Origin of the sequence: Nocardia aobensis NBRC 100429 (assembly GCF_000308375.1) — a bacterium.
Taxonomy (GTDB): Bacteria; Actinomycetota; Actinomycetes; order Mycobacteriales; family Mycobacteriaceae; genus Nocardia; species Nocardia aobensis.
On record NZ_BAFQ01000075.1, the window covers coordinates 1 to 56769 of the forward strand.

The following is a 56769-nucleotide window of genomic DNA, read 5'->3' on the forward strand; positions in this document are numbered from 1 at the left end:
CTTCGGTGGCGCCGCGGTCATGCCGCTGTCGCTGACGCTGCTGGCGAATGCGGTGCCGGTCGCCAAGCGCAGCGCGGCCATCGGGATCTGGGGTGGTATCTCCGGACTCGGAATCGCCGTCGGCCCGGTGGTCGGCGGCCTGGTGGTCGACGGGCTGAGCTGGCAGTGGATCTTCTGGCTCAATGTGCCGATCGGATTGCTGGCCCTGCCTTTCGTGGCGCGAGTGCTCGGCGAATCCTTCGGCGGCGGTCGGCGTCTGGACCCGGTGGGGCTGGTGCTCTCGGCCGGTGGCGTGCTCTCGATCGTCTGGGGCGTGGTGCACGGTGCCGACGACGGCTGGACCTCGGCGCCGGTGCTGGCCACGCTGTTCGCCGGCGCCCTGGCCCTGATCGCGTTCGTCGGATGGGAACTGCGCTCGCCGGCGCCGATGCTGCCGATGCGGCTGTTCCGCTCCCGGGCGTTCGCGGTGATGAACGTGTCGGCGTTCGCGTTCGCGGTCGGTGTCTTCGGTTCGATCTTCCTGCTCGCTCAGTTCTTCCAGGTGGTCCAGGGATACTCACCGCTGGCGGCCGGAGTGCGGACGCTGCCGTGGACGATGGCGCCGATGGTCGTCGCGCCGCTGGCGGGCCTGGTGGTCGACCGGATCGGCGCGCGAACCCTCATCGTGGCCGGGCAGGTGTTCCAGGCGGCCGCGCTGGCCTGGATCGGTGCGATCGTCACCGCCGACATGTCCTACGCCGCGCTCATCGGGCCGTTCCTGCTCGCCGGTATCGGCATGGGCCTGACCTTCGCGCCCGGGTCGACCGTCGTGATGGCCAGTGCCCCGCCTGCCGATCAGGGGGTCGCGTCCGGGACCAACAACACCATCCGCGAGGTCGGTGTGGCGATGGGTGTCGCGATACTGGCGTCGATCTTCGCGTCCTACGGTTCGTACCTCAGCCCGGCCGATTTCGTCGCCGGCATGGCGCCGGCGGTGCGGGTGGGCGCGGTGGTCGTGGCGCTCGGCGCGTGCGCGACGGCGCTGCTGCCGCGTCGGATCGTTCCGGTCGGGTAAGGCAGTCCCAGTGGGGACACGCGCACCGCTCGAATGTCCGGGCGGTGCGCTTGTCGTATCGGTCTGCGTGTGCCGGAAATATCCGTGTGAGGCGGCCTGCCGACATCGCCTACGATTCGACCAGCGACAATAGTTGGCAGCGCGGAGTCGTGTATCGCATGTGGCGATGCCGATGCGCGTGAGTAGGTAACCGCACGGACCCGACCAGCCCAGGGGAGAGACGAACCATCGTGGCCGACGAGAAGGATGCAGCCGAGCAGTCAGCGACGCCGGCGGAGGCGCTCAGCGAAGAGGCTCTCTCCGCTGCGGCCGCCGCCGCGGAGAAGGCGTTCGCGGCCGCGGCCGACCTGGATGCGCTCGCCACCGCCAAGACCGAGCATATGGGCGGCAAATCGCCGATCGCGCTGGCTCAGCGGGCGATGGGCGGGCTGCCCAAACAGGACAAGGCCGATGCCGGCAAGCGCGTGAACGTGGCCCGTGGCCGGGTGTCGGACGCCTTCGAGGCCCGCCGCGCCCAACTGCTCGCCGAACGCGACGCCGCCGTCCTGGTCGCCGAGGCGATCGATGTCACGCTGCCGGCCCGGCGCGGTCCGATCGGCGCGCGCCACCCCATCACGGTGATCTCCGAGCAGATCGAGGACGTCTTCGTCGGCATGGGCTGGGAGGTCGCCGAGGGGCCCGAGGTCGAGACCGAGCACTTCAACTTCGACGCGCTGAACTTCCTGCCCGACCACCCGGCCCGCACCATGCAGGACACCTTCCACGTGGCGCCGGAAGGTTCCCGCCAGGTTCTGCGCACTCATACCTCTCCGGTGCAGGTGCGCTCGATGCTGTCGCGCGAGCTGCCGATCTACGTGGTCTGCCCGGGACGGACCTTTCGCACCGACGAACTCGACGCCACCCACACCCCGGTCTTCTCCCAGGTCGAGGGTCTGGCCGTGGACAAGGGCCTGACCATGGCGCATCTGCGCGGCACGCTGGACGCGTTCGCGCGGGCGCTGTTCGGACCGGATACGCGAACCCGCATGCGCCCCAACTACTTCCCGTTCACCGAGCCCTCCGCCGAGGTCGACGTGTGGTTCCCGGACAAGAAGGGCGGCGCCGGCTGGGTCGAATGGGGCGGCTGCGGCATGGTCAACCCGAAGGTGCTGATCGCCAGCGGGATCGATCCCGAGATCTACAGCGGATTCGCCTTCGGTATGGGACTCGAGCGCACCCTGCAGTTCCGCAACGGCATTCCGGATATGCGTGACATCGTCGAGGGCGATGTGCGCTTCACGCTGCCGTTCGGCATCCGCGCCTGAGTCCGGCCCCATCCACCACCCGAGAACCTTCATACGAGGAAGCGAAACGTCACGTGCGAGTAGCGCAGTCCTGGCTGACGGAAACCCTGCAGCGGACCACCCCCGGCTGGTCGCTGACCCCCGAGGAACTCGACGCCGGTTTCGTCCGCGTGGGCCTCGAGGTCGAGGAACTCGACACCCTGCGGCCGGTCACCGGCGATATCGAACATCCGCTGGTGGTCGGCCGGGTCGCCGAGATCACCGAGCTGACCGAGTTCAAGAAGCCGATCCGGTTCTGCAAGGTCGATATCGGCAAGCCGGAACTGCAGGAGATCGTCTGCGGCGCACGCAATTTCGCGGTCGGTGACCTCGTGGTCGTGGTGCTGCCGGGTGGTGTGCTGCCGGGCGGATTCGCCATCAGCTCGCGCAAGACCTACGGCCACGTCTCCAACGGCATGATCTGCTCGGTCGCCGAACTCGGTATCGGCAAGGATCATTCCGGCATTCTCGTGCTGGAGCCGGGTACCGCCGAACCGGGCGCCGACGCCAACGAACTGCTGGGCCTCGACGATACGGTGATCGAACTCAACATCACCCCGGACCGCGGCTACTGCTTCTCGGTCCGCGGCCTGGCCCGCGAACTCGCCTGCGGTTTCGACCTCGACTACGCCGATCCCGCGGTGCGCACGCTGCCCGACGACGAGGCCGAGGCGTATGCGGTGACGGTCGAACCGGAATCCGGCTGCACCCGGTTCGCGGTGCGCAGGGTTACCGGCGTCGACCCGAACGCGGTGAGCCCGTGGTGGTTGCAGCGCCGGCTGCTGCTGGCCGGGGTGCGCCCGATCTCGCCCGCCGTCGATGTCACCAACTACGTGATGCTCGAACTGGGCCAGCCGCTGCACGCCTTCGACGCCGCGAAAGTGACCGGGCCGCTGGTCATCCGGCGCGCACACACCGGTGAGACGCTGCGCACCCTCGATGAGGCCGAGCGCACGCTCGACGCCGAAGACGTTGTGATCACCGATGATTCGGGTGTGATCTCGCTGGCCGGCATCATGGGCGGCGCGAGCACCGAGGTCGGCGACGACACCACCGACATCCTGCTGGAGGCCGCGACCTGGAATCCGCTGGCGGTCTACCGCACCGCGCGCCGGCACAAGCTGGTCTCGGAAGCGGGTAAACGCTACGAGCGCGTCGTCGATCCGGAGATCAACGTCGCCGCGCTCGACCGCGCCGCCACTCTGCTGGCCGAAATCGCCGGTGGCACAGTGGAATCCGCGCTGACCGACGTGCGGCTCCCGGTGCCCCCCACCGAGCCGATCCGGATGGATATCGATCTGGCCGACCGCACCGCGGGCGTCGTCTATCCCACCGGCACCTCGGCGCGCCGGCTCGCGCAGATCGGCTGCTCCGTCGAGGTGAGCGTCAGCGAGACCGGCCACGGCCAGCTGGTCGTGACCCCGCCGAGCTGGCGGCCCGATCTCACCCAGCCCGCCGATCTGGTGGAGGAGGTGCTGCGGCTCGAGGGTCTGGAGCAGATTCCGTCGGTGCTGCCGACGGCTCCGGCCGGGCGTGGCCTCACCGCCGAGCAGCGTCGTCGCCGGGCCGTCAGCCGTGCGCTCGCCTTCTCCGGATGTGTGGAGGTGCCGGCGCCGATCTTCATGACCGCGGGGGTCTTCGACACCTGGGGTCTGGAGGCCGACGATCCGCGCCGCAACACTATGCGCGTGCTGAACCCGCTCGACGTGGAGAAGGCGGAACTGGCGACCACGCTGTTGCCCGCCCTGCTCGAGGTGGCCGCCCGCAACATCTCCCGGGGTGAGCGCGATCTGTCGATCTACGGCATCGCCCAGGTCGTCCTGCCCGGCCCCGACACCCACGCGGTGGCCGAACTGCCGGTCGACCGCCGTCCCACCGACGAGCAGATCCGCGAGCTCATCGAGTCTCTGCCCGCCCAGCCGGTGCACGTCGCCGCGGTTATGACCGGCCGGCGGGAACCGCGTGGCCCGTGGGGCCCGGGCCGGGTCGCCGAGGCGGCCGATGCGTTCGCCCTCGCCGACGCCGTCGCCGATGCCGCCGGGGTCACCATCGAGCGCCGAGCCGCCGCATATTTGCCGTTCCACCCGGGCCGCTGCGCGGAATTGCTGGTCGACGGCACGGTGGTGGGCCATGCGGGCGAACTGCATCCGGCCGTCCTCGAGCGCAGCGGGCTGCCGCCGCGCACCTGTGCGCTGGAACTGGATCTGGACGCGCTGCCGCTGCGCGAATCCCGGCCCGCACCGGTCGTTTCCCCCTTCCCGGCGGTGCTGCAGGACGTGTCGGTGAGTGTCGAGAAGACCGTCGGCGCGGCTCAGGTCGAATCGGCGCTGCGCACCGGTGCGGGCGAGCTGCTCGAGGACATCGCGCTGTTCGACGTCTACGAGGGCGCCCAGGCGGGCGAGGGTCGCAAATCCCTCACCTACGCCCTGCGCTTCCGGGCGAGCGACCGCACCCTCACCGAGGACGAGGCCAGCGCGGCCCGCGATTCGGCGGTCGCGGCGGCCGCCGACGCGGTCGGAGCGGTACTGCGCGGATAGTGCGAGCGTGGGCTCGCGAACGGGCGTGTGTGCAGGTAGGAAGGGACTATGCGACATCCGGCCGAGGGCGTGCTCAACGCGCTGACGTTCCATCCCGAACGTCGGATCACCATGACGCCCGAGCAGTTCGGGTTCGACCACGACGATCTGTGGCTGACCGCGGACGACGGGGCCCGGATCAACGCGTGGTTCGTGCGCGCCGAGAAGCCGATCGCCCACGTGCTCTACGCCCACGGCAACGGCGGCAATATCGGCGACCGCTCGCCGATCCTGGCATTGCTGGCCGCCGCGGGCCTGAACGTGCTGACCTTCGACTATCGCGGTTACGGTCGTAGTCCGGGCCGGCCGAGCGAACGCGGGCTGTATCTGGATGCCCGGGCCGCCCGCCGGGCGCTGCTGGAGCAGTCCGGGGTGGATCCGAAATGCGTTGTCTACCTCGGCAAGTCGCTCGGCGGCGCGGTCGTCACGGAGTTGGCGACCGAGTATCCGCCCGCGGCGATGATTCTGATGTCCACCTTCACCGGTCTGCGCGAGGCGGCCCGCGCGGTCTACCCGTTCATTCCGAAACCGTTGGTGCCGAACGCCTTTCCGACGTTGCAGCGGCTCCGCGAGCTGCGGGTGCCCACGTTCGTCATGCACGGTGAGGCCGACGAACTGCTTCCGGTCGAGATGGGCCGCACCTTGTACGCGGCGCTGGCCGAGCCGAAGCGGCTGCTGATCTACCCGAGCGCTGGGCACAACACCCTGGTCTCGATTCCCGGCTGGTCGGGAACCGTATCGGCGTGGGTCCGCGACGTTCTCGCGGGTGTGGAATCGGTGACCGGCGAGTGAAATCGGCCGGACCATGGTCGCGATGCGTAGCCTGGGTGCATGTCCGACACCGGTGATATGGCGGCCCTGCTCGCCGCGCTGCAAGATGAGGATCTGCTCGAGGTCGTGGTCACCGCGACCACGGGCCGGCCGGGTCTGGAGAAGTTGCATCTGACCGCGGTCGAACTGGCGGCCCGTCCCACTCGCGCCGAGCCCGAGACCGATGTGACTTCGGACACTCCTGGGGCTGCCGCCGCCGTGCCGCCGCCGATCTCCGGCGGATTCGGGCAGGTCGCGGTGGGCTCGGGCGTGCCGCTGCCGCCGGAAGGCTTCGGTGTGCCCGGCGGCTACTCCGAATCCGGAGTCCCTACTTTCGAGTCAGTTCGCGATAAGGTCGAGCAGCGCTACGGCACCGCCCAGGGGTTGGGTGAACTCGACCGGCAGACACCGGCGGGCCGCAGCGCCGACGAACAATGGCAGGCGCGGGAGAAAGCCGCGCGGGAACGCCTGGACGAGATTCGGAAGTCGATGCGCGACGACGTGTGATTCCGGCTGGTCCGGCGGTCCGGACAGCTGAAGGGGAACCGATGACCGCAGCACAGGACGTCGCCGCGAAACTGCTCGACGCGCAGGTGGACTATCTGCTGGCGGAGGTGACGGGAGATCGGTTCGCCGAGGTCGTCGCCCGGGATGTCGACGATGTGCTGGCGGTCGCCGACACGATCGTCTTCCGCGACGTGGTCTCCGTCGAAGACGCTCGCCGGACCGTGCGCACCGTCGTGAACCGCATCGGCGGCAGCCCGGTGCTGCAGGATTCGGTGGCGGTGTTCGCCGACGCGATCTACGACAATATCGCCGAGAACAACGACCACACCCTCGGCGACGTCGTGGACCGCGAACCCGTGGAAGCGTTGCTGGAGAAGATCTTCGGCATGCACCAGGCCCAGGAACGCCTGCTGGAGCGGCTGACCGAAAGCCCCCTGGTGGCGACGGCGGCGTCCAAATTCGTCGACAAGCTGATCGACGATTTCATGGAGTCGAACCGGCAGATGGCCAGCAAGGTTCCGGGCGTCGGATCGCTGGTGTCGTTCGGCACCAACGCGGCCAAGTCCGCGCGCAAGGCCGCCGAGAAGGCCAGCAGCGGCACCTTCATCGGCGATATGGCCGGTAAGGGTGCCATGTTCGCCCTCAAGCGCACCAACAACGCGATCCGCGAAATGCTGCGCGACGCGCCGGTGCACGGCGCGGCGATGGAGTTCTGGGATCTGCACGCCGGTGAGCCGGTCAGCGGCCTGCGCGACTACCTGACCCAGGCCGACCTGCGCGAACTCGCCCTGCTGGTGCACCGCATCGTCGTCACCACCCGCGACAAGGAGTACGTGGGTGTGCTCCTCGACGAATGCGTCGACGTGTTCTTCACCAAGTACGGCGACCACACCCTCGGCGCGCTGCTGCCCGAACTCGGCCTGTCCGCCGACGACGTCCGCACCGAGATCCTGCGCTACGGCCCCGCGGTGGTCGAGGCGGCGAAGCGAAACGGCGTGCTGGCCAAGCTGATTCGCGAACGCCTCGAACCGTTCTACACCTCCGAGCCGGTGCTGGCGATCCTGGCCGAGGCGACGCAGTGATACCCCGGCGCCGTCCGGCCCGGGTCGACTACCCCCGGGCCGGATCGCGTTTCGCTCGCTGATCAGCCGGTGATCTCGGCGAACATGCCGGGGTCGTACGAGCCGCCCTGCTGGCGCACGATCACACCGAGCCGGTTGGCCGCGTTGATCTGCGCGACCAGGCCGACCAGTGCGGCGATCTGGTCGTCGTCGTAATGCTTGCGCACCTGCGCCCAGGTCTCGTCCGAGACTCCCTGATGGGCGTCGGCGATGCGGGTACCTTCCTCGGCCAGCGCGAGCGCGGCCCGCTCGGCGTCGGTGTAGACCGACGACTCGCGCCACGCGGCGACCAGGTTGATGCGCACCGCGGGCTCGCCGGCGGCCGCGAGGTCCTTGCTGTGCACGTCCGTGCACCAGCCGCAGCCGTTGATCTGGCTGACACGCAGCATCATCAGGTCCTGGGTCGCCTTGGGCAGGGTCGACTGGAGGATGACCAGGCTGGTGTTGCCGAACCGCTTGGCGAACTTGGCGCCGAGTGCGTTGTCGGTGAGGGTGAAACGGGGTTCCATGACTTCGTCCTTGCTGCCGTGATCGTTGAACGAACACAAGATGCCGCGCCCACCATCGGTGTGACAGTGTGGAAAAGTGATGTGCGGCATAGATATCCGATGTCACAAACAGCGGCTGCCCGGCGTCCCGTCGCGGCGATCTCGGTGGTCCGCGTCGAGCGCGGATTTCAGTGCGAGATCGTCATGGGCCGTAACAGGGACTCGGTCAGAGCCAATTGGCTGTCGAACTCGGCCGGGTCGAGGGCGGCGATACGCAGGAGGATGTGTTCGGCGCCCGCGTCGATGTACCGATCGAGTTGCGCCGCAACGTGTTCGGCGGTGCCGGTCAGCAGGACCTGGATCGTTTCGACCGTGTCCACCGGCATCCGGTAGGTCGCCTGCGTGTAGCGGTCCAGCGCGGCCCGGCCCGCGTGCGGGTCGTCGCTGAGGTAGACCGTGGCGAAAAGTGCCGGAGTGATCGATGTGTCGGTGCGTCCGGCGGCGGTCGCGGCGGACCGTACGGCGGTCAGGCCCTCGGCATAGGCTCGCACATCCGGCGGGTAGGGCAGCCAGCCGTCGTAGCGCCGTCCGGTGCGGGCCAGCGCGGCGGGAGTGATGCCGGTGGCCCAGATGGGTGGCCCGCCCGGCCGGTGCGGCTGCGGCACGTCCGGCAACCAGTCGTAGTGGAGGACCTTGCCGTGGAACGGGTCGGTGTTCTGGGACCACAGCCGCCGCCACAGGTCGACGGTGTCGTCGAGCTGGGAGAAGCGGGTTCGGTAGTCGATGCCGACCAGGTCGAATTCGGCTCGGCTGAGTTCCGGGAATCCGGCGCCGACGCCGAGGATCAGCCGCCCCGAGGCCAGCTGATCCAGCGATGCGAGGGTGGCGGCGGCCTGCACCGGGTGCCGGTACGCCGGCATCAGCGCAGCCGTGCCGAGAGTGATCCGCTCGGTCAGCGCCGCCGCGGCCGCCAAGACCGTCAGGGGTTCGATCCGGGCCCGGCTCAGCGAATCGCCCAGCCACACCGAATCGAACCCCATACGTTCGGCTGTCACCGCCAACTCGGCCAGATGACGGGCCGCGCCGTCGTGCTGCAGCTGCGCGACGCCGCCGGGAAGGAGTAGGCCGTATCGAATGTCGTTCACGAGCTCAGCCTCGGCGTCCGGGTGCCGCGCGACAACTCCCTCGAGGGTATCGCCGGGTGCCGGCGCCGGTCGGATCGGCGATCGCCGGACCGGCACGGCGGGACGGTTCCGCGACAACGAATTTCGCGCTGTCGAATTCGACTCCATTGGTTTGAATTCTCGGCACAGCGGGTAACGGCACTCACTCGATGAGAACCGACCGCACGGTATTTCGATATTCCCACTCCTGAACGTAACGCTGTGCGGCAGTACGTTGTTTGAAGATTCAATGTTGTCCACCGGAAGGTCCGGTCATGAGCACAGACCACCGACCCGTCGAATTGTCGGCTCTGGCCGCGGCGTTGCATACCGAGCAGGACGGCTATCGAAAGTCGTTGCGCAACCGTCAATTGCAGATGATCGCGATCGGCGGAGTGATCGGCACCGGACTGTTCCTCGGTGCGGGTGGACGTCTCGCCGATGCAGGTCCAGGGCTTTTTCTGGTCTACGCGGTCTGCGGTGTCTTCGTCTTCTTCGTGCTGCGGGCGCTGGGGGAGTTGGTGCTGTATCGGCCGTCATCCGGATCGTTCGTATCCTACGCGCGCGAATTTTATGGCGAGAAACTCGCTTTCGCCGTCGGCTGGATGTATTTCTTTCACTGGTGCATGACCGGCATCGTCGACATCACCGCGATCGCGACATATGTCCGATATTGGGGTGCGTTCACCGTGGTGCCGCAGTGGGTGATCGCACTGGTGGCGCTGATGGCGGTGGTCGGCACGAATTTGATCTCGGTGCGATGGTTCGGGGAACTCGAATTCTGGGTGGCGCTGGTGAAAGTCGTCGCCCTCATCGGATTTCTGATCGTGGGCACGGTCTTCCTCGCCGGCCGATTCGCCCTCCGGGGCGAGTCCACGGGGGTGAGCGTGATCACGCATCACGGCGGCCTGTTCCCGACCGGTGTGCTGCCGCTCGTCACGGTCACCACGGGCGTCGTCTTCGCCTATGCGGCAGTGGAATTGGTCGGCATCGCCGCGGGCGAGACCGAGAATCCGCACGAGGTGATGCCGCGGGCCATCAACTCGGTCATCGCCCGCATCGGGGTGTTCTACGTCGGCTCCCTCGTCCTGCTGGGACTGTTGCTGCCCTACACCGCCTTTCGTGACGGCGAGAGCCCGTTCGTGACGTTCTTCGCCCGCATCGGCGTTCCCGCCGCCGGGTCGATGATGAATCTGATCGTGCTCACCGCCGCGTTCTCCAGCCTCAACGCGGGCCTGTATTCCACCGGCCGCATCCTGCGGTCGATGTCGGCGAACGGCAGCGCCCCCGCCGTCGCCACCCGCATGTCGCGCACCGGCGTGCCCTATGTCGGCATTCTTGCGACCGGCGCGATCGCGCTGATCGGCGTCGGACTCGACGCGGTGGTGCCGGACAAGGCATTCGAGATCGTCCTGAACGTCTCCGCCCTCGGCACGATCGTCTCGTGGATGGTGGTTCTGCTCTGCCAGCTGCGCCTGTGGCGCCGCTGGTGGGACGGCATCTCCCACCGCCCCGCCTACCGCATGATCGGCGCTCCCTACACCGGTTACGCCACCCTCGCCTTCCTAGTGGTCGTGATCGTCCTGATGGCGTGCAGCAGCGACCCGATCCAACGCTGGGCGGTCATTGCCACGATCTGCGTCATGGGACCGGTGCTGGTCGGAGGATGGTTCCTGACGCGACGAAAAGTGTTGCGCATAGCGGCGATTCGCCACGACCACACCGGCCAGTTCCCAGTGGTCGCCGAGCGCCCGTGGCCCGGGCGGCCGGCGGAACCCGAAGTGATCGTGGAGGATCCGGGCCGGCGCGGGAGATGAGCGGCCGCAGGGCGAGTGGCTCCTCCTCGACGGCATGGTCAGCGGCCGATCTCGTTCAGTTCGGCGACGTCCTCATCCGTCAGCGAAAGCCCGGCTCCGGTGATGTTCTCGCGCAGGTGAGCCGCGGACGACGTACCGGGAATGAGCAGAATGTTCGGTGCGCGCCGCAACAGCCAGGCCAGCGCCACCGGCAGCGGCGCGGCGCCCACCCGGTTCGCGACTCGGGCGAGTGTCTCCGACTGCAGCGGTGTGAAGCCACCGAGCGGGAAGTACGGTACGTAGGCGATGTCGTCGTCGGCGAGCCGGTCGATGAGGTCGTCGTCGTGGCGGTGGGCGAGGTTGTACATGTTCTGCACGCATACGATCGCCACGATGCTCCGCGCCTCGGCGACTTGATCCGCGGTGACGTTGCTGACTCCGAGATGGCGTATCAGCCCGTCCTGCTGAAGGTCGGCGAGCGTCTCCAATGCCGCTGCGAGCGAGCCGGGCTGGGGGCCTGCGGCATCGCCCATGCGCAGGTTGACCAGGTCGAGCGTCTCGACCCCGAGCGACCGAAGGTTCTGGTGCACCTGTTCGCGTAAGTCTTCGGGACGCCGGGCCGTAGGCCAGCCGCCCTGCGCGTCGCGGCGCGCCCCGACCTTCGTGGCGATGTACACCGCGTCCGGGTAGGGGTGCAGCGCCTCGCGGATCAACTCGTTCGTCACATCAGGCCCGTATGCGGCACTGGTGTCGATGTGGGTGATACCGGCATCGACGGCCTCACGCAGCACGGCCAGCGCGCCGTCGCGGTCGGTGGGCGGCCCCATGACCCCGGGGCCGGCGAGCTGCATGGCGCCGTAGCCGAATCGGGTGACAGTCGCGTCGCCGAGCATTCGGGTACCGCCGGGAAGGAGGGGTGCGTTCACGTGGCGCCTTTCGTCTCCGATCGGGAGGAGCTGTCTGCGACCTCCTGGCACCATTGTTGGAGAGCTACTCTCTTTCGGGAAGTAGGCACTTGAAAGTGCGTAACTCTCCGATGAAAGGCGAGGCCGGTGACAGCGAAGGTATTCGAGGGGGCTCGAAGCAGCGCGGAGTACAACGCATTCCTGGCGGCATGCCCCAGTCGTCAACTCCTCGATCGAATCTCCGACAAATGGGTCGTGCTGATTCTGTGCGCGTTGAGCGGGGATGCGGGCGACGCGTCCGATCGGCCCGGTGTCTCGCGTGCCCCGAGAGCGATGCGTTACTCCGAACTGTCTCGCCTGCTGGTCGGAGTCAGCCAGAAGATGTTGACCCAAACCCTGCGGGCTCTCGAGCGTGACGGTCTGCTCACCCGCACAGTGACGCCGACCGTTCCCGTCACGGTCGCCTACGAGCTCACCGAACTCGGCCTCTCACTCCATCACTTGACGCGGGGCCTCAGATCCTGGGCACAGGACCACATGGACGAGGTGTTGGCCCACCGTCAGAGCCACGACGCTCGCACCTCATGAGCGGGCCGGACGACGTTGGTGCTCGAGCGGTGAGTGGCGAATCACCGTGCAGCACAGGACGACTCTGGACAGCAAAGTACAGTAAGCGCATCGTTACTATACTTTTTAGTGCTTAACGTATAGTAACGACCTCTTTGCTGTACTTTAGGCGCTCAACCTCTACCCGGGGCGGTCGACAGCAGCGTGTGGCGCGTCGGGTGGGCCGCGCGGTGGGGCTGTTCGCACCGGCCTGGTTCACATGCATCGAACGACGAGCGTCCGGCCGCTTCGTGAAGATGGTGACACGACAAGGGCGTCCGGGCTTATCGGCCCGAACGCCCTTGCGGCACAGAGGGTTAAGTAAGGTCGAAGCCGCCGCTCCCGAGGCGGGCGGTGAACGCATCCCAGTCGGCGGGGGCGAACACGAGGGCGGGGCCGGTGGGGTTCTTGGAATCTCGGACGCCGACGTGGCCCTCGGGAAGGTGGGCGACCTCGACGCATTCCTTGCCCGACGAACTGCGGCTGGACTTGAACCATTCGGCCTTGGATAGGTCAACGTTCACGCCTGGTGCTCCTTCGCTATTGCCGAAATCAGGTGCCGGGTGTCGTGTTCATTCAAAGCTACCCGCTGGACTGCGTTCAGCGCAGCGCGATAGCGCTGGACTTCCTCGGCGCGCTCCAAGTACAGATCGCCGGCATATGCCTCGATGTACACGATCGGTGGTTCGGTCAACTTCGATTGCGGCAGCTCGGGAAAGTCGAGAAGGATGAACGATCCGGCCAATGGCCCGGTGTGACGGCGAGCGTTGAAGGGGACGACCCGCACCGAAACGTTGGGCCGTTCCGATTCATCAATGAGGTGGTGTAGCTGTTCGGCCAGCACGTGCGGGCCGCCGACCTGGTCACGGACAGCGGCTTCGGACAGAACTACCTCCAGTGTGAAGCCGGGATCGTCGAGGCGCCTTTGCCGCTGTACGGTCACTTGCAGACGTCCTTCGATAGCTTCCGGCGTCAGCTCGGGAATTTCCGACCAAGCCAAGGCCCGACGGTAAGCAGGCGTCTGCAACAAACCTGGCACGATCCCTGTCTTCCACGCGGTCATATGGCTGGCAGCCTCTTCCAAGGAGAGGTAATGGTCGAATCCGCTGGGGATTTGGGCATCGGCATAAGCCCTCCACCACCCGCCTCCGCGCTCGCGTGAAGCCCGCACCTCGGATACCAACCCCAGCAACGTCCGCCGGTCCTCATCCGACGCCTCATAGAAATCGCACAGCGCATTCACCTGCAGCCCAGTGGTTCTCGTGGACAGCCCCTCTTCGATGCGGCCGATGGATTGGGGTGAGGTTTCGGCGGCGCGGGCGGCGGCGGCCTGCTTCAGCCCCTTGGCCTCGCGGAGGCGGCGCAGTTCGCGCCCCAAGGCGCGGCGGGCGAGGGTGCTGCCGGTGACGGACATATCGTTAGCCTCCCTAGTGATCGATCCTGTTTCTGGAAGCCACCCTGTGGTGGCGTTCGAAGTTCTGTCCCCGTAGTGAATGTCCGGGATCCGTGAAAAACATTCGGGCGCTTGCCTATTCCGGATGCGGGACGTTTCGAGTGTACTGGCATCCGCCTCGGTAGCCGGGAAGAACCAACCGCCGAATTCCTCTCGCCTTTCGCGGGACGGCGGTCTCCGGCCCCGGCTATCGGGCATGCCAGCACCGAAAACGGCAGGAGCGCACCGATGTACGGACATCCGATGGCCTATCACGTCGAGATCACGGCGGTGATCGCTCGACGTCGCCCGCGCGTTGTCGGTCGTATTCGCAGTCCGGTGCCGCAGTCGGTCTGTGTATCGAGACATGTTGTCCACCAGCACTTTTGCGTTTGCAAGATGGAGGCGGCAAACGGCTCGGTTTAGCGGCAGGATTGCGCTGTGAATATTCAAGGAGCAATTTCGCTGACGGTTGCCGAACCTGTCCGGGTATCGCCCTCGGCATCGAATATGGGGGCGAGTCCCGGCGCTCTTCCCGGCAATCATCTCGGCTGCGGCGAACGTCCGGGCATGATGTCGGACGCGATTTCCACTCCGCCCCGCCCGGTAGTATTCGTGGCGATCGCGAATCTGTTCATCCGGGAAGGAAGCTTCGGCTCCGGGCGAAGGCGAATACGCCGGCGCCGATCACAGCGGTGGAGGAGAGCGCATGGCGAAAACGAATGTGGCCGAGCAATTCGTGCACGTGCTCGTACAGGCCGGAGTGCGGCGGATCTACGGCGTGGTGGGGGACAGCCTCAATCCGATCGTCGACGCGGTGCGCCGCACGCCGGAAATCGAATGGGTGCATGTGCGCAACGAGGAGGCCGGCGCCTTCGCCGCGGCGGCGGAGGCGCAACTGACCGGCCGCCTGGCCGTCTGCGCGGGTAGCTGCGGTCCGGGTAACACGCACCTGATCCAGGGCCTCTACGACGCGCACCGCACCGGAGCGCCGGTGCTGGCACTGGCCTCCCACATCCCCTCCGACCAGATCGGCACCCAGTTCTTCCAGGAAACGCATCCGGAACGGCTCTTCGTCGAATGCAGCGGGTACTGCGAAATGATCAGCCGGCCCGAGCAGATGCCGCGCATGCTGCGGATCGCGATCCAGCATGCGCTGGCTCGTCACGAGGTGTCGGTGGTGGTGCTGCCGGGCGATGTCGCGCAGCTGGACGCCGCGCACCCGACCGGCGAGACGAGTCTCGTCTCCGAACTCGGCCACGTCATGCCCGCCGCCGAACAGGTGCAGGCGCTCGCCGACGCGCTGAACGCGGCGCGCACCGTCACGCTGTTCTGCGGTGCCGGCGTGCGCGACGCGCACGAGGAGGTGATGCGGCTCGCGGAACTGCTCCACGCACCCATCGGGCACAGCCTGCGCGGTAAGGAATGGATCCAGTTCGACAATCCCTACGACGTGGGAATGAGCGGTCTGCTCGGCTACGGCGCCTGCTACAAGGCGATGCACGAGGCCGACCTGGTCGTGCTCGTCGGCACCGATTTCCCCTACGACGAATTCCTGCCGGGAACCGATACCGTGCAGATCGACCACGACGCCGCCCGCCTCGGCCGGCGCACGCCGCTGCAACTGGCCGTGCACGGCGACGTCCGGGAAACCCTGCGCGCGGTTCTACCCCTCCTGAAGCAGAAGTCCGACCGCGAATTCCTGGACCGCATGCTCGGCGAGCACTGCCGGCTGCTCGAGCAGGTCGTCGACGCCTACACCCGAAATGTGGCCGACCACAAGCCGATTCACCCCGAATACGCCGCCGACATCCTCGACGACCTCGCCTCCGACGACGCGATCTTCACCGTCGACACCGGCATGTGCAATGTGTGGGCGGCGCGCTATCTGACACCGAACGGCCGTCGCCGGGTGATCGGGTCGTTCCTGCACGGCACGATGGCCAACGCCCTGCCGCATGCCATCGGCGCGCAATTCGCCTATCCGGACCGGCAGGTGATCTCGATGTCCGGCGACGGCGGATTGGGCATGCTGATGGGTGAGGTGCTCACCGTGGCGTTGCACCGGCTGCCGGTCAAGATCATCGTCTTCAACAATTCGTCGCTGGGTATGGTGCGGCTGGAGATGCTGGTGGACGGCCTGCCGAACTTCGAAACCGACCATGCCCCGGTCGATTTCGCCGCCGTGGCCCGCGCCGCGGGCATCCACGCGGTGCGAGTCACCGAACCCTCCGACATCCGCGCAGCCCTCGCCGAGGCGCTGGCACATCCGGGCCCCGCGCTGGTCGACCTGGTCACCGATCCGAACGCCCTGTCCCTCCCGCCGCACATCACCGCGGCGCAGGTGCGTGGCTTCGCGCTCGCGGCCAGCAAGATCGTGCTCACCGGCGGGGTGGGCCGCATGATCGACATGGCCCGGTCGAATCTGCGTAACGTGCCGCGATGAAAAGCGCTGCTTCCCAGTGAGATTCGTGGTCGCCGAGCGAGACGAACCCGCCCGGCCGACCCTCACACGTACTGCTCGCGCAACTTGCCCTTGACCAGTTTTCCCGTCGGTGTACGGGGCAGTTCGTCGGCGAAATCGACGCTGCGCGGCACCTTGTAGTGGGCGATGCGCTCGCGCAGGAAGTCGCGGAGTCGTTGCGCCAGTTCGGGTCCCGGCTCCGCGCCGGGTGCGGGCTGGACGACCGCCTTCACCGATTCACCCATCTCCTCGTCGGGCACGCCGATCACCGCCACATCGAGGACGTCGGGGTGCAGGGCCAGGGCGTCCTCGATTTCCTGCGGGTAGATGTTCACCCCGCCGGAGATGATCATGAACGCCTTGCGGTCGGTCAGGAACAGGAACCCGTCGGCGTCGATGTAGCCGATATCGCCGGTGGTGGTCCAGGTCGGGTGATCCGGGTGAATCGCCTTCGCGGTCTTCTCCGGATCGTTGTGGTAGTCGAACGGGACTTCCTCGCGTTCGAAATAGATGGTGCCGATCTCGCCGGAGGGCAATTCGCGCCCGTCGTCGTCGCAGATGCGAACCGCGCCCAGGCCCGCGGGCCCGACCGAGCCGGGTTTGCGCAACCACTGCTCGCTGTCGATGAAGGTGGCGCCGTTTCCTTCGGTCGAGGCGTAGTACTCGTGCAGCACCGGCCCCCACCAGTCGATCATCGCCTGCTTCACCTCCACCGGACACGGCGCGGCGGCGTGGACGGCGACCCGCATGCTCGAGACGTCGTAGCGGGCACGCACGCTCTCGTCGAGTTTCAGCATGCGCACGAACATCGTCGGCACCCACTGGCTGTGGGTGACGCGATAGCGTTCGATCGCGGCCAGGGCCTGTTCGGCGTCGAAGCGCTCCAGCACCACCACGGTTCCGCCGAGAGCGTGCACCACACCGCCGAACCGCAACGGCGCGGCGTGATACAGCGGAGCCGGCGACAGGTACACGGTGTCGGTGTCGAATCCGTAGAGCGGGCCGAACACCGCGGTGTAGGTGTCACCCGGCGCGTCGCCGACCTGACGATCCGGCAACGGATGTTTGATGCCCTTCGGGCGGCCGGTGGTGCCTGACGAGTACAGCATGTCGGCGCCACGCGGCTGATCCGGCAGCGGCTCCGCAGAGGATGCGGCCAGCGCCTTGTCGTACGAGTCGTATCCGGGAACAGGTCCGCCGAAGGCGAGCCGGATCCCGACCTCGGGCGTCTGCGCGACCACCCGCTGCGCGACATCCGCCAGCTCCGCCGACACGATGAGCGCCCGTGCGCCGCAATCGTTGACGATATAGCTGATCTCGTCCGCGGACAGGTGCCGGTTGACGGCCGTGATGTAAAGGCCGGATCGCAACGCCGCCCAGTAGACCTCGTACACCTCGAGCGTATTGCCCGACAGCAGCGCGACGTGATCGCCCTTGCGCAGGCCCGCATCGTAGAGGTGGCGCGCGAGGCGAACCGAGTTCTCCTCGAGTTCGCGGTAGGTCAGCGCCGCACCGCTCTCGGCCAGCACGACCGCCGGTTTATCAGGGAAACGATCGACATGCGCACCGGGGTACATCCTGCTCCTCCACAACACCGCCGACGGCCCGGACGCGACCGCCGGTCGAGAGGGACCTGCCTCGCCGCCGCGACACCGGCCCCGCCGAGACACCGTCCCGACGAGCGCGACGATAGCGGAAAGTGAACGACGATTCGTGAGTTATCGCCAAACTGGCGGGGGCCGCCTCCGAGTGGGCGAAACCACGCGGTTCGTAGTGCGCGCTCGGTCGGCACTGTCCTCGCGCCCAGGTATTTGGGGGCATAACAGGTCCGTCGACCATGGCCGGGTTGGGCGTTGCGGCACATGCCGATCCGGCCGGTGCCGATGTGGAGGTGTACACCTACTGCGGCGGGGCGCTGCCCGGCTTTCCGCCGCCGTTGCAGGTGATCGTCCGCAATATCGGCACCGCGACCGCGGAGAATGTGGCCGTGACCTATTGGACGCCGTTCGGCCCGTCCGGATCCGTCATCAAACCCACGCTGGCACCGGGCGAAATCGCCAAATACACGGTCGGCACCGCGCGCACGCTGGAACCGATCACCGCCCGGGTGACGAGCACGACGCCGGATGCGAACGCCGGCAACAACTTTGTGCTCCAGCCGATGGTGTGCTTGGCGTCGACCTAGCCCGCCCCCGTCGCGGCGTCGGCGTCCCGTCGACGGCGCCACGACGCAGGGCCACGACCCGGTGGGGGAGTCTACGAGTTGGCACCGCCTGGCTGTCCGTCGAGGATGTGCGCGTACGGGTCGGCGTCGGCGCCGATGTGCTCGGGCATCGGGTAGTAGGTCTTGATCAGCAGGTTGCCGTCGGCGTCCCAGGCGAAGGTCTCGATGCTGTGGACCATGATGATGTCGTCACCGGTGCCGAATCGGTTCTCGCACACCCAGGCCATCTCGTCGCCGTTGACCTGCACGGTCAGCATGGTGATCCGCAGCAGGCTCTGGAACAGATCCCACGCGTGGGTGGTGACGGTGTCGAAACCGGTCTTCTCCTCCGTGCCGACCGGGTCGAACATACGTACTCCGGCCGGGATCATGGTGCGCCATGAGGCCACCCATTCGTCCTTGCGGCCGGCGTTCCACAACCCGGCATGTCGAGTGGCATGTGCGAGCCGCGCTTCGCGGGTGGGAACTTTCGACACGATCAGCCTCTTCCGGTCCGGCGCTGCGCCACTCATCGGCATATCGCGCTCGCCCGGACACCAGACTAGACATCTGTCTGGAAATCGGCAATCCATCGATTCTCAGCACCCACGAGAACCGCCGGTCGACCAGGTGCTGCGGATTTCGTAACCGACAGATGCTCGCTCCAGATCCCGCCGCCGATCGGGGCGCGATGCGTGCTGCCTGCAGTACTCACCGCCGCTATCGGTGATCCTGGCAAACAGCATCCGGCGAGTGGACCTCGAACGAGGAGTTCGGCGCACCACGCCGGGCGTCTCGTTGGTGCGCTGTCGCGGCTGCCATGCGGCATTCGATCAGTCCCCGGGCGGCGAGTCTCCCGGCGGCCCAGCGGGCGCAAACCGCCAACTGGAGTTCCTCGTCACGCGGCCCGCGTTCGAGGCGGGGCCGCCCGGTGCGACACCATTGCTCGGCGAAGGTGACAGCGATCCACGGTCGCTCGTCGTCGCCGTCCAGGTACCCGCGCCGTCCAGGTACCCGCCCGCCGGATGTGGGTCGGGCTACAGCCGTGTCGGCGATTCCGCGGCCGCGACCGTCGCCGCGACGGAACCGGCGCGTATGCCGGTGAACCCGCGCGGACCTCGGCGCTCGCTTAGGCTGAGCCACAAGCGATGTCGACAAGGAGCTCCGACCTATGGTGAACCCGTACCAGCCCGGATATCCCGCACCGCAACCACCGGGCTGGGGTGTGCCACCGAATTACCCTGGCGCTCCGTCGTTCTCGCGTCCTGAAGCTGCGGGTAACCGTGCTGTCGCCGATGTCGTGGCGGGCGTCGCCTCAGCGGTAGCGGCCATTCTCGGTGCGGCGCACTCTATATGGGGATTGATATCCGCGCACGGCTACGGCTTCTGGGAATACGGAAACGGCGCGCATGTCATCGTGTTCTGGGTGTGCTCGCTGACCGCCCTGGTCGGCGGCATTCTGCTCGCCTCCACCGGCTCCCGTCACCGACGGGTCCGCGTCATCACATCGCTGGGTTCGGGTGCCGTGTTCATCGCGACCGCGCAGGAGGTCCTCACCGCCTACTTCGTCCACTACATGCCCCTGTCCGACAGCGGAAACTGGTTGGTCATCCCCACGGCCGTCGCGATCCTCACGGCTGTGGGAGCTCTGCTCGTCGGGAAGCCGGACACCCCGCCGGCACCTGGCCCCGGTTACCCCGGCGTGGAGCTCCATCCGGGCGCGACAGCTCATCCCGGCACCCATATGTCACCGCCGACTCCCGCACCGCAGCCCTGGTCGGCGTATCCCGGCGCAGCAACACCGGGCTATCCTGTCGCGTCTCCCGCCTACCCGAGCGGTACGCCCGGTTATCAGGTTCCCGCGATCCACGCGGTCCTCGAGTCTCCGTCATCCGCTCCCACGCCTCATGGCTGGCCGTCGTATCCGGGCGCGGCTGCTCCCGGCTATCCGGGTGCCCCCACGCCGGCCTATCCGGGAGCGCCGGACTACCCGCTCGCTCCGTCGGATGCCCAGGGAGATCCGAACGTCGATGCCGGTCCGCACCCGATCGCCGGTCCGTACGCCGCCGGCACGCCGTGGCCCCAAGCCGGTACGCCATCGCCCGAAGCTCACCAGGCCGCCGCACCGGCCGCGGGCGCTGCGGGTCCGCAACCGGGTTACGCATCCACACCGGAACAGCCCGGCGGCAACGATTCATCGTCCGCTCCCGCCATCCATGCGGGCCCGAGTGGCGCGCCGCCTTCGGAACCGCATCTGCCTCAACAGTGAAGCGGGGCCGCGCGTGTGGCGGAGGAGACGGCCGTCCCGTGCGAAACACCGAACGGCTAATGGGTGTCCGGGCCGCCGGAGCCGCACTCCAAGCGCGCGGCGCGAGACGGTCGGAATGCCCCGCGGGTTTCGACCCGGCGCACCACGCGCGATTGTCGGCGGGACGGTGAACTAATCGTGCAAACCTCGTGGATTTTTGCGGTTTTCCGCCATTGTCGCGGAGGTTTGCACGAATAGTTCAGCCGCGGAGAAGATTCCGCGTGGGGGCGCGGCGTCCGTTCCGCCCCTGCCGGATCAGGTTGCGCGGTGCCGTCTCACTCGGTCGGCCGTTCTGCCGGTACCCGGTGGGCGGCGATCGGCCGGAGGTGTTCGCGCAGCTGATCGCCATGGGCGCCGAAGATCTGTTCGTCGGTGTCTACGGCGACCCTGATAGCCGCGGACGCCAAATCTCTTCCCGCGGCGGTGAGTTCGAGCCGGAAGGCACGGGCGTCGGCGGGGTCCGGGTGGCGCCGGAGCATGCCGCGCTCCTCCAGGACACGGATTACCCGCGACGCCATCATCCGGTCGGTGCCCGCCATATCCGCCGCCTGCTGCTGAGTGGGGCGTGCGCCGTGGCGCGCCAACCATCCGGTGGAGGCCAGCAGATTGAATTGAGTCGGCGTCAGCCCGAGCGGGCGCAGGTTCCGTTCCAGCGTTGCTCGCCACTCGAGGGCGGCGTGATGCAACCAGAACCCAGGGGACAGGAGCGGACCCTGGGGTACTGCCCGCGTCGGTCGTTCAGCCACGCCGTGCCGCTTCCGCCGCGAGGGCCGCGAAGGTGCGCGGCATATCCGCCCGCATTCCCTTTTCCCAGATGAGTTTGAACAGCGGTCCCATCGGTCCGTGGACCTCGACGTTCTCGGAAACCCGCACCGTGCCGTCGCCGAGCGGCTCGTAGGTGCGCCGGCCCCGCAACTTGCCGAACGGCAGGCCCGCCTCGCTGGTCCACGACTGGCCAGGTTCCACCGCGACGATCGTGAACGGCCCCGCGGGTGCTCCCTTGGGCTTCACCCACCCCTTGGTTCCCGGGACGAACGGCCCGTCGAGGCGGGCCTTCTCCTCGTGCGGATCCCATTCGGCCCAGCGCGCGACGTCCGTGGCTACCGCCCAGATCCGGTCGATATCGCCTGCTATTACGGCTTCTTCGGTGAACGAGTACATCATGGGCCGCCTCCAGTTTGTTGCTGCAACAACAATAACTGTTGTTGCAGCAACAAATCTAGATCGTGGCTGATTTCCGCTGGATAGGTGGACTTCGCCGTCCTGTCCTGGCGCTAACTCCGATAGCGGAACAGGATTCGGCCCCTGGTCAGGTCGTAGGGGCTCAGCTCCACCAGGACCCGATCGTCCGGGAGGATCTTGATGTAGTTCATCCGGACCTTTCCGGACAGGTGGGCCAGGACCTGGTGGCCGTTGGGGAGTTCCACCGTGAATGTCGCGTTACGCAGGCATTCCACGACATGCCCCTGAACTTCGATCGCTCCCTTCTTCATCGCCACACCAACTCCAGCGTGCTGTTCGACCGCTCGGCGCCGATGCCCTGGAACAGGGTGGTGGCCGGCGCGTTGGATTCGTCGATTTCGGCCGCTGCCCAGGTTTTCCCGGCACGGTGCAGCGAGCTGAGCGCCCGGCCCAGCAGGGCGCGGGCGATGCCGTGCCGGCGTGCGTCGGCGCGGACCGCGACCAGTCCGATGCGCGGCAGCCGAGTCGGTTGCGCCACCCGGCACCACCCGATGTACCGGCCGGCTTGGGCCGCCACTACGTAATTCGCCGGATCGATCGGTGGGGAGATCACCTCGGCCGGCATGGTGTGCCAACCGGCGGTGGCCTCGACTTCGGCGCGTACGGTACGGTCCAGTTCGCGCAGTGAATGCGCTTCGGCCGCACCGAAATTCAGGATCTCGATGTCCGGCGGCGGTGCCGAATCGAGTCCTGCGATCGCAGGATCGGTGGGAACCCGGTATTCCCATTCGCGCCGCCGGGGCGCGAGACCCGCCCGGCGCCATTGCGTGGTCAGCTCGAGATCGGCCTCGTCGACCAGCGTGTACAGCGGTTTCGGCAGCTCGGACAGCATGGCGCCGACGAGGCGATCGAAGGCCTCGTCCTGCCAGGAGTCGATGCTGAGAAACAGTCGCCCATCGGGCCGCGGTGACGCCTCACCACGACCGACCAGCCGGTCGCCGGTCAGCGCATGCCACTGCCGGTCCGCGATGCGCGTCACCATGAGTTCGGAAGAATGCATTGTCGTCCCCTCTCGGGATCGCTCGGACGAGCACTCCCGATGACGACGTGCGTCAAACGTCCGATCGTGAGAACGGGGAGCGCCCAAGGAATGCCGTGAAAATGGGACTCACCCCCTCGCGTGATCAGGTCGGACCGCATGAGGCTATCAACTCGACTATCCGCCGCCAACCCATTTTCCGAGCCGCCGCTATTCACCGCGCAATCTGCGGTGAATATGCCACCTCGACGACGTCCCGCACCCCGCTCGTGAATGAGCTTGCATGATCGTGCATAATCATCACATGGCGGATACCTCGAGTGGGCCCGTGGTGCGGGTCGCGGTAGCTGGTGCGAGCGGATACGCGGGCGGTGAGGTCCTGCGTGTGCTGCTGGGGCATCCGGAGTACCGAGCCGGGCGCCTCGAGATCGGGGCGCTGACCGCGGGATCCAATGCCGGGACCAAGCTGGCGCAGTCGCAGCCGCATCTGCTGCCGCTGGCCGATCGGGTGCTCGAAGCGACCACGGTGGAGGTGCTGGCCGGGCACGACGTGGTGTTCCTCGGGCTGCCGCACGGCCAGTCGGCTGCCATCGCGCAGCAGCTGCCGGAGTCCACGGTGATCATCGACTGCGGCGCCGACTTCCGGCTCACCGATCCGGAGGACTGGGAGACCTACTACGGATCCCCGCACGCCGGCAGCTGGCCCTACGGTCTGCCCGAGCTGCCCGGCGCCCGCGAACAGCTGCGCGGGGCCACCCGCATCGCGGTCCCGGGCTGCTATCCGACGGTGTCGAGTCTGGCCCTGGCCCCGGCGGTCGGGGCGGGCATCGTCGAACCGGAGGTGACCGTGGTCGCGGTGAGCGGCACCTCGGGCGCCGGCCGCAAACTCGATGTGGGTTTGCTGGGTTCGGAGGTGATGGGTTCGGTCCGCGCCTACAACATCGCCGGCGCACACCGGCACACGCCGGAGATCGCGCAGAACCTGAAGGCCGCGGCCGCGGCCACGGGCGTCGAGATCGGCGATGTCGCAGTCTCTTTCACGCCGGTGCTGGCCCCGATGCCGCGTGGCATCCTGGCCACCTGCACCGCACGCCTGCGCCCCGACGCCGCGGGTGCGGTGGCCGACCTCGCCGCCGCCCGCGCGGTGTACGACAAGGCATACGGCGACGAACCGTTCATTCACCTGCTGCCCGAAGGCGTACTGCCGCAGACGGGTTCGGTGGTCGGCTCCAACGCCATCACCCTGCAGGTCGCCGTCGACACCGCCGCGCGCACGCTGGTGGTGATCGGCGCGATCGACAATCTGACCAAGGGCACCGCGGGCGCCGCGGTGCAATCGATGAATCTCGCTCTCGGTCTCGACGAGACCGCCGGACTTTCCACCGTAGGAGTGGCACCGTGACCGACACCGATATCGCCGGCGGCAAACTGGTCCGCACCCAGGGTGTGACCGCACCGCTCGGATACCGGGCCGCCGGCATCGCAGCAGGCATCAAAGCCAACGGGAAGCTCGATCTGGCACTGGTTTTCAACGAGGGGCCCGATTATGCGGCCGCGGGCGTGTTCACCCGCAACAAGGTGAAGGCCGCGCCGGTGCTCTGGTCGCAGCAGGTGCTCACCAGCGGGCGTCTGCGCGCGGTGATCCTGAACTCCGGTGGCGCCAACGCCTGCACCGGCCCGGGCGGATTCCAGGACACCCATGCCACCGCCGAGGAACTGGCGAAAGCGTTGAGCAACTGGGGAACCGAGACCGGGGCGGGCGAAATCGCGGTCTGCTCGACCGGTTTGATCGGTGACCGGCTGCCGATGGACAAACTGCTGCCCGGTGTGACCGAGATCGTGCACGAGATGGCGGGCGGCCTGTCCGGCGGCACCGACGCCGCGCACGCCATCATGACCACCGACACCGTGCCCAAACAGGCCGCGTTCCACCACGCCGACAAATGGAACGTCGGCGCGATGGCCAAGGGAGCGGGCATGCTCGCCCCGTCCCTGGCGACCATGCTCGTGGTGGTCACCACCGACGCCGCCGCCACCCCGCAGCAGCTGGATACGGCGCTGCGCAATGCGACCCGGCTGACCTTCGACCGGCTCGACGTCGACGGCTCCTGCTCGACCAACGACACCGTGTTGCTGCTGGCCAACGGCGCCAGCGGCGTCACTCCGAGCCAGGACGAACTCGACGCCGCGGTGCTGGCGGTCTGCGACGACCTCGCCGCACAGCTGATGGCCGACGCCGAAGGCGTCACCAAGCGCGTCGAGATCACCGTCACCGGGGCGGTGAGCGAGGACGAGGCGCTGATCGCCGCCCGCGCGGTCGCCCGCGACTCGCTGGTGAAGACGGCGTTCTTCGGTTCCGACCCGAACTGGGGCCGGGTGCTGGCCGCGGTGGGCATCGCGCCCATCGAATTGGATCCCGATCGGGTCACCGTGTCGTTCAACGGAAATCCGGTGTGCGTCAACGGAACCGGAGCTCCCGGCGCCCGAGAGGTGGATCTGTCCGGTCCCGATATCGCGGTGCTGGTGGAACTGGGCCTCGGCGAGGGCACCGCCACCGTGCGCACCACCGACCTCTCGCACGGCTATGTCGAAGAGAATTCGGCCTACAGCTCATGACCACCGAAGCGACACCGGAGATTCCGGTGACCACTCAGGATCTGTCGGCACTGGACAAGGCGCACGTGCTGGCGGGTGCGCTGCCGTGGCTGCAGAAGTTCCGCGACAAGATCGTGGTCGTCAAATACGGCGGCAACGCCATGATCGACGACACCCTCAAACACGCCTTCGCCGCCGATATGGCGTTCCTGCGCACCGTCGGCGTGCATCCCGTGGTGGTGCACGGGGGAGGCCCGCAGATCAGCGCCATGCTGAAGAAGCTCGGGTTGCAGGGCGAATTCCGCGGCGGCTTCCGCGTCACCACCCCCGAGGTGATGGATGTGGTGCGGATGGTGCTGTTCGGTCAGGTCGGCCGCGAACTGGTCGGGCTGATCAACGCGCACGGCCCGTACGCGGTCGGCATCTCCGGTGAGGACGCGCGGCTGTTCACCGCCACCCGCCGCACCGTCACCGTCGACGGCGAGCAGACCGATATCGGCCTGGTCGGCGACGTCACCGCCGTCAATCCGGACGCGGTGCTGGATCTCGTTCGCGCCGGGCGCATTCCGGTGGTGTCGACCATCGCGCCCGATGCCGACGGCGTGGTACACAACATCAACGCCGATACCGCCGCCGCGGCGCTGGCGCAGGGCATCGGCGCGGAGAAACTGGTGGTGCTCACCGATGTCGAAGGCCTGTACACGAATTGGCCCGACCGCTCGTCGCTGACCACCCATATCGATACCGACGCCTTGGCCGCACTGCTGCCGAGCCTGGACGCGGGCATGGTGCCGAAAATGGAGGCATGCCTGCGCGCTGTCGAGGCCGGCGTCCCGACCGCGCACGTGATCGACGGCCGGGTGCCGCATGCGGTACTGCTGGAACTGTTCACCGGGGAAGGTATCGGAACGATGGTGACCCCTCCCGAGACGGCAGGAACGACAAACTCATGAGCGACAACGTCACGAGTACGGAGCAGTTGCAGCAGCGGTGGTCGTCCGCGCTGATGAACAACTACGGCACCCCGAAGGTGGCGCTGGTGCGCGGCTCGGGCGCGGTCGTGTACGACGCCGAGGGCAACCGGTACGTCGACTTCCTCGGCGGTATCGCGGTCAACAGCCTGGGCCACGCCCATCCGGCGATTCTGGAGGCCGTCACCCAGCAGCTCGGCACCCTCGGCCACGTCTCGAATCTGTATGTCAGCGAACCGGTTCTGGAACTGGCCGAGAAGCTGCTCGCACATTTCGGTGACGGACACGGCCCGATCGGTCAGGGCCCGGAGGAGGCAGCCGGCGTAACCACGGAGGGCCCCCGATCGGGCCGCATCGGACACGGCCGGGCGTTCTTCTGCAATTCGGGTACCGAGGCCAACGAGGCGGCGTTCAAGATCGCACGCCTCACCGGACGGCACAAGATCGTCGCCTGCGACGAGGCCTTCCACGGCCGCACCATGGGCGCGCTCGCGCTGACCGGACAGCCGTCGAAGCGGGCGCCGTTCGAGCCGATGCCCCCCGGTGTCGTGCACGTGCCCTACGGCGACGCCGCGGCGCTGGCCGCCGCGGTGGATTCCGATACCGCCGCAGTCTTCCTCGAGCCGATCATGGGGGAGAGCGGCGTGGTGGTGCCGCCGCTGGACTATCTGGCCGAGGCCCGCCGGATCACCTCCGAGCACGGTGCGCTGCTGATCCTCGACGAGGTGCAGACCGGAATCTGCCGCACCGGACCGTTTTTCGCCCATCATGCCGCGGGCATCGTGCCCGATGTGATGACCCTGGCCAAGGGTCTCGGTGGCGGCCTGCCCATCGGCGCGGTGCTGGCGCAGGGCCCGGCGGCGGAGCTGCTCACTCCCGGCCTGCACGGCACCACCTTCGGCGGTAATCCGGTCAGCGCCGCGGCGGCGCTGGCGGTGCTGCGGACCATCGACGAGCAGGGACTGGCGGCCCATGTCGAATCGGTCGGCAAGACGCTGATCGACGGCATCGAGGACCTCGGCCATCCGCTGATCGACCACGTGCGCGGCGCGGGGCTGCTCATCGGAATCCAACTGACCCAGGACGTTTCGGCGAAGGTCGAGCAGGCCGCGCGCGCCGCCGGCTATCTGATCAACCCGCCGAAGCCGAATGTGATCCGGTTGGCCCCGCCGCTGATCCTGACCGAGGCGCAGGCGGAGGGTTTCCTCGCCGATCTGCCCGGCATCCTCGACGCGGCTTCCCAGGAGAGTGAGTGACCATGGTGCGGCATTTCCTGCGTGACGACGACGTCACGCCCGCCGAACAGGCCGAAATCCTCGCGCTGGCAGCGGAATTGAAGGCGGCGCCGGTCTCCCGGCGGCCGCTGGACGGGCCGCGCGGGGTGGGTGTGATCTTCGAGAAGAACTCCACGCGCACCCGATTCTCCTTCGAGATGGGCATCGCGCAACTGGGCGGGCACGCGGTGGTCGTCGACGGTCGCGACACCCAACTGGGCCGTGAGGAAACCCTCGCCGATACGGGCCGGGTGCTCTCGCGCTATGTCGACGCCGTCGTCTGGCGGACCTTCGAACAACATCGGCTCGACGAGATGGCCTCGGCGGCAACGGTTCCGGTGGTGAACGCGCTGTCCAACGAATTCCATCCCTGCCAGGTGCTGGCCGATCTGCTGACCTTGCGGGAGCAAAAAGGCGAGCTCGCCGGCCGCAAACTCACCTACTTCGGCGACGGTGCGAACAATATGGCGCATTCGCTGCTGCTGGGCGGCGTCACCGCCGGGCTGGACGTCACCATCGCCGCGCCCGAGGGTTTCCGGCCCTACGACTGGGTGCTCGAGGCCGCCCGCAAACGGGCCGCCGAAACCGGCGCCACGATCACCCTGACCGACGATCCGGTCGCGGCGGCCACCGGCGCCGACGCCCTGGTCACCGATACCTGGACCTCGATGGGACAGGAGAACGACGGCCTCGACCGGGTCGGCCCGTTCCGTCCGTTCCAGCTGAACGCCGAGCTGCTCAGCCACGCCGCCTCGGATGTGGTTGTACTGCACTGCCTTCCGGCGCATCGCGGCGAGGAGATCACCGACGAGGTGCTCGACGGGCCGCACAGTGTGGTGTGGGACGAGGCCGAGAATCGGCTGCACGCGCAGAAGGCGCTGCTGGTGTGGTTGCTGGAGCGACGATCGGGCGGTGCGGCGTGAGCACGGCGAGAGCGAACGGGTCGGCTGCCGGATCGGAGGGTCCGCGCACCGGCCCGGCCATCGCGCGCACCCGCGCCGGGCGCCAGCAGCGCATCGTGGAACTGTTGTCCGCCAACGCGGTTCGCAGCCAGACCGAGTTGGCGGCCCTGCTCGCCGACGAGGGTATCGAAACCACCCAGGCCACGCTGTCGCGCGATCTGGACGAGCTCGGCGCGGTGAAGCTGCGCGCGGCCGACGGTGGCGCCGGAATCTACGTCGTTCCCGAGGACGGCAGCCCCGTGCGCGGCGTCACCGGCGGTACGTCCCGGCTCTCGAAACTGCTCGGCGATCTGCTGGTCTCCACCGATCACAGCGGTAACCTCGCGGTCCTGCGCACGCCGCCGGGCGCGGCGCACTTCCTGGCGAGCGCGCTCGACCGCGCGGCCCTGCCCGAAGTGGTCGGCACCATCGCCGGCGACGACACCATCGCGGTGATCGCCCGCGAACCCATGACGGGTGCGGAACTGGCCGCGAAGATCGAACACCTGGCATAGACGGCCGAATCGGGGATCGACCCGCCTGGTACGTGTGCGTCACGGTGTCAGCCCCACGGCCGCTCGAAGTGCCGCCCTCCCGCGTTCGGCGGCGTGGGGATCGTCGAGTAGCTGTATTTCCTGGTTGACCGCCATCGTGATGCCGATGACCGTGGTGACCAGCTCGTCGACCCGACGATGAGGCCCATTCGATTCCGCCTGGTACGCAACGATTTCGGATTTCAGCGCTGCGCGGGCGCTTTCCACATACGCGCGCAGGCGGTCGCGGAGCACCCCCGGCCGGCCGTCGAGTTCGGTCGAGGCCGCGGTGACGAAACAGCCTCCCGGAAACGGGCATTCGGCCAGATAGCCGATCCAGTTGTCGATCAGACGCGTCAGCCGTTCGGTGCCCGGGGGTAACCCGTCCAGCGGGGTGATCACCGCCGCTCGAAAGATCGTCCCGGCCTGTTCCAATGCGCTCAGCTGCAACTGTTCACGCGATCCGAAGGGCCCCACGACCCCGGCCTTGCTCATCTCCAGGCTCTCGGCGAGCGATCCGATGGTCACCCCCTCCACGCCGATCAGCGAGGCCTGGTCGACCGCGGCCGAAATGATGCGCTCACGGGTGTGGGCGGCGTCCGCGGCGGAACGGCGAGGAGACATGAGCTCAGCATAGCGGCCGATCGTTCGCTATAGTCATTTGGCGAACGCGCGTTCGCTAAAAATTGAAAGGTGTTGTCATGAGCGAACTTCTGCGGCTGGACGCGATGGCTCTGGCCCTGATCGGCCACGACGTGGTCACACTCGACGACGCGGATCTCGCCGCGCCGACGCCGTGCGCGGGATGGAATGTCGCCGACCTGATCGCCCATATGAACGAGCGGCACGAGGCGGTCAACGCCTCCGTGCTCGGGACCACGCTCGACGGCGTGGACGATCCGCGCGAGGTGTTCGCGCAGATCACCGCCCGGTGGATCGCCGCGATGGAGCGTTCCGGCGAGGTGGTCGCGTTGCCGCGGTCGGGCTCGCTGCCCATCGAACACGTGCTCGGCGTCCATCTGGTGGACATGCTCACCCACCGCTGGGATCTCGCCCGGGCTTTGCGCCGTCCCTGCCCGGTGCCGGCGCGATTGCTGACCGCGGCCCTGCCCATCGCACGCTCGATCACCGCGCCCGGCAGTCCGCTCAACGGCCCGGGCGGCGCCTATCGCCCCCGGCTGGCCGAGGACCGATCCCGCCCGCCGCTGGACGCCATCGTGGCCCTCCTCGGCCGCGATCCGGACTGGCGCGGGTGAGCGTGCGGCGCTACGGCTTTCGGGCGACCGCGCCCCAGCAGTTGACCTGCTTGTCGAGCCAGGACGGGGGTTCGATGCCGGGACGCCAGCGGTTCACCGCGACCACGCCCGGATCGAGCAGTTCGAGGCCGTCGAAGAAGGCGGTGAATTCGTCGCGGGTGCGAGCCTGCGCGTAGACGGCGCTGCGGCGATACATCTCGAGCGCCCGGTCCATCCCTTCCGGGTCCAGATCGGCGGTGATGTGTGACGCGATGACGAACGAGCCGGGCGCGAGGTTGTCGAGCAGGGTCTTCAGCACGCCGGCCGGATTCTGGTCGGCGGACAGGAAATGCAGCACCGCGACCAGGCTCAACGCCACCGGACTGGCCAGATCGAGGGTCTCGCGCAATTCCGGTGCCGACAGGATCGCCTCGGGATCGGTGAGGTCGGCCCGAATGAAGGTGGTGCGGCCCTCGGGCGATCCCGCGAGCAGGGCACGCGCGTGAGCCAGCACCACCGGGTCGTGGTCGACGTACACCACGCGGGCCTCCGGCGCCCGCTCCTGTGCCACTTGATGCAGATTGGGTTCGGTCGGGATGCCCGTGCCGATGTCGAGGAACTGTTTCACTCCGGCGTCGGCGAGGACGCCGACCGCACGATGCATGAACTGGCGGTTGTGCCGGGCCGCGATCCGGACCGTCGGAAAGCCCTCCATGACCTGCTCGAGGGCGCGGCGGTCGACTTCGTAGTTGTCCTTGCCGCCCAATGCGTAGTCGTAGATGCGGGCACTGCTGGGCGCCTCGGCATCGGAGGTCGCATTGCTGTCGGATGCGGTCATCACAGTCCTGTCGGCGCGGGATCGTGTCGTTCGGATGGTATTCGAAACCAAGCGCTCATGCACGGATTCCCGGCCGACCGGAACATGTTGGCGATCAATGGGATTGGCCGAACCGGACGCGGCAGCCCGCCGATTCCGCCGACATTCCGGACCTGCGACGTGAATCGGACGGATCAGCCGGCGACGGCCGGGGCGAGCACCTCCTCGCACCACTGCCGGAAACCGGTGGGGGAGTAGGACTCCGGTGTGCGCGGCGTGTCGTAGAGGCCGTCCTCGACCGCGGCCGACATATCCACCAGGCCCTGCGCCCAGGCCGCGCTCATCCCGTGTGCCGTCAGCGACGCCGCGTAGTCGGCCGCCGGGACCTGTTGGTAGGCGACCGAGCGACCGAGCACCTCGGACATGATGCGCGCCATCTCGTTGTGCGACAGATCTTCCGGGCCACGGATCTCCACGCTGTCCTGTCCGGTCCAGGACTCGTCGAGCAGCAGTCGTGCCGCGACGGCAGCGATATCCCGGGTGGCGCACGTGGGTGCGCGGAGATCGCCGGAGATGGTGCCGAAGAAGGTCCCCAGGTTCCGGATCGGATCGACTTGCCGGAGCATGTTGTCCATGAATCCGGGCGGGCACAGCGACCGATAATGCACCCCGCTGCTCTCGATCAGCGCGTCCATGGCGAAGATCGCCGAAATCTGGCCCGCTTTACGGCCGCCTGCGCGACCCAGGCTCGATACGGCTACGATCCGGCCGACGCTGTCGAGCGCCTCGCACAGCGGCGTCACGAATTCCAGGACGTGCCCGGGGACGCTGGACGCCGACGGATTCGGCGGCACCAGCCAGAACACGGTGTCGGCGCCCTTCAGCGCGGCGGCGACAACCTCGCGATCGGAGGTCGACCCCTGCACCACGTCGACCCGCTCGCGGATGTGCGGGGCCAGGCGCGCCGGATCTCGGGTGATCACCCGGATCGGCTGGTCGCTGTCGGCGACGAGGTCGAGGATCTGGTGGCCGATACTGCCTGTAGGTGTGGTGACGACGATCATGAGCTACTCCCGAACGAGTGCGATGTAAGTAAACTACACCGTACCGTTTACTTTGACGGAAGGGAAGACCACATGGCGAGGCGTGGCGATCGACTGCGCGAACACATCCTGTGGACGGCCAAGGACGTCTTCCTCGAGGTCGGGTTCGAGCGGACGTCGATGGATGTGCTGGCCGCGCGCGCCGAAACTTCGAAGCGAACTCTGTACGCGCATTTCGAGAACAAGGACGCGCTGTTCCTCGCCGTCGTCGACTTCGTGCGGGGTCTGCATCTGAACCGGCTGGGGACTCCCGAGGACTACGGTGACGACCGCCTGGACGCGGTGACCGGATATTGCCTCGGATTCCTGTGGTCGGTGGTGTGGGTCCAGTCGGTGCGAACCTGCCGGCTGGTGATCGCCGAGGCGGAGCGGGTGCCGGCCGCCGCCGCCGACTTCTACGACGCCATTTTCGCGACCACGCGGCGCAACCTCACCGGATTCGTCGCGGCGCGGTGGCAGTTGCCCGAATCCGAGGCGCCGGCCGCGGTGGACGACATCTTCTCTCGCGCAATCCATCCGCGCTTCACCGCGGTTCTGTTCGGCATCGAGGACGCGCCGGGCGAGTGGCCCGACCGGCGACCGGGTCCCGCCGATCCCGACTACGAGCGGATTCGCCGGATCGTCACCGGCGTTCTCGGCGAGTCCTGACGCGTCCGGTCCGCGAACATGTCGGTGCCCGTTCCTAGGGTGTGCGCATGGCGCTGACCTTCGAGCGGTATTGCGATGAGATCGTGGCCCAGACCGAGTTGCTGCGTGCCGCGCTCGCGCACGCCGACACCGCGGTTCCCGTACCGAGCTGCCCGGGCTGGACCGTCGGGCAGCTGGGTCGTCACCTCGGCGGCGCACAGCGGTGGGCGCGGGCGGCGGTCGCGGGGCGGGTGCGAGAACCGTTGCCGGAGGACGACTTCGCGTTCCGGGATCTGTCCGGATATCTGGACGAGGAACCCGAAGAACTGCGCGGCTGGCTTGCCGAGGGCGCCGCGGATCTGTCCGCCGAACTTCGCCGGGCCGGGCCCGGCCTCGAGCTCTGGACTCCGGTGCCGGTCGTGCCGACCACGGACTTCTACGCCCGCCGCTTCACTCACGAAACGTTGATCCACCGGGCGGACGCCACGCTCGCCCTGGGGGCCGGCTATCACGCCGCGCCGGACGTGGCCGCGGACGCCATCGATCTTCGGATGAGTGCCGGGCTCGCACCACTCGGCATGCGAGCCCGCAACTCACGTCCTGCGGCTCAGGCCAGGGGATACTGTCCGGGCGGGTAGCTCCCGCCGAGGCCGCCGCCCGGCGTGCCCGCGCCGCCCGCGCCGATGAGGTCGGAGATGAGGGTGATCACCGATTGGCCGATCGCCAGCACATCGGATCCGATCGTGCCGAAATAACCTGCAAACGTGGAGAGCATGGGTCCGCCTTTCCCGGGGCATCCGAGGCCGTTCGCTATCAGGGTGACATATCGGTGATACCCGGTTTCGGCAATCTCATTGAGGCCCAGAGGTTTCGGGGTGAATGTCCGTAGTTGTCCGATCCGGCGGGGGCGCCGGGGTGCTCCGGCCGGTGGTATGCCCACCCCCGGTTATGAATGGGATTGCATCATCATGCATAATCATTTGTAGTTGATGTGAGCCGTCCGAGGGCGGGTAGCGGCGGCACATCGCACCGGTGACATCGCGCACCCACCTACGCATACGCACGAACCTGAGGAGCATCAGATATGGCCGATCGCGTCGTACTCGCCTATTCCGGCGGGTTGGACACCTCCGTTGCCATCAGCTGGATCGGCAAGGAGACCGGGGCCGAGGTGGTCGCCGTCGCGATCGATCTGGGCCAGGGCGGCGAGGACATGAACGTGGTGCGCCAGCGCGCACTGGACTGCGGCGCGGTCGAGGCCATCGTGGTCGACGCCCGCGACGAATTCGCCGACGAGTACTGCCTGCCGACCGTGCAGGCCAACGCCCTCTACATGGGCCGCTACCCGCTGGTGTCCGCGATCAGCCGCCCGCTGATCGTCAAGCACCTGGTCGAGGCCGCCGAATATCACGGCGCCACCACCGTCGCCCACGGCTGCACCGGTAAGGGCAACGACCAGGTCCGCTTCGAGGTCGGCATCGGCGCGCTCGCGCCCGATCTGAACGTCATCGCCCCCGTGCGCGACTACGCGTGGACCCGCGAGAAGGCCATCGCCTTCGCCGAGGAGAACGCGCTGCCGATCACGGTGAGCAAGAAGTCGCCGTTCTCGATCGACCAGAACCTGTGGGGCCGCGCGGTCGAGACCGGCTTCCTCGAGGATCTGTGGAACGCGCCGACCAAGGACGTCTACGACTACACCGTCGACCCGACCGTCAACTTCGAGGCGCCCGACGAACTGATCGTCACCTTCGACAAGGGTGTGCCGATCGCGATCGACGGCCGTCCGGTCAGCGTGCTCGAGGCCATCACCGAACTCAACAAGCGCGCGGGTCGCCAGGGCGTGGGCCGGCTGGACATGGTCGAGGACCGCCTCGTCGGCATCAAGAGCCGCGAGATCTACGAGGCCCCGGGCGCGATCGCGCTGATCACCGCGCACCAGGAACTCGAGGCCGTCACCGTCGAGCGCGAACTCGGCCGCTACAAGCGCCAGGTCGAGCAGCGCTGGGGCGAGCTGGTCTACGACGGCCTGTGGTTCTCCCCGCTCAAGCGAGCCCTGGACGCCTTCGTGCGCGACACCCAGCAGCACGTCTCCGGCGAGGTGCGGATGGTGCTGCACGGCGGCAACGTCGTCGTCAACGGCCGCCGCAGCGAGGAGTCGCTCTACGACTTCAACCTGGCCACCTACGACGAGGGCGACAGCTTCGACCAGTCGCTGGCCAAGGGCTTCGTCCAGATCCACGGCCTGTCCTCCAAGGTCGCCGCGCGCCGGGACCTGTCCAAGAAGTAGGCGTCGCCGCGGGCCCGGTCGAGCATTCGGCCGGGCCGATCCCGGAGTAGCCTGCCACCGGGCGGAACCGCACGACCGCAGGGTGCGCATCGTGTAGAAGGCGGCGCAGCCCCAACGGGAGGAGATGTCCGTGCGCAGTGACGACGACAGCTGGGATATCACCGAAAGTGTCGGCGCGACCGCCCTCGGTGTGGCGGCGATGCGGGCGGCCGAAACCCGGCGCCCGGATGCGCTGTTCCGCGACCCCTACGCCGCGCGTCTGGTCGAGGCCGCCGGGTCGGGCTGGAGCCGCATCATGCGCGCTCGGATCGGGGCGGCATCGGGCGGTGCCGATCCCGCAGGGAGCGAGGGCACGGCAGACTCCGGCGACGACCGTTCCGGTGCGGACGGGCCAGGCGAAACCGGCTACAGCTCGCTGGCGGCGATGCTCATCGCTCGCACGGTCTTATTTCGACGAGTACTTCGCCGCCGCCTCCGCCGCCGGTATCCGGCAGGTCGTGATTCTCGCCAGCGGACTCGATGCCCGCGCCTACCGGCTCGAATGGCCCTCCGGCACCGTGGTTTTCGAAATCGATCAGCCGAAGGTGCTGGAGTTCAAGAACTCCGTGCTCGCCGACGTGCGACCCGCCGCCGACCGGCGCGCGATCGGCGTGGATCTGCGCCAGGATTGGCCGAAGGAGTTGTGGGACAACGGTTTCGATCCCACCGCGCCGACCGCCTGGCTGGCGGAGGGGCTGCTGCGTTACCTGCCCGGCGAGGCACAGGACCGGCTGTTCGGCGATATCGCGGCGCTCAGCGCGCCCGGCAGCCGGATCGCCCTGAACATCGGGCGCGGCCGGCGCGAGGATTCGCCCGCGCTGCGCACGGCGCGGGAGCGTCGCAAGCGACTGCTCGCCGAGGCCGGGATCACGCTGAACCTCGAAGAACTCTGGTACCCGTGGGAGGGCCGCACCGACCCGCGCGAATGGTTCACCGCGCGCGGCTGGGCCGTCACGACCGGCGATCCGGTCACCCTCCTGATCGACCACGGCCGTGCGCAGCCCGAGGCCGCTCGCGCCGAACTGGACCACCACATTCTGATGACCGCCACACGAGGAGACGAGAACCGATGAGCCAAGCCACCAACGAGGGCGCGCTGTGGGGTGGGCGTTTCGCCTCCGGCCCCGCCGCCGCCATGGCGGCGCTGAGCAAATCGACCCATTTCGACTGGGCGCTGGCGCCCCACGATATTCGCGCGTCCAAGGCCCACGCTCGGGTGCTGCACAAGGCGGGACTGCTGTCGGAGACCGATCTGGCGGGCATGCTGGACGGGCTCGACCGGCTCGCGGCCGATGTCGCCTCCGGCGCGTTCACCCCGGCCGAATCCGATGAGGACGTGCACGGCGCGCTCGAACGCGGTCTGATCGATCGGGTCGGCCCCGAACTCGGCGGCCGGTTGCGCGCGGGGCGTTCGCGCAACGATCAGGTGGCCACTCTGTTCCGCATGTGGTTGCGTGATGCGGTGCGCCGCATCGCCTTCGGCGTGCTCGAGGTCGTCGACGCCCTGGTCGAGCAGGCCGCGGCGCATCCGGATGCGGTGATGCCCGGCAAGACCCATCTGCAGGCGGCCCAGCCGGTGCTGCTGGCCCATCAGCTGCTCGCCCACGCGCACCCGCTGCTGCGTGACGTGGACCGGCTGCGCGATTTCGACAAGCGCGCGGCGATCTCCCCGTACGGTTCGGGCGCACTCGCGGGTTCCTCGCTGGGCCTCGACCCCGAAGCGATCGCCGCCGATCTGGATTTCGATGCCGCCGCGGCCAATTCGATCGATGCGACCTCCGCGCGCGACTTCGCCGCCGAGGCCGCCTTCGTCCTCGCGATGATCGCGGTCGATCTGTCGCGGATGGCGGAGGAGATCATCATCTGGAGCACACCGGAATTCGGCTACATCACCCTTGCCGATGCCTGGTCGACCGGGTCGTCGATCATGCCGCAGAAGAAGAACCCCGACGTGTCGGAGCTGACCCGCGGTAAGGCCGGTCGCCTGATCGGCAACCTCACCGGTCTGCTGGCCACGCTCAAGGCGCAACCGCTGGCCTACAACCGGGATCTGCAGGAGGACAAGGAGCCGCTGTTCGATTCGGTGGCACAGCTGGAACTTCTGCTGCCCGCCATCGCCGGTCTGGTCTCCACCCTGACCTTTCACACCGAGCGGATGGCCGAATTGGCGCCCGCCGGATACACCCTGGCCACCGATATCGCGGAATGGCTGGTGCGCCAAGGTGTTCCGTTCCGCGTGGCGCACGAGGCGGCCGGGGCGTGCGTGCGCGCCGCCGAGGCGCGGGGCGTCGGCCTGGACGAGTTGTCCGATGCCGAGTTCGCCGCCGTGGACCCGGCCTTGACGCCGCAGGTGCGCGAGGTGCTCACGGTGCAGGGGTCCATCGCCTCCCGCAACTCCCGCGGTGGTACCGCCGGTGTCCGGGTCGCCGAACAGCTGGGCGAGGTCCGCACCACGGCCGCCGACGCCCGCACCTGGCTGAGCTGAACCAGCGGCCCGTGGGTCCGGACCGTGCGGGCCCTTCAACCCCCGCCGGATATCGTGCGCGCATGATGTTCCTCTTTCTCGGATTGGCCATCGTGACCGAGGTGTCGGCGACGGTGTCGCTGAAGCTGTCCGAGGGATTCACCAAGCTGGTGCCCTCGATCGTCGTGGTGGTCGGCTACGTGGCGGCATTCCTCTTCCTGTCGCAGGCCCTGAAGCGGGGGATGTCGGTCGGCGTCGCCTACGGGGTGTGGTCGGCGATCGGGGTGGCGCTGGTCGCCACGATCGGCGCGCTGTTCCTCGACGAGCCGCTCTCGGCCGTGCAGATCGGCGGCATCGGGCTCCTGATCGCCGGGGTGCTGGCGCTGGAACTGGGCGGCGCGCACTGACGCGGGTAGCTCAATCCTGGACGCGCACAGCGTATTCCGCATGCTCGAGCGCGCCGAGAACATCATCGCGATGGGCGGGGCCGCGGGTCTCGAGGGTCAGCTGCACCTCCACTTCGTCGATGGCCAGACCGGCTATCCGCACGGCGAGGTAGCGCCCGCCCGTGCTGAGTCCGTGGCCGATGATGCGGGTCAGCAGAATCGGGTCCACATTGCCACCGGAGATGATCGCGCAGACCGGTCCGCGCAGGCGCAGTTCCTCGGCCGGAAGGCTCAGCAGGGCCGCGACCGACGCTCGCCTGGCCTGCGACGATATCGGGATGGTCGAACGGATGGATCAGCGTCGCCCCGGTCCGCTCGGCGAATTCCTGGGCCGCGAGCAGCGCCTCGTCCACCGTCTCGCCCACCTGATGCACGGTGGCGCCGTAGGCGCGGGTGGCGACGAGTTTCGGCAGCGGCGCTCCGACCGGCATGAACACCGTCGAGGCGATACCCAAAGTCGTTGCGGCCCAAGCGACTCCCTGCGCATGATTGCCGGCGCTCGCGGCCACCACACCGTGGGTGCGTTCCTCCGGGGCGAGATTGGCGATGCGGAAGTACGCGCCGCGCGGTTTGAACGATCCCGTCCGCTGCAGGTTCTCGCATTTGAGCCGCACATCGGCGCCGGTGCGCTCGGACAGGACCCGCGAGGCGATGACGGGGGTGCGGCGGATGACGGGCGCCAGCATCTTCTGCGCCGCGCTGATGCGATCGAATCCGATCAGCTCCATGCGGCCATGCTGCCAGACGGTCGCCGCGAATCCGGGTAGCCGGACGCACGAGCGGCGGGTGTGAGCCGGGCCGCAAAATCGGCACGAGGCGGGGTAATTGACCCCACACCGCTGAATGCGCTTTCGAAAGGCGGAATTAAGTAGCCTGGGAAAATGCAGTTGTCGCGCTTCACCGATCTGGGGCTGCGGGCGATGATGCGGCTCGCGGTGAGCAGCGGCGCCGAGGAGCGCGTGACCGCGAAGCTGATCGCCCGGCAGGTCAACGCCTCCGAGCACTACGTCGCCAAGGCCGTCACCAAACTCTCCGAACTGGGGCTGGTGGCCTCGCAGCGGGGTCGCGCCGGCGGCATCTTCCTCACCGACGCCGGTCGCGCCGCCACCGTCGGGCAGATCGTGCGCGGCCTCGAAGGCGCGGCCGAGGTGGTCGACTGCGTGGGCGACCATCCCTGTCCGATCGCCGGGGCGTGTCGCCTGCGGCGGATACTGGCCGAGGCGCAGGAGTCGTTCTATCGCGAACTCGACCGCTACACCCTCGGCGATCTGGTCGATCGGCGGACGCAGCAATTACTGCATCTGTCGGCGTCGCCGGCATTGCCGTTGGGCGGTTTCGCAGCCGATGTCCCCGCCGTCTCCTGATTCGCACCTCTTCGTACTGCGCTGTGCGCCAACATCTTCGGCGTAACAGCGCATTTCGCTGTATCGGGACGAAAATGTGGCGCGGACAACATAATCCGCAACCGGAGCCGTAATTGAACACACGGCCTCGGAATTGGATTCGAAACACCGGAAATGGTTACCGTGGAATTCGTCCGGTGATTCACCGGAATTGTTGCTCGAAGAGGAGTTTCACCATGACGACCGCGTCGACATCGGCCCTGGACACCATCGCCGAACTGGAACCACACCACGCCGAGATCGTGCGGGCGACCCTGCCGGTGATCGGGGCGCGGATCGACGACATCACCGCCGAGTTCTACCGCCGCCTCTTCGCCGCACACCCCGATCTGCTACGTAACGTGTTCAATCGCGGCAATCAGGCCCAGGGGGAGCAGCAGCGCGCGCTGGCCGCCTCGATCGCCACATTCGCCACCCACCTCGTCGATCCGAACCTGCCGCATCCGCGCCAACTGCTGGCCCGCATCGGCCATAAGCACGCCTCGCTCGGGGTGGTGCCCGACCAGTATCCGGTCGTGCACGAGCATCTGTTCGCGGCGATCGTGCACGTGCTGGGCGAGGCCGTCACCGCCGAGGTGGCGGCCGCCTGGGACCGGGTCTACTGGCTGATGGCCGACACCCTGATGGGATTCGAGAACGAGCTGTACTCCGGCGCGGGTGTCGAACCGGGCGCGGTCTTCCGCGAGGTCCGGGTGGTGCAGCGTATCGAGGATCCCGCCGACACCGTCACCTTCGTCGTGGAATCCGCCGACGCGGCCGCGCCGCTTCCCGAATTCCTTTCCGGACAATATGTTTCGGTCGGCGCCGACCTGCCCGACGGCGCCCGCCAGCTGCGCCAGTACAGCCTCGTCAACGCGCCCGGTGCCGGTCGGCTGGCCTTCGCGGTGCGTCGTGTCACCGCCGTCGGTGACCGGCCCGAGGGGGAGGTGTCGTCGTGGTTGCACACCGACGTCGAGGTGGGCGACCGGCTGCAGATCACGCTGCCGTTCGGCGATCTGACCATCGACACCGCCGCGCGGACACCGCTGGTGCTCATCTCGGCCGGCATCGGCGTCACCCCGATGGTCGGAATCCTGGAATATCTCGCGGCCACCGGATCGCCGCGCCGGGTGCTGGCGTTGCACGCGGACCGGGCCGAGTCCACGCACCCGCTGCGCGGCACCCAGGCCGATCTGGTCGCCGGTCTGCCCGACGCCGAACTGCACGTCTGGTACGAGGAGCCCAGCGCCGGCGCGCATGCGGGCCTGCTGTCGCTGACCGGCATCGAGCTGCCCGCGGGCGCCGAGATCTACCTGTGCGGCGGCACCGGCTTCCTGCAGGCGGCGCGGGCGCAGCTGAAGGCCGCCGGCGTGGCCGACGAGCGGGTCCACTTCGAACTGTTCGCCCCCAACGACTGGTTGCTGGATCTGTGAGCCGGCTCAATGCCCGGCGCGCGCCGTGGCCAGCACACCGTGCAGCCACGGCGTGAAATCCGCTGGGGCGGAAGCGATATCGGCGTCCAGCCGCTCGGGATCCGCCCAGCGCAGCGCGGCTACTTCGGCCGGGTCGGGATGGTCGGGCACGCCGGTGAACTCACCGATCAGTACGTGATCCCATTCGTCCTCGACCCGACCGGTCGCGGGATCGTCGGCCCGGTAGCGATAGACCCCGACCTCACGCAGTTGCGCGCCGATCCGCAGTTCCTCGCCCAGCCGGACAGCGGCGGCCTCGGCGAGGGACTGGCCCGGCCCCGGGTGTCCGCAACAGGTGTTGGACCAGCGCAGCGGGAACCGGGTCTTGACCGCGGCCCGCTGCTGCAGCAGCACCCGCCCGTCCGGCCCGAACAGCAGCACCGAGAATGCGCGGTGCAGCCGTCCGGGCGCGGTGTGGGCGTCGGACACCGGGCAGATTCCGGTCGCGCGGCCCTGCTCGTCGACCAGTTCGACGGGCAGGGACTCGCGGTCGACCGTGCCGTCGGTGGAGGTGGTGTGGGTGCCGGTCACCGCCCTACCTTATCGGCGGCTATGAGCAGGTAGCGGAAACTACCCTCGCGACAGGACGTGAGAAACGGTTCCTCCACCCCGGGCGCCGGCTCGCACCGCGTACGAAGTTCCCGGTACGGGACGGTCGCCGACGTCAGGTCGGTGATCGCGATCAGGACCGGGCCGTGGGCCGTCATCGCCCGGAAATACTCGCCACGCGGATGGATCGTGCACCCGTAGTGGGCGTCGATCCAGCTCACCGCGTCCGACCGGCCGCCGGACGTCGTCGGAGAAACCGATCGGAACCGGTTTTCGCCACCGGAAGAGAATGAGACTCGGGACCGGCCCGGCGAACTGGACATCTGATCGAATAGTCATGCGCTACAACGGCGTTCCGTGATCCACGGTAGGACTCGGCCGGTGGTGCGCGACCATATTCGCCGAAACCGTGTGCCGCCGGGCGCGCCCGCACCCCTCCCGAGCGCAACCTGTGATCGCGGATGGGACCGATCACAACGGGGCCGCAGTAGGCTGTCGATGTGGCAGGCTCGACCCGCACGCAGGGGGCGTGAAGGTGTGAGCGCAGGGCACAAGGGCTGGGAGTGGTTGTGAAATTCGATACGAGAACCCTGACGGGGCCGGCGCGGCGGTTGATGGCGACCGCGCAGAACGGTCTCGAGGTCATCCGTTTCGGCGGCCTCGCCCACGATGTGGAGTCCTCGCCTTTCGAGGTCACCGAGCGTAAGCGGATGTACCGGCTGCGCCACTACTTCCCCGACGATCCGGCCGCGGACCGGCCCGTCGCGCTGCTGGTGCCGCCGCTGATGGTCAATGCCGACATCTACGACGTCAACGCCGAGGGCGGCGCCGTCGGCATCCTGCATCGCGCCGGAATCGATTGCTGGGTGCTGGATTTCGGCTCACCGGCCACCGAGGAGGGCGGCTGGCAGCGCGATCTGGCCGACCATGTCCTCGCCCTGTCGAGCGCGATCGACACCGTCAACGAACTGACCGGCCGTGGCGTGCACCTGATGGGGTACTCGCAGGGTGGCATGTTCGCCTATCAGGCCACAGCGTTCCGCTACGGCAAGGGCGTGCAGAGCATCGTCACCTTCGGCAGCCCGGTCGACATCGTGGCGGGCCTGCCGTTCGGGCTGCCCTACGGGCTGGTGTCGGAGGTCGCCGATTTCGTCGCCGACCACGTCCTGACCCGGCTGCCGATCACCGATGCCATGGTGCGCGTCGGCTTCCAGTTGCTCGATCCGGTGAAGACGGCGAAGGCCCGGATCGACTTCCTGCGCCAGCTGCACGACCGAGAGGCGTTGCTGCCCAAGGAACGTCAGCGCCGCTTCCTCGAACACGACGGCTGGGTGGGCTATTCCGGACCGGCGGCCGCCGATCTGCTCAAGCAGTTCGTCGCACACAACCGGATGATGTCCGGCGGCTTCGTCATTCGTGATCAGCCGATCTCGCTGGCCGAGGTGAAATGCCCCATCCTCGCCTTCGTCGGTGAGGTCGACGACATCGGCCAGCCGGCGGCGGTGCGCGGTATCGTGCGCGCGGCGCCCAATGCCGAGGTCTACGAGGCCACCCTGGTGGCCGGGCATTTCGGCCTCGTGGCGGGCAGTACCGCCACCAACCAGACCTGGCCGCTGGTGCGCGACTGGGTGAACTGGCTGGGCGGGCACGCCGAACTGCCCGAACAGATCGCGCCCATGCACGAGCACGTCGCCGCCGACCGCCAGTCCACCGCCGCCACCCGCGTCGTGCACACCGCGGCCACCCTGGCCGAAGCCGGCGCCGGAATCGGCGCGGCGTTCGGCAGTCTGGCCGGAAACGCCCTGCGCGGATCGAAGGAGCTGACGGGTGAGGCCGCCCGGGCGCTGCCCCGGCTGACCCGGCTCGGCATGATTCAGCCGCACACCCGGATCTCGCTGGGCCGGCTGCTCGCCGAACAACAGCGCAGCGCGCCGATGCGTGAGCTGTTCCTCTTCGACGACCGGGTGCACACCCACGCCGCGGTCGGCGCCCGCATCGACAATGTGGTGCGCGGGCTGATCTCGGCCGGCGTGCGCCCCGGCACCCGCGTCGGGGTGCTGATGGAAACCCGGCCGAGTGCGCTGGCCTCGGTCGCGGCGCTCTCGCGGATCGGGGCGGTGGCGGTGCTGCTGGCGCCGGGCGGCGATACCGCGCGGGCGGTCGAATCGACCGGAACCACGGTGATCGTGGCCGACCCGGAGAATCTGGAGGCCGCGGCCGCCGCCGGAACCCGGGTCCTGGTGCTCGGTGGCGGCAATGCCCGCACGCTCGACATCCCGGACGGCGCCGATGTGGTCGACCTGGAGCAGGTCGACCCGGCGGCGGTGGCCCTGCCGGGCTGGTTCCGCCCCGATCCGGGGGTGGCGCGCGAGCTGGCGTTCATCCTGATCACCGGTACCGGCGACAAACTCGACCTGAAATACATCACCAACCATCGGTGGGCGCTGTCGGCCTTCGGCACCGCCTCGGCAGCCGACCTCGACCGCCGCGATACGGTGTATTGCCTTGCGCCGCTGCATCATTCGTCGGGACTGCTGGTCAGTTTGGGCGGCGCGGTGGCGGGTGGCAGCCGGATCGCGCTGGCCCGGTCGCTGGATCCGCCCAGCTTCGCCGCCGAGGTGCACCGCTACGGGGTCACCGTGGTCACCTACACCTGGACCATGCTGCGTGACATCCTCGACGTCGACACCTTCCCCGCCGGCCATTCGCATCCGATCCGGCTGTTCATCGGCTCCGGTATGCCGGCCGGTCTGTGGCGGCGCACCACGGAACGGTTCGCCCCCGCGCGGGTGCTGGAGTTCTACGCCTCCATCGAGGGGGATGTGGTGCTCGCGAACGTGGCGGGCGTGAAGATCGGCTGCAAGGGCCGCCCGGTGCCGGGCACGGCGAAGGTGGAACTGATCTCCTACGATCCGATCGCCGAGCAGATCGTCACCGACACAAGGGGTTTCGCCCGTCGCGCCGCGGACAACGAGGTGGGCCTGCTGATCGGGCGGGCGGCCGACACCGTCGACATCTCCCGTGGCGGCCTGCGCGGCGTCTTCAGCGCCGGTGACGCCTGGATGCCGACGGAGAATCTGTTCCGCCGCGACAGCGACGGCGACTACTGGCTGATGGACCGCCGCGACACCGTCATCGCGACCGCGCGCGGGCCGGTCTACACCCAGCCGATCGTGGACGCGCTCAACGACATCGCGGCCATCGACATGGAGGTCGCGTTCGGCCTCCGCACCCCGAGCACCACGCTCGCGGTCGCCGTGGTGAGCGTGCGCGCGGGCCACCGCCTGGAACCCGCCGACGTCACCGAGGGACTGCGCGCCCTCGACCCCGCCCAGCGACCCGATGTCGTGCGGGTGGTGGACGAGATACCGCGCAGCTCCAGCTTCCGTCCCGCCACCCACGCGGTGCGGTCGGCGCTTCGCCTCGAACCGAACGACAACACCTGGTACTACAACCGGGAAGCGGAAGGCTACGAGGTGCTCACCCCCGAGGTCGCGGCCGCTCTGCTGGGGTAGGGGCCAGGAGATTGCGGCGGAACCGGGCGGATGCGACGCCCGGTTCGGCCGGTCCGGCACCGTTCTCGCGAGGGTCCCCGCGCCCGCTCACACGGTGAACGCGGTGACCGTCTCGATCACTCGCGCGACCTGCTGATCGCTCAGATCCGGCCACAGCGGCAGCCGCAGCAGGGTCGCCGAGAAGTCGTCGGTGCGCGGGCAGGGGACCGTGGTGCGGCCGAGTTTCTGCCCGGCCGGGCTGGAGTGCAGCGGCACGTAGTGGAACGGGGCCGAAATGCCTTGTTCGCGAAGGTAACCGATCAACGCGTCGCGGGCGTCCTCGGTCGGGGTGCGCAGGTAGTACAGATGCGCGGTGTGCTCGCGATCGTCCGGGACCTGCATCAGCCGTACGTCGTTACGCGTGGCCCAGTCCGGCAATGCGGCGGCGTAGGCGTTCCACACCCGCAGGCGCCCGGCCTGGATCCGGTCGAATTCGGCCAGCTGCGCATCGAGGACCGCGGCATTCAACTCACTGGGAAGATAACTCGATCCGATGTCCTGCCAGGAGTACTTGTCGACCGCCCCGCGCAGGAACCGGGCCCGGTCGGTGCCCTTCTCGCGGATGATCTCGGCGCGTCCCATGAGGATCTCGTCGGTGAGCAGGATGGCCCCGCCCTCACCGCAGTGCACGTTCTTGGTGTCGTGGAAGCTGAGTGCGCCCACGGTGCCGATCGTGCCCAGGGGCCGGCCGCGCCACCGGCCGCCGAGGCCGTGCGCGGTGTCCTCGACGATGGCCAGGCCGTGCGCCTCGGAGATCTCGAGCAGCCGGTCCATATCGGCGCCGACGCCGCCGTAGTGGATGACCACGATCGCCTTGGTGCGTTCGGTGACCGCCGCGGCCACCGACTCCGGATCGAGGTTGCCGCGCTCGTCGATATCGGCGAAGACGCAGGTTGCCCCGCGCATCGCGACCGCGGTGGCGGTGGAGGTGAAGGCGAAACTGGGGACGATCACCTCGTCGTCGGGACCCAGTTCGAGCAGCAGCCCGGCCATCTCCAGCGCGTGGGTGCACGAGGTCGTCAGCAGGGCGTGCGGAGCGCCGGTGATGGCGCGCAATTTCGCCGTCGCCGCCGCGGTGAACGGCCCGTCGCCGTGGCTGTGGTCGGAGGCCAGGACGGCGGCCAGATTCGTCAGCTCGGCCTGGGCGCGGTAGGGCCGGCTGAAGAGGATGCGGTCAGTGCTCACCCGGATCGTGTCCCCCGATTGCTGCGGCCGTGGTCGGAACCCGCGCCTCGGCGTGCGGACGCGGTGTCGGCGAATCTACCGTCAGATACAGCGGTTTGCCCACCAGCACGTGCAACGCCACACCCAGATACTCCGCGATCAGGCCGAGTGAGAACAGGATCGCGCCCGAGACCAGCAGCAGCACCACGATGATCGAGGCCCAGCCCTCGGGGTCGTGACCGCTGCCGAACAGGGCGTTCCAGATAACCACCGCGGCCATCACGGCACCACCGGCGGCCAGGGTCACGCCCAGCATGCTCACCAGGCGCAGGCCGCGAGTTCCGCTACACAGCACCATCTTCCAGAACAGCGAGAACAGCCGGCGGTAGTTGTAACCGGACTCTTCACGGCCCTCCGCGCGCAGTACCACCGGCGCCTGCGCGGTGTTGTCCACCACCCAGGTCAGCGCCACGTCCAGATACACCCCGTTGGAGGCGACCTCGGCCAGCTGGCGACCGATGTCGCCGCGGATCAGCCGGTAACTTTCGAAGCGGGTGGAATCCGGGAAGGCGAAGACCGTCGCCAGCACCACCTTGGCGCCGCGTGAGGTGAGGTTGCGCAGTAAGCCGTGCGGGCGGGTGTTGGTCGGCTTCGAATAGACCAGATCCGCGCGCTGGGCGAGCGCGGTGTCGAGGAAGGCGCCGATGAATCCCGGATCGTGCTGTCCGTCCTCGTCCATCGTGACGATCCACTCGCCGCGCGCGGCGGCCATCCCGGCGATGGTGGCCGCGTCCTGACCGAAGTTGCGACTCAGCCAGATGACCCGCACCTGCGGATATTCGGTGGTCAGCCGCTGCAGCACGACGTCGGAACGGTCGGGGCCGTGGTCGTGGACCAGCACGATCTCCTCCACCGCGAAACGGTTGCCCTCCGGCGTCACCGAGGACTGCGACAATTCGTGCAGTTCGGCGACCAGTCCGGCGATGGTCTGCTCCCCGCGATACACCGGGATCACCACCGAGACCGCATGCACCCGCTCGCCGCCGCCGGTGACCGGGAGGTGAACATCCGGTGTCGGAGCCTGCCCGGCGGCAGGGGGTCGTGCGGTTGCGGACGGAATCGGCATCAGCTGGTTCGACTTTCGATGACGGTGCGCACCGGAACTCCTCGGCTGTATCCAGAGCCCGAATCGGGGTGAACTCTAACACGCTGCTGGTCACCGGCTTCGGCTCCGCGAGCGGGCGGCGGTTGCGGGTGCGGTGCCCGCGAGCACGCGGGCGGGTAGGGTCTGTCAATCGTGGTGGAAAGTGCAGTGTCGACGACGGCGCTCGCGGAGCCCGGGGAGGATCGGCGCGATGACGCCGTCGATGATGGGCGGTCTGCCGCTCCCCGGCCCGAGCAGAGTGGCGCGGGGCATCCGCGGCGGATCGTGTTCCGATGGGGAGCGATCACCGCACTCGGGGTAATCGCCGGTTATATCGCGGTGCTGCTCGCCAATGCGCGGCATTTCTACACCGACGACACCGAATCCCAGTACACCCCGCTGTGGGTGATGCTCGGCCGGCATCTGCGCGAGGGCCATCTGCCGCTGATGGTGCCCGAACAGTGGATGACCGGGAACTACACGATGGAAGAGGCGGGCCTGTTCAATCCGCCGCAGCTGCTGATCGATCTGATCGCACCGTCGGTGGACAATCTCGCGCTGCTGGCGACGGTCGTCAAACTGATCTTCTCGATCATCGCCGCACTCGGCGTGTACCGGGTCTGCCTGGTCTACGGCAGTCGCGCGTCGTGGGCTGCCGTGGCGGGCATCGCGTTTCCGCTCTCGGGCTGGTTCCTGTTCTTCGACGAGGCCAGCTGGGTCACCGCGTTGACCGGCACCGCCTGGATGCTGCACGCCTGGGCCAGTGCCGTGCGCTATGCCCGCGGCCCGGCCGGTGACCGGTCGCGCTACGGCGGCACCCGCGGTTACGGGCCGATTCCGTTGTTCGTCTTCCTGTATCTGGCGATTTCGGTCGAATACGTCTTTCCGGCCGTCGAGGCGGCGCTGATGCTGGTGGCCGTCGCGGTGGGAGAGTTCGTCGTCCAACGCGCCTGGCGGCCGGTGCTGCGGGTGGCGGTGGTCGCCGCCGCGGCCGGTATGGCCGGTTTGATGACGTATCTGCCGAGCATGCTGTCCGCGACGGTGAGCTGGCGGGGAAACTCCCAGATCAACAACGACCGGTTCCTGACGGTGCCGTGGTCGGAATCGCTGAACGCCAGCCTGCCGTCGGCGATGCCGGCGTTCACCTCGTGGTGGGGATATGTGCAGCCGCTGCCGGTCACCTATATCGCGTGGTTCCTGATTCCGGCGCTGGCATTCGTCGACTGGAATCGCGCGCGCCAGGTGTGGCGGGAACTGATCTCGGTGGCGCTGTTCGCGATCATGTTCCTGATGTGGACGGCGGGGCCGGGGACGGTCGGCCCGCTGCGCTGGCCGGCGCGAGTGCTGCCGATGGTGGCGGTCGGCCTGCTGATCCTGGTCTGCGTGCTGCTCGGCCGGTTCGGCACGGTGCGCGACTGGCGCCCACGCGCGGTGGCGGCGGCGGTGCTGATCGGATTGCTCTGGGTGCGAACGTTTTCCGCCGACCCGCACCACATCTGGTGGCATGTGCTCTCCGCGCTCGCGGTCGCTGCGATCGGCGCCGGCGTGGTGTGGTTGTGGGCGAAGCGCGGAAGCGGGGCGGCCGCGCTGGCGACCGTCGTCGCCATGCTCCCGATCGCGTACCTGCAGGTGTATCTGGTGCAGCCGACGCCGATGGGCTGGAATCTGCCCGTGCACCGCTCCGAGGCGGAGGCGGCCTTCCCGGCCTTCGACGGCGTCACCATCCAGCTCGGCGACCGCGGGCTGCTGCAGCCGCAGGACAAGAGCCTGCAGGGCGCCTACGGATCGCTGGTGTTCGGCAACTTCGCCAAGGACGTGCATCGCAACTACGTCAACGGCTACACACCCAACGGGCACTACTGGTTCGGCGAGATGCTGTGCATGCGCTGGGATTCCAGCGTCTGTCCGGACTCGTTCCGGCGGCTGTTCACCCCCGAGCCGTCCACCGGGGTCGCCCCGGTGGATTTGATGAAACTCGACCGGGTCGTCCTGCAGCGGGCCATGTACCCGGAGCTGGGCAATCAGCCCGCCCCGCCGGGCTGGAAGTGGGTCGACCATCCGGGCCACGAACGCTACATCTGGGTGCTCGAGCGTGAGCAGGGCCTGGTTTCCACGCAGAACGGCCGCATCGCCGACGCCCACCACGTGCAGGCGAGCTCGCTGTCGGAAACCGACCGCACCAGCCGGGTACGTGTGAGCTCATCCGACGGCGGGCGTGTGGTCCTCGCGCGGCTGAACTGGCCCGGTTATCGCGCCACCCTCGACGGACATGAGCTGCCGATTCGTGAGGTCGCGAAATCGATTGTCGCCGTGGATATTCCGGCGGGAACCCGCGATGCCACGCTGGAGGTCTCCTGGGAGCCGCCGGGGTGGCGTATCGGTGTCGCCGCCGCGGCCGGCGGCCTGGTGCTGCTGGCGGTGATGCAGTGGCTGTACCTGCGTTCCCGGCGGCGTCCCGGCGAATCCGGCGAACCGGTGAAGCAGGAAGCCGCGGACGTGGTGTCGTGAGCGTCGGTGCGGACGGAGCGGCCGCGGCGCGGGTGGCGGGGGAGCCCGACACCCCGCCGCCGGGTCTGCTGCTGCGACTGATCCGCCGCCAGGAGATCGCCTTCGCCGCGGTCGGCGCGGCCAACACGCTGCTGGGCATGGTGCTGACGGTGATGTGGCTGAAGCTGCTGCCCGGCGGCTGGCCGCCCGCGGTGGCGGTGGCGCTGGCCTACTCGATCAGCATCGTGTTCGCCTTCTTCGCCCATCGCACCCTGGTGTTCCGGGTGCGCGGTCACGTGGTCGCCGACTTCGTGCGATTCGTCGCCGTGAACTCGGGCGGACTGATATTGAACATGGCCGGTGTGCAGCTGGCGGTCGGGGTGTTCGACCTGCCGGAGACTCCCGCGACGGTCGTGGTGATGGGTCTGGTGGCGGTGCTCAGCTTCTTCGGGCATCGGCACATCTCGTTCCGGCGGGCGGCGCGGCCCACGGATCGGGCGGGCGGGTAGGTTGTCGGATATGGCGGAGCAAACCCTGGACCCGACGTTGTTGAGCCTGCTGGCCTGTCCGGAGGACAAGGGGCCGTTGTCGCTGGTCCGCGACGCGGACGGCAACAGCGTGCTCTACAACCCGCGCCTGCGCCGCGCCTACCCGGTCGACAACGGTATCCCGGTGCTGCTGGTCGACGAGGCCCGTGCGGTCGGCGACGCCGAGCACGAGGCCTTCACCGCGCAGGGCTGAGTCCGCCGGCCGGCGGTGTGCGGGCTAGCCGCCGGCGACGGGCAATTCGCCCGTCAGATAACGCTGGATCGTCGGCCCGACTGTCGCGGCCAGCTCCTCCAGCGGCATCGACGCCACGGGTTCGACCTGCAGAATCATGCGCGCGACCAGCAGCCCGACCATCTGCGACACGGCGAGGACCACCCGCGTGGTGCCGGTGCCCGGCGGCGAATCCACCTTCTCCCGAACGTCTTTCAGCGCGACCTCGAGCAGGAAGCTGCGCGCGAGCGCGGCGTCCCCGCCCGCGAGGATGCCCCGGAAGGCCGCGACCGCGTGCTCGCCCACCGAGGAATCCCACGCGCCGACCACGGTCCGGACCACGGTCTCGCCCAGCCGGTCGAGTTCGGCGGCCCGGATCGGCCCGCGGATCATCTCCGGATCGATCGGCAGATTCAGGGTGGCGGAGAACAATTGCTGTTTGGTGCCGAAGTAGTGATGCACCAGCGCGGGATCGACTCCCGCCGCGCCCGCTATCGAGCGGATCGACGCCTTGTCGAATCCGACTTCGGCGAAGCGGGTGCGCGCCGCGTCCAGAATCGCCTCCCGCGTACCCGATTCGCCGGCTCGCCGCCCGCTGCGCCCGCCCACCCGATCGGTCACATCGCTCACGTCGTGCGCCCGACCGCTCATGCCGTGCGCCGGCGGAGGGTGGCGGCGCCCAAAGCCAGTGCGACAGCGGCGAATGCGGCGACGATGCCCAGATCTCGCCACATCGCGGCGGTCGCGCCCGGGTGCCGGGAGACCTCCTGCAGCGCGTCGACCGCATAGCTGAGCGGCAGCACGTCGCTGATGATCTCCAGCCAGCGTGGCAGTTGATCGCGCGGGACCAGCAGGCCGCAGAGGAAGAACTGCGGGCCCACCACCAGCGGCATGAACTGCACGGCCTGGAATTCGGTGCGCGCGAAGGCGCTGGCCAGCAGCCCCAGCGCCACGCCCAGCACCGCGTCGACCACGGCGATCAGCAGCACGAGCCAGGCGCTGCCGGCGGCCTGTAATCCCAGTAACCAGAAGGAGATCAGACACGCCAGGCCCGCCTGCGCCGCCGCGGCGACGGAGAACGCGGTGCCGTACCCGCCCAGCAGATCCAGCTTCGACAACGGCGTCGTCATCAGCCGTTCCAGCGTGCCCGAGGTCCGCTCGCGCTGCATGGCGATCGCGGTGATCAGGAACATCACGATGAAGGGCAGGATGCCCAGCATGCTGATCCCGACGCGGTCGAACAGCGACGGCACGCCGGGCATCGTCGGCGTCTCGTGATAGACGAAATACAGCAGTGTCATGAGCAGTGTCGGCACCAGCAGCAGCATGGCGACGGTGCGCCGGTCCGCGCGTAGCTGACGCAGGATGCGCGCCGAGGTCGCGGTGTAGCAGCGCAGCGGCCGGCGTGACGGCGGGGCGAATGTCGTTGTCATCGCGGCTGTCCCATCGTGATGAGGGCGAGAAATGCGTTCTCCAAACTGGTTTCGCCGGTGTCGGCGCGCAGTTTGTCGGGGGTGAGCTGGGCCAGGAGGTGGCCGTCGCGCATGAGCAGTAGCTGGTCGCAGTGCTCGGCCTCGTCCATGACATGACTCGACACCACGAGTGTGCGGCCCTGACCGGCGAGTTCGTGGAACTGCTTCCACAGCTCGGCCCGCAGCACCGGATCCAGCCCAACGGTCGGCTCGTCGAGGACCAGCAGTTCCGGATCGGCGACCAGCGCACACGCCAGCGATACCCGGGTCCGCTGTCCGCCGGAGAGTTGATTGCCCCGATGCCGGCTGTGCGGGGTCATACCGACCTGGTCGATCGCCGCGTGCACCGCCTTGGTGTCGCGGCCGTAGAGCGCCGCGAAGTAGGAGACGTTCTCCACCACGCTGAGGTCGTCGTAGATGCTCGGCGCCTGCGTGACGTATCCGATACGGGACCGCAGACCGCGGTTGCCGGCCTCCTCGCCGAGTACCCGCACACTGCCGGCCTGGATCAGCTGGGTGCCGACGATGCTGCGCATCAGTGTGGTCTTACCGCAGCCGGAGGGGCCGAGCAGACCGGTGATGCTGCCCGCCGGGACGGTCAGCGAAATATCGTGCAGCACTTCATGTCCCCCGCGCCGCACCCGCAGGTGCTCGACGGTGATCGCCGGGGACGAATCGGAGTTCGCCACGGTCCACCTCTCAGCTCGCACGACCGGCGAGATTATTCACCGAGCGTTGAATTCATTGTGTGTTGAATTCTGCCCCCGGTGTGGGCGCGGCGCAAGCCCCGCGGTGGACCGGATACGTCGATCACGGTCCGGGCAGATGATCGTGACCGGTTCGATACCGCTCGTGAGCGGCCTCGGGTTGGTATCGTTATCCGGGATCACGTCGTATTCGTCGACATTCCGGGGAGTTGGATTCGCGCGACGAATGGTGCAGCGCGGCACGGCCTGATCGATTCTCTCGATCGCCATCGGGGCGCAGTGTGAAAGTGATTGGCGCATGAGGCACGAACACCCGCTTTCCCCACCCGGCTCTGCCGCACCGTCCGGCCCCGCCTTCGTCGGGCGTGGCGACGACGTCGACACCCTCCGCAGGCTCCTCGGTGAGCAGTCGATCCGATTGCTGACCCTGACCGGCCGCGCCGGCGTCGGAAAGTCACGATTGGCACGAGAAGTGCTGTGGTACAGCGAATTTCGTGACCGGCTGATCGGATTCCTGGACGCCGCGCCCGGTACCGTGACGGTCGAGCCGCGGCAGGTGGCGTCCGTGTTCTCCGAGCTCGCAGCGGTGATCGGCGCCGAGGCGCGAATCGTCCTGCTGGACAACTGCGATCCGGTCGCCCGGGAACTGGCGCCCCACGTAGGACAGTTGCTCGACCGGTGTCCGCAGGTGCGGATCGTGGTGACCAGCCGCGAGGCGCTGCGCCTACCGCAGGAGTACGTGGTCCTGGTGCGGCCGCTGGCGGTCGATACCGGTCTGCTGAACTACGACCCGGGATCCTCGCCTGCCTCACGATTGCTGCTGGCGAGTATCGACAGCCACTACCGGCGGATGCACTCCCTGGCCGATCGCCTGGTGCTCGACGAGATCGTGCGGGAACTCGACGGTGTCCCGTTGGCGCTGGAACTGGCCGCCGCCGAGATCGCGCGCGTCGGCCCGGCGCGTGCGCTGCGGCGGATCAAGGCGGGTGTGGACCTGCAGTCCCCGGCGCTGGGCTCGGCCCCGACCCGGCACCGGACCATGCACGACGCGGTCGAGTGGACGATCGGGGATCTCGACGCGCACGTGGTCGACCTGCTGCTGCGGCTGTCACTGTTCGAGACGCCCTTCGATATCGAGCTCGCCTACCGGGTGAGTGTGCTGGATCGCGGTCGCACCACCGCGGCACTCGATGTGCTGTTCGAGCGCGGACTGATCCACCGGGTCGAATCCGGAACGGATATCGGCAGTTGCCGGGTGGGTGCCACGGTGCGCAGCTACTGCCGCCGGGTCGACGCGGCCGACCCCGCGCGAGCGGCCCGGTTGCGCACGGAGTTCGCCGAGCGCGTGCTCGACGCCGAACCGCGCACGAACCGGCGGGCGGCACCGGACAGCCTGCTCACGACGATCAATCAGCTGATCGCGGTGGGTCAGGCCGAACGCGCGATCGAGACGATCGCGCTGCTGGATCCGGTGTGGTCGCAGCACGGCCGGGTGCGCGAGCTGGAGACGGTGCTGTCCGGACTGCTGGCGCCCCGCACCGAGCCGCTCGCCGGGGTGTCGGCGGCGCTGTGCCGGGAATTGCTGGGGCTGTGGGCATTACGCACCGACCGGTTGCATCGGGCGATGCGCATGCTGACCGCGGCGGGACAGGCCTACCGCGAGGCCGGCGACGAATTCCGGGCCGCCCGGACCGGAGTGCCGCTCGCCGCCGCGCTGTGCGCCCTGGGTGACGCGGAATCGGCACAGCACTGCCTGACGCTGTCGTCGCCATTCGCGGGCCGGCTGTCGGAACGGTTCGCCGACTGGATGTGGATCACCGAAGCCCTGGCCGGCCTTCCGGCTCGCCCCGAGGGCTGGGACGAGGTGGCGGCACGGATCCGGCGTGGCGCGGGATCGATTCGCCTGTCGGCGCTGAATGCGCTGGCGCGCAGCCAGATCGGCGGACCGGCACCGGACCGGTCGCTGGCGGTCTACCGCGAAGTGCTCGCGGACGAGGACCTCGCGGACCAGGTGGTGTCGGCCGTGATCGCGATCGAAGGCTGTGCCCGGGTCTACGACCGGGCCGGGACCGCGCACCACGAGCATTCGGCACGATTGTGGCTGGCAGCGCGGAGGTTGCGCGCCCAGCACAGCATTCCGCAGCTCGATCCGGAGGATGTGCCCGGATCGGTTCATCGCCTTCGAACGATGCTGGGGCCGGAGCGGTTTCGGGAGATCGCCGCGCAGGTGAACCACTGGACGGTGGCCGATGCCGCCGCCTATTCGAGGTCGGCACCGGCCACCCTCGAACCGGCGGACTCCCGGCTGGATGTGCTGACCGCCCGCCAGCGCGAGATCGCCGAGTTGGTGGCGACCGGAATGACCAACCGCATGATCGCCAAGCGGCTGAACCTCTCGGAATGGACCGTGGTCAACCACATCCGCCAGATCATGCAGAAGCTGGATTGCCGCTCCCGCCTGCACGTCGCGCTGGTCGTGCAGGGCGACGATCACGCGGTGGCCGCCGACTCGCCGTAGTAGCCGGCCCGGCTACCGGCAGTCGGCCACCAGTCGCAGATCACGATGGAGCAGATGCCACACCGTGTGGTAGCTGTCTCGCAACGGCGAGGCGACACTGTCGAGATCGCCGGACTCGATGAGCGCCACCACGGTCGCGAACCGTGCCGGGTAGTCGTCCCACAGCGGCAGGGCGTCGCCGATCGCGGTGAGCAGATCGGCGACCTCGCCGTGCAGTTCGAGCACGCCGCGCGCGGTCGACCGACCGCGATCGCGCTGGAATGCCGTCACCGCGTTCTTGATTCGCGGATCGGCCCGTTCGAACCGATCGAGCAGGGCGGCGATGTGGTCCCGCCCGGCAGGGGACAGGTGACGGCAGACGGCGCCGAGCTCCACCTCGGCCGCGTGTTCTCCCGCCGGGGTGAGCCTGATCATGTCACCGCGCGGTGTCGGGACCTGTGTGAACAATGTCGTGTCGGTCAGCGGTGCGTCCGCACCGAAGTGGTCGGCGGCCAGCCACCCGGCGACCCGCAATGTGTGCAGGACTCGGGTGCGCCGGGGTATCACCACGAGCGCATCGTCGGCGGTGGTCATCGTCGCGTCTCCGATCTGGGGGACAGGATTTCTCGGATCGCCAGCAGGGTGCAGACGAAGCGCCGCTGCGCGGGTGAGTTCACCACGACGTAGCGCAACGGGATGTCGGGCAGCTCCGCCAGCCACGGCCGCTCGGCCGGACCGGCGCCGCAGACGAAGGCGATCGGTGAGCCGGCCGCCGCGCGGCGGGCGAGGTCGGGGTCGGCGGTGACGACGAGACCACGGCCCCCGCCGTCCGTCTCCACGGACGGCAGGTCGTCGGGTGAGTCGACCACGGTCGTGCGCAGTGGTTCGCCGATCAGATCCGACGGCCACGGCGGCGGGTGCCCCTCGACCGCCGGAACCAGCCCGTGCCAGATCCGGCCCGTGGTCCCGCAGACCGTGACCAGTTCGCCGCCGGCCCGCGCCGGCCACTCCGGATCGACGAACCGGGCACCGACCACCGCCGGCTTTCCGAGTTCGCGCGCCACGACCGCCGCGTGCGAACCGGATCCGCCTTCCTGGGTCACCACGGCGGTCGCGTGCAGCATGCCCGCGAAGTCCTCGGGCTCGGTGGACGGCCGGAGCAGCACCGTCGGCGCACCGGCCGCGGCGAGCACGGCCGCGGTGTCGCGGGCCAGCCGGCCCGACGCCACACCGGTCGACGCGGCGATTCCGCGGGCGAGCAACGGCGCGTGGCC

The 56769-nt window shown here is 68.4% G+C and carries 54 protein-coding genes and 2 pseudogenes; 31 read left to right on the top strand and 25 right to left on the bottom strand.

From position 1 onward, the window contains the following. The 6 genes from RJ03_RS10270 to RJ03_RS10295 form a co-directional block, all read left to right on the top strand. The coding region (locus RJ03_RS10270; protein ID WP_036500669.1) for an MFS transporter at positions 1-1054 on the top strand (1054 nt) is incomplete at its 5' end. Positions 1055-1284: 230 nt separating this feature from the next. Next, the gene (gene pheS / locus RJ03_RS10275) at positions 1285-2358 is read left to right on the top strand and encodes a phenylalanine--tRNA ligase subunit alpha (protein ID WP_036500671.1); all 1074 of its coding nucleotides are present in this window, start codon (positions 1285-1287) and stop codon (positions 2356-2358) included. 53 nt (positions 2359-2411) lie between these two features. Beyond that, a complete protein-coding gene (gene pheT / locus RJ03_RS10280; RefSeq protein WP_036500672.1) occupies positions 2412-4913 on the top strand; it encodes a phenylalanine--tRNA ligase subunit beta in 2502 nt (833 codons plus the stop codon). A gap of 48 nt (positions 4914-4961) precedes the next feature. Continuing rightward, the gene (locus RJ03_RS10285) at positions 4962-5744 is read left to right on the top strand and encodes an alpha/beta hydrolase (RefSeq protein WP_036500674.1); all 783 of its coding nucleotides are present in this window, start codon (positions 4962-4964) and stop codon (positions 5742-5744) included. Between the two features lie 39 nt (positions 5745-5783). Next, positions 5784-6269 (top strand): PspA/IM30 family protein, encoded by a 486-nt coding sequence (locus RJ03_RS10290; protein ID WP_036500676.1) that lies wholly within the window; start codon positions 5784-5786, stop codon positions 6267-6269. A gap of 41 nt (positions 6270-6310) precedes the next feature. Further along, positions 6311-7351 carry a hypothetical protein gene (locus tag RJ03_RS10295; RefSeq protein ID WP_036500678.1) on the top strand — a complete coding sequence of 347 codons (1041 nt, stop codon included), beginning with the start codon at positions 6311-6313 and terminating at the stop codon, positions 7349-7351. A gap of 62 nt (positions 7352-7413) precedes the next feature. Here RJ03_RS10295 and RJ03_RS10300 read toward each other — a convergent pair whose 3' ends face one another. Continuing rightward, positions 7414-7899, bottom strand: coding sequence for a carboxymuconolactone decarboxylase family protein (locus RJ03_RS10300; protein WP_036500739.1), 486 nt, complete (start codon positions 7897-7899; stop codon positions 7414-7416). A 167-nt stretch (positions 7900-8066) separates the two neighbouring features. After that, the gene (locus tag RJ03_RS10305; RefSeq protein WP_218000943.1) at positions 8067-9023 is read right to left on the bottom strand and encodes an LLM class flavin-dependent oxidoreductase; all 957 of its coding nucleotides are present in this window, start codon (positions 9021-9023) and stop codon (positions 8067-8069) included. 293 nt (positions 9024-9316) lie between these two features. Here RJ03_RS10305 and RJ03_RS10310 point away from each other — a divergent pair, with 293 nt between their 5' ends. Then, the gene (locus tag RJ03_RS10310; RefSeq protein ID WP_051024530.1) at positions 9317-10858 is read left to right on the top strand and encodes an amino acid permease; all 1542 of its coding nucleotides are present in this window, start codon (positions 9317-9319) and stop codon (positions 10856-10858) included. 38 nt (positions 10859-10896) lie between these two features. On the opposite strand, the gene RJ03_RS10315 is transcribed toward RJ03_RS10310, so the two are convergent. Beyond that, positions 10897-11763: an oxidoreductase gene (locus RJ03_RS10315; protein WP_036500680.1), complete on the bottom strand. Its 867-nt coding sequence runs from the start codon at positions 11761-11763 to the stop codon at positions 10897-10899. 126 nt (positions 11764-11889) lie between these two features. Between RJ03_RS10315 and RJ03_RS10320 the strand changes: the two genes are divergently transcribed. Beyond that, positions 11890-12330 (top strand): winged helix-turn-helix transcriptional regulator, encoded by a 441-nt coding sequence (locus RJ03_RS10320; RefSeq protein WP_036500682.1) that lies wholly within the window; start codon positions 11890-11892, stop codon positions 12328-12330. A 335-nt stretch (positions 12331-12665) separates the two neighbouring features. Here the strand turns inward: RJ03_RS10320 and RJ03_RS10325 are convergent, their stop codons facing one another. Together RJ03_RS10325 and RJ03_RS37055 are read right to left on the bottom strand one after the other, a co-directional pair. Then, the gene (locus RJ03_RS10325) at positions 12666-12872 is read right to left on the bottom strand and encodes a DUF397 domain-containing protein (RefSeq protein ID WP_036500685.1); all 207 of its coding nucleotides are present in this window, start codon (positions 12870-12872) and stop codon (positions 12666-12668) included. Further along, positions 12869-13762, bottom strand: a complete 894-nt coding sequence (locus tag RJ03_RS37055) for a helix-turn-helix domain-containing protein (RefSeq protein WP_036500687.1) — start codon at positions 13760-13762, stop codon at positions 12869-12871. The genes RJ03_RS10325 and RJ03_RS37055 overlap by 4 nt, the downstream gene beginning before the upstream one ends. A gap of 727 nt (positions 13763-14489) precedes the next feature. Here RJ03_RS37055 and RJ03_RS10335 point away from each other — a divergent pair. Further along, positions 14490-16226, top strand: coding sequence for a pyruvate dehydrogenase (locus tag RJ03_RS10335; protein WP_036500689.1), 1737 nt, complete (start codon positions 14490-14492; stop codon positions 16224-16226). Between the two features lie 62 nt (positions 16227-16288). Here the strand turns inward: RJ03_RS10335 and RJ03_RS10340 are convergent, their stop codons facing one another. Next, the gene (locus RJ03_RS10340) at positions 16289-17821 is read right to left on the bottom strand and encodes an acyl-CoA synthetase (protein ID WP_036500691.1); all 1533 of its coding nucleotides are present in this window, start codon (positions 17819-17821) and stop codon (positions 16289-16291) included. Positions 17822-18081: 260 nt separating this feature from the next. Here RJ03_RS10340 and RJ03_RS10345 point away from each other — a divergent pair, with 260 nt between their 5' ends. Continuing rightward, entirely contained in the window at positions 18082-18429 is a 348-nt protein-coding gene (locus RJ03_RS10345) for a hypothetical protein (protein WP_036500695.1), read from the top strand. A gap of 71 nt (positions 18430-18500) precedes the next feature. Here the strand turns inward: RJ03_RS10345 and RJ03_RS10350 are convergent, their stop codons facing one another. Beyond that, positions 18501-18944, bottom strand: coding sequence for a hypothetical protein (locus tag RJ03_RS10350; RefSeq protein ID WP_157163390.1), 444 nt, complete (start codon positions 18942-18944; stop codon positions 18501-18503). Positions 18945-19618: 674 nt separating this feature from the next. On the opposite strand from RJ03_RS10350, the gene RJ03_RS10355 reads away from it, so the two are divergent. After that, positions 19619-20716, top strand: coding sequence for a hypothetical protein (locus tag RJ03_RS10355; RefSeq protein ID WP_157163391.1), 1098 nt, complete (start codon positions 19619-19621; stop codon positions 20714-20716). 314 nt (positions 20717-21030) lie between these two features. Here the strand turns inward: RJ03_RS10355 and RJ03_RS10360 are convergent, their stop codons facing one another. The 4 genes from RJ03_RS10360 to RJ03_RS10375 form a co-directional block, all read right to left on the bottom strand. Next, complete coding sequence (locus RJ03_RS10360; RefSeq protein ID WP_063820355.1) at positions 21031-21501, bottom strand: MarR family winged helix-turn-helix transcriptional regulator; 471 nt, start codon at positions 21499-21501, stop codon at positions 21031-21033. Next, positions 21494-21919 carry an SRPBCC family protein gene (locus RJ03_RS34935; protein WP_051024532.1) on the bottom strand — a complete coding sequence of 142 codons (426 nt, stop codon included), beginning with the start codon at positions 21917-21919 and terminating at the stop codon, positions 21494-21496. The genes RJ03_RS10360 and RJ03_RS34935 overlap by 8 nt, the downstream gene beginning before the upstream one ends. 110 nt (positions 21920-22029) lie before the next feature. Further along, positions 22030-22254 carry a translation initiation factor IF-1 gene (gene infA, locus RJ03_RS10370; RefSeq protein ID WP_223273528.1) on the bottom strand — a complete coding sequence of 75 codons (225 nt, stop codon included), beginning with the start codon at positions 22252-22254 and terminating at the stop codon, positions 22030-22032. Continuing rightward, the gene (locus RJ03_RS10375) at positions 22245-22997 is read right to left on the bottom strand and encodes a GNAT family N-acetyltransferase (RefSeq protein WP_036500700.1); all 753 of its coding nucleotides are present in this window, start codon (positions 22995-22997) and stop codon (positions 22245-22247) included. Before RJ03_RS10375 ends, infA begins: the two co-directional genes overlap by 10 nt. Positions 22998-23280: 283 nt before the next feature. On the opposite strand from RJ03_RS10375, the gene argC reads away from it, so the two are divergent. From argC to RJ03_RS10405, 6 genes are read left to right on the top strand one after another with little or no spacing between them, the layout of a single operon-like run. Then, positions 23281-24378, top strand: coding sequence for an N-acetyl-gamma-glutamyl-phosphate reductase (gene argC / locus RJ03_RS10380; protein ID WP_036500754.1), 1098 nt, complete (start codon positions 23281-23283; stop codon positions 24376-24378). After that, complete coding sequence (argJ, locus tag RJ03_RS10385; RefSeq protein ID WP_036500701.1) at positions 24375-25592, top strand: bifunctional glutamate N-acetyltransferase/amino-acid acetyltransferase ArgJ; 1218 nt, start codon at positions 24375-24377, stop codon at positions 25590-25592. The genes argC and argJ overlap by 4 nt, the downstream gene beginning before the upstream one ends. Further along, on the top strand, positions 25589-26524 hold the full coding sequence (gene argB / locus RJ03_RS10390) for an acetylglutamate kinase (protein WP_051024533.1): 936 nt from the start codon (positions 25589-25591) through the stop codon (positions 26522-26524). Before argJ ends, argB begins: the two co-directional genes overlap by 4 nt. After that, positions 26521-27798 carry an acetylornithine transaminase gene (locus tag RJ03_RS10395; RefSeq protein WP_036500703.1) on the top strand — a complete coding sequence of 426 codons (1278 nt, stop codon included), beginning with the start codon at positions 26521-26523 and terminating at the stop codon, positions 27796-27798. Before argB ends, RJ03_RS10395 begins: the two co-directional genes overlap by 4 nt. 2 nt (positions 27799-27800) lie before the next feature. Beyond that, complete coding sequence (gene argF / locus RJ03_RS10400; protein WP_036500705.1) at positions 27801-28739, top strand: ornithine carbamoyltransferase; 939 nt, start codon at positions 27801-27803, stop codon at positions 28737-28739. Positions 28740-28798: 59 nt separating this feature from the next. Continuing rightward, complete coding sequence (locus RJ03_RS10405; protein WP_030518235.1) at positions 28799-29272, top strand: arginine repressor; 474 nt, start codon at positions 28799-28801, stop codon at positions 29270-29272. Between the two features lie 39 nt (positions 29273-29311). Here the strand turns inward: RJ03_RS10405 and RJ03_RS10410 are convergent, their stop codons facing one another. Then, complete coding sequence (locus tag RJ03_RS10410) at positions 29312-29914, bottom strand: TetR/AcrR family transcriptional regulator (protein WP_036500707.1); 603 nt, start codon at positions 29912-29914, stop codon at positions 29312-29314. 77 nt (positions 29915-29991) lie between these two features. Here RJ03_RS10410 and RJ03_RS10415 point away from each other — a divergent pair, with 77 nt between their 5' ends. Beyond that, positions 29992-30546: a TIGR03086 family metal-binding protein gene (locus RJ03_RS10415; RefSeq protein ID WP_036500708.1), complete on the top strand. Its 555-nt coding sequence runs from the start codon at positions 29992-29994 to the stop codon at positions 30544-30546. Positions 30547-30556: 10 nt separating this feature from the next. Here the strand turns inward: RJ03_RS10415 and RJ03_RS10420 are convergent, their stop codons facing one another. After that, positions 30557-31363 carry an SAM-dependent methyltransferase gene (locus RJ03_RS10420; protein ID WP_036500710.1) on the bottom strand — a complete coding sequence of 269 codons (807 nt, stop codon included), beginning with the start codon at positions 31361-31363 and terminating at the stop codon, positions 30557-30559. 173 nt (positions 31364-31536) lie between these two features. After that, positions 31537-32406: an NmrA family NAD(P)-binding protein gene (locus tag RJ03_RS10425; RefSeq protein WP_036500711.1), complete on the bottom strand. Its 870-nt coding sequence runs from the start codon at positions 32404-32406 to the stop codon at positions 31537-31539. Between the two features lie 72 nt (positions 32407-32478). Between RJ03_RS10425 and RJ03_RS10430 the strand changes: the two genes are divergently transcribed. Continuing rightward, complete coding sequence (locus RJ03_RS10430; protein WP_036500712.1) at positions 32479-33093, top strand: TetR/AcrR family transcriptional regulator; 615 nt, start codon at positions 32479-32481, stop codon at positions 33091-33093. Positions 33094-33140: 47 nt separating this feature from the next. After that, entirely contained in the window at positions 33141-33710 is a 570-nt protein-coding gene (locus RJ03_RS10435) for a maleylpyruvate isomerase family mycothiol-dependent enzyme (protein WP_051024534.1), read from the top strand. On the opposite strand, the gene RJ03_RS37060 is transcribed toward RJ03_RS10435, so the two are convergent. Beyond that, positions 33680-33847: a hypothetical protein gene (locus RJ03_RS37060; RefSeq protein WP_157163392.1), complete on the bottom strand. Its 168-nt coding sequence runs from the start codon at positions 33845-33847 to the stop codon at positions 33680-33682. The genes RJ03_RS10435 and RJ03_RS37060 overlap by 31 nt on opposite strands. 309 nt (positions 33848-34156) lie before the next feature. Here RJ03_RS37060 and RJ03_RS10440 point away from each other — a divergent pair, with 309 nt between their 5' ends. The 4 genes and pseudogenes from RJ03_RS10440 to RJ03_RS10455 all read left to right on the top strand — a co-directional run bounded on the left by RJ03_RS10440 (position 34157) and on the right by RJ03_RS10455 (position 38269). Continuing rightward, the gene (locus RJ03_RS10440) at positions 34157-35359 is read left to right on the top strand and encodes an argininosuccinate synthase (protein ID WP_030518242.1); all 1203 of its coding nucleotides are present in this window, start codon (positions 34157-34159) and stop codon (positions 35357-35359) included. 130 nt (positions 35360-35489) lie between these two features. Beyond that, a pseudogene (locus RJ03_RS10445) lies at positions 35490-36471 on the top strand (class I SAM-dependent methyltransferase). Beyond that, the gene (gene argH / locus RJ03_RS10450; RefSeq protein ID WP_036500714.1) at positions 36468-37883 is read left to right on the top strand and encodes an argininosuccinate lyase; all 1416 of its coding nucleotides are present in this window, start codon (positions 36468-36470) and stop codon (positions 37881-37883) included. Before RJ03_RS10445 ends, argH begins: the two are co-directional and overlap by 4 nt. 62 nt (positions 37884-37945) lie before the next feature. Continuing rightward, positions 37946-38269 (top strand): DMT family transporter, encoded by a 324-nt coding sequence (locus RJ03_RS10455; RefSeq protein ID WP_036500715.1) that lies wholly within the window; start codon positions 37946-37948, stop codon positions 38267-38269. Positions 38270-38279: 10 nt separating this feature from the next. On the opposite strand, the pseudogene RJ03_RS35555 reads toward RJ03_RS10455, so the two are convergent. Beyond that, positions 38280-38994 (bottom strand): annotated as a pseudogene (locus RJ03_RS35555) (pyridoxal-phosphate dependent enzyme). Between the two features lie 195 nt (positions 38995-39189). Here RJ03_RS35555 and RJ03_RS10465 point away from each other — a divergent pair. Both RJ03_RS10465 and RJ03_RS10470 read left to right on the top strand, forming a co-directional pair. Beyond that, positions 39190-39672, top strand: a complete 483-nt coding sequence (locus RJ03_RS10465; protein ID WP_036500718.1) for an RrF2 family transcriptional regulator — start codon at positions 39190-39192, stop codon at positions 39670-39672. Between the two features lie 215 nt (positions 39673-39887). Next, positions 39888-41123, top strand: a complete 1236-nt coding sequence (locus tag RJ03_RS10470) for a globin domain-containing protein (protein WP_036500720.1) — start codon at positions 39888-39890, stop codon at positions 41121-41123. A 6-nt stretch (positions 41124-41129) separates the two neighbouring features. On the opposite strand, the gene idi is transcribed toward RJ03_RS10470, so the two are convergent. Then, positions 41130-41693, bottom strand: coding sequence for an isopentenyl-diphosphate Delta-isomerase (gene idi / locus RJ03_RS10475; RefSeq protein ID WP_232329402.1), 564 nt, complete (start codon positions 41691-41693; stop codon positions 41130-41132). A 581-nt stretch (positions 41694-42274) separates the two neighbouring features. Here idi and RJ03_RS10485 point away from each other — a divergent pair. Further along, positions 42275-45226, top strand: coding sequence for an AMP-binding protein (locus tag RJ03_RS10485; RefSeq protein ID WP_036500724.1), 2952 nt, complete (start codon positions 42275-42277; stop codon positions 45224-45226). A gap of 87 nt (positions 45227-45313) precedes the next feature. Here the strand turns inward: RJ03_RS10485 and rffA are convergent, their stop codons facing one another. Beyond that, positions 45314-46450: a dTDP-4-amino-4,6-dideoxygalactose transaminase gene (rffA, locus tag RJ03_RS10490; RefSeq protein ID WP_036500726.1), complete on the bottom strand. Its 1137-nt coding sequence runs from the start codon at positions 46448-46450 to the stop codon at positions 45314-45316. Then, positions 46440-47462 carry a glycosyltransferase gene (locus RJ03_RS10495; RefSeq protein WP_083870730.1) on the bottom strand — a complete coding sequence of 341 codons (1023 nt, stop codon included), beginning with the start codon at positions 47460-47462 and terminating at the stop codon, positions 46440-46442. The genes rffA and RJ03_RS10495 overlap by 11 nt, the downstream gene beginning before the upstream one ends. A gap of 396 nt (positions 47463-47858) precedes the next feature. Between RJ03_RS10495 and RJ03_RS10500 the strand changes: the two genes are divergently transcribed. From RJ03_RS10500 to RJ03_RS10510, 3 genes are read left to right on the top strand one after another with little or no spacing between them, the layout of a single operon-like run. Further along, entirely contained in the window at positions 47859-50081 is a 2223-nt protein-coding gene (locus tag RJ03_RS10500) for a tol-pal system YbgF family protein (protein ID WP_036500766.1), read from the top strand. Further along, positions 50078-50569, top strand: a complete 492-nt coding sequence (locus RJ03_RS10505; RefSeq protein WP_306304669.1) for a GtrA family protein — start codon at positions 50078-50080, stop codon at positions 50567-50569. The genes RJ03_RS10500 and RJ03_RS10505 overlap by 4 nt, the downstream gene beginning before the upstream one ends. Positions 50570-50579: 10 nt before the next feature. Next, a complete protein-coding gene (locus RJ03_RS10510; protein WP_036500728.1) occupies positions 50580-50801 on the top strand; it encodes a Trm112 family protein in 222 nt (73 codons plus the stop codon). 24 nt (positions 50802-50825) lie between these two features. On the opposite strand, the gene RJ03_RS10515 is transcribed toward RJ03_RS10510, so the two are convergent. Genes RJ03_RS10515 through RJ03_RS37065 form a run of 4 tightly spaced genes read right to left on the bottom strand, consistent with a single transcriptional unit; the run spans position 50826 to position 53268 of the window. Then, complete coding sequence (locus RJ03_RS10515; RefSeq protein WP_036500769.1) at positions 50826-51449, bottom strand: TetR/AcrR family transcriptional regulator; 624 nt, start codon at positions 51447-51449, stop codon at positions 50826-50828. Positions 51450-51466: 17 nt separating this feature from the next. Beyond that, entirely contained in the window at positions 51467-52252 is a 786-nt protein-coding gene (locus tag RJ03_RS10520) for an ABC transporter permease (RefSeq protein ID WP_036500730.1), read from the bottom strand. Beyond that, positions 52249-52980, bottom strand: coding sequence for an ABC transporter ATP-binding protein (locus tag RJ03_RS10525; RefSeq protein WP_036500732.1), 732 nt, complete (start codon positions 52978-52980; stop codon positions 52249-52251). The genes RJ03_RS10520 and RJ03_RS10525 overlap by 4 nt, the downstream gene beginning before the upstream one ends. A gap of 36 nt (positions 52981-53016) precedes the next feature. Further along, a complete protein-coding gene (locus tag RJ03_RS37065) occupies positions 53017-53268 on the bottom strand; it encodes a hypothetical protein (RefSeq protein WP_157163393.1) in 252 nt (83 codons plus the stop codon). A 28-nt stretch (positions 53269-53296) separates the two neighbouring features. Between RJ03_RS37065 and RJ03_RS10530 the strand changes: the two genes are divergently transcribed. Next, positions 53297-55516: a winged helix-turn-helix domain-containing protein gene (locus RJ03_RS10530; protein WP_036500733.1), complete on the top strand. Its 2220-nt coding sequence runs from the start codon at positions 53297-53299 to the stop codon at positions 55514-55516. Between the two features lie 12 nt (positions 55517-55528). On the opposite strand, the gene RJ03_RS10535 is transcribed toward RJ03_RS10530, so the two are convergent. Together RJ03_RS10535 and RJ03_RS10540 are read right to left on the bottom strand one after the other, a co-directional pair. Beyond that, positions 55529-56089, bottom strand: coding sequence for a hypothetical protein (locus tag RJ03_RS10535; protein ID WP_036500735.1), 561 nt, complete (start codon positions 56087-56089; stop codon positions 55529-55531). Next, on the bottom strand, positions 56086-56769 hold a 684-nt coding region (locus RJ03_RS10540), incomplete at its 5' end, for a PEP-utilizing enzyme (protein WP_245552235.1). The genes RJ03_RS10535 and RJ03_RS10540, both read right to left, overlap by 4 nt.

Bases quoted from the DNA above. Each gene is read 5' to 3' on its own strand.
- RJ03_RS10285 (WP_036500674.1), top strand. From the start codon at position 4,962: ATGCGACATCCGGCCGAGGGCGTGCTCAACGCGCTGACGTTCCATCCC.
- RJ03_RS10290 (WP_036500676.1), top strand. From the start codon at position 5,784: ATGTCCGACACCGGTGATATGGCGGCCCTGCTCGCCGCGCTGCAAGAT.
- RJ03_RS10295 (WP_036500678.1), top strand. From the start codon at position 6,311: ATGACCGCAGCACAGGACGTCGCCGCGAAACTGCTCGACGCGCAGGTG.
- RJ03_RS10300 (WP_036500739.1), bottom strand. From the start codon at position 7,899: ATGGAACCCCGTTTCACCCTCACCGACAACGCACTCGGCGCCAAGTTC.
- RJ03_RS10310 (WP_051024530.1), top strand. From the start codon at position 9,317: ATGAGCACAGACCACCGACCCGTCGAATTGTCGGCTCTGGCCGCGGCG.
- RJ03_RS37055 (WP_036500687.1), bottom strand. From the start codon at position 13,762: ATGTCCGTCACCGGCAGCACCCTCGCCCGCCGCGCCTTGGGGCGCGAA.
- RJ03_RS10335 (WP_036500689.1), top strand. From the start codon at position 14,490: ATGGCGAAAACGAATGTGGCCGAGCAATTCGTGCACGTGCTCGTACAG.
- RJ03_RS10340 (WP_036500691.1), bottom strand. From the start codon at position 17,821: ATGTACCCCGGTGCGCATGTCGATCGTTTCCCTGATAAACCGGCGGTC.
- RJ03_RS10345 (WP_036500695.1), top strand. From the start codon at position 18,082: ATGGCCGGGTTGGGCGTTGCGGCACATGCCGATCCGGCCGGTGCCGAT.
- RJ03_RS10355 (WP_157163391.1), top strand. From the start codon at position 19,619: ATGGTGAACCCGTACCAGCCCGGATATCCCGCACCGCAACCACCGGGC.
- RJ03_RS34935 (WP_051024532.1), bottom strand. From the start codon at position 21,919: ATGATGTACTCGTTCACCGAAGAAGCCGTAATAGCAGGCGATATCGAC.
- RJ03_RS10375 (WP_036500700.1), bottom strand. From the start codon at position 22,997: ATGCATTCTTCCGAACTCATGGTGACGCGCATCGCGGACCGGCAGTGG.
- argC (WP_036500754.1), top strand. From the start codon at position 23,281: ATGGCGGATACCTCGAGTGGGCCCGTGGTGCGGGTCGCGGTAGCTGGT.
- argB (WP_051024533.1), top strand. From the start codon at position 25,589: ATGACCACCGAAGCGACACCGGAGATTCCGGTGACCACTCAGGATCTG.
- RJ03_RS10395 (WP_036500703.1), top strand. From the start codon at position 26,521: ATGAGCGACAACGTCACGAGTACGGAGCAGTTGCAGCAGCGGTGGTCG.
- argF (WP_036500705.1), top strand. From the start codon at position 27,801: ATGGTGCGGCATTTCCTGCGTGACGACGACGTCACGCCCGCCGAACAG.
- RJ03_RS10410 (WP_036500707.1), bottom strand. From the start codon at position 29,914: ATGTCTCCTCGCCGTTCCGCCGCGGACGCCGCCCACACCCGTGAGCGC.
- RJ03_RS10415 (WP_036500708.1), top strand. From the start codon at position 29,992: ATGAGCGAACTTCTGCGGCTGGACGCGATGGCTCTGGCCCTGATCGGC.
- RJ03_RS10420 (WP_036500710.1), bottom strand. From the start codon at position 31,363: ATGACCGCATCCGACAGCAATGCGACCTCCGATGCCGAGGCGCCCAGC.
- RJ03_RS10425 (WP_036500711.1), bottom strand. From the start codon at position 32,406: ATGATCGTCGTCACCACACCTACAGGCAGTATCGGCCACCAGATCCTC.
- RJ03_RS10430 (WP_036500712.1), top strand. From the start codon at position 32,479: ATGGCGAGGCGTGGCGATCGACTGCGCGAACACATCCTGTGGACGGCC.
- RJ03_RS10435 (WP_051024534.1), top strand. From the start codon at position 33,141: ATGGCGCTGACCTTCGAGCGGTATTGCGATGAGATCGTGGCCCAGACC.
- RJ03_RS37060 (WP_157163392.1), bottom strand. From the start codon at position 33,847: ATGCTCTCCACGTTTGCAGGTTATTTCGGCACGATCGGATCCGATGTG.
- RJ03_RS10440 (WP_030518242.1), top strand. From the start codon at position 34,157: ATGGCCGATCGCGTCGTACTCGCCTATTCCGGCGGGTTGGACACCTCC.
- argH (WP_036500714.1), top strand. From the start codon at position 36,468: ATGAGCCAAGCCACCAACGAGGGCGCGCTGTGGGGTGGGCGTTTCGCC.
- RJ03_RS10455 (WP_036500715.1), top strand. From the start codon at position 37,946: ATGATGTTCCTCTTTCTCGGATTGGCCATCGTGACCGAGGTGTCGGCG.
- RJ03_RS10465 (WP_036500718.1), top strand. From the start codon at position 39,190: ATGCAGTTGTCGCGCTTCACCGATCTGGGGCTGCGGGCGATGATGCGG.
- RJ03_RS10470 (WP_036500720.1), top strand. From the start codon at position 39,888: ATGACGACCGCGTCGACATCGGCCCTGGACACCATCGCCGAACTGGAA.
- RJ03_RS10510 (WP_036500728.1), top strand. From the start codon at position 50,580: ATGGCGGAGCAAACCCTGGACCCGACGTTGTTGAGCCTGCTGGCCTGT.
- RJ03_RS10520 (WP_036500730.1), bottom strand. From the start codon at position 52,252: ATGACAACGACATTCGCCCCGCCGTCACGCCGGCCGCTGCGCTGCTAC.
- RJ03_RS37065 (WP_157163393.1), bottom strand. From the start codon at position 53,268: ATGGCGATCGAGAGAATCGATCAGGCCGTGCCGCGCTGCACCATTCGT.
- RJ03_RS10530 (WP_036500733.1), top strand. From the start codon at position 53,297: ATGAGGCACGAACACCCGCTTTCCCCACCCGGCTCTGCCGCACCGTCC.
- RJ03_RS10535 (WP_036500735.1), bottom strand. From the start codon at position 56,089: ATGACCACCGCCGACGATGCGCTCGTGGTGATACCCCGGCGCACCCGA.